The organism is Tenacibaculum sp. E3R01, assembly GCF_003318185.1.
Classification (GTDB): Bacteria; Bacteroidota; Bacteroidia; order Flavobacteriales; family Flavobacteriaceae; genus Polaribacter; species Polaribacter halocynthiae.
In genome coordinates, this window is the sequence record NZ_QOCC01000026.1 from 1 (window position 1) to 57671 (window position 57671).

45 protein-coding genes and 1 riboswitch (1 of these 46 running past the window's edge) are annotated in these 57671 nt (G+C 30.4%); of the genes, 29 read left to right on the forward strand and 16 right to left on the reverse strand.

The annotated features are described in order from the left end of the window. Positions 1–231 precede the first annotated feature (231 nt). The 22 genes from DS884_RS14915 (at position 232) to DS884_RS15020 (ending at position 29593) form a co-directional block, all read left to right on the forward strand. The gene (locus DS884_RS14915) at positions 232–1695 is read left to right on the forward strand and encodes a cobyric acid synthase (RefSeq protein ID WP_113787316.1); all 1464 of its coding nucleotides are present in this window, start codon (positions 232–234) and stop codon (positions 1693–1695) included. Then, the gene (locus DS884_RS14920; protein WP_113787317.1) at positions 1689–2696 is read left to right on the forward strand and encodes a pyridoxal phosphate-dependent aminotransferase; all 1008 of its coding nucleotides are present in this window, start codon (positions 1689–1691) and stop codon (positions 2694–2696) included. The genes DS884_RS14915 and DS884_RS14920 overlap by 7 nt, the downstream gene beginning before the upstream one ends. Next, on the forward strand, positions 2687–3628 hold the full coding sequence (gene cbiB / locus DS884_RS14925; protein WP_113787318.1) for an adenosylcobinamide-phosphate synthase CbiB: 942 nt from the start codon (positions 2687–2689) through the stop codon (positions 3626–3628). The genes DS884_RS14920 and cbiB overlap by 10 nt, the downstream gene beginning before the upstream one ends. Then, complete coding sequence (locus DS884_RS14930; protein WP_113787319.1) at positions 3621–4148, forward strand: AAA family ATPase; 528 nt, start codon at positions 3621–3623, stop codon at positions 4146–4148. Before cbiB ends, DS884_RS14930 begins: the two co-directional genes overlap by 8 nt. 11 nt (positions 4149–4159) lie before the next feature. Then, positions 4160–4366: riboswitch (cobalamin riboswitch) on the forward strand. Between the two features lie 79 nt (positions 4367–4445). Continuing rightward, positions 4446–6695, forward strand: coding sequence for a TonB-dependent receptor (locus DS884_RS14935; RefSeq protein ID WP_113787320.1), 2250 nt, complete (start codon positions 4446–4448; stop codon positions 6693–6695). A gap of 3 nt (positions 6696–6698) precedes the next feature. After that, positions 6699–7499: a (2Fe-2S) ferredoxin domain-containing protein gene (locus tag DS884_RS14940; RefSeq protein ID WP_113787321.1), complete on the forward strand. Its 801-nt coding sequence runs from the start codon at positions 6699–6701 to the stop codon at positions 7497–7499. 2 nt (positions 7500–7501) lie between these two features. Further along, positions 7502–9046, forward strand: a complete 1545-nt coding sequence (cobA, locus tag DS884_RS14945) for a uroporphyrinogen-III C-methyltransferase (protein WP_113787322.1) — start codon at positions 7502–7504, stop codon at positions 9044–9046. 4 nt (positions 9047–9050) lie between these two features. Beyond that, on the forward strand, positions 9051–9983 hold the full coding sequence (locus DS884_RS14950) for a sirohydrochlorin chelatase (protein ID WP_113787323.1): 933 nt from the start codon (positions 9051–9053) through the stop codon (positions 9981–9983). Continuing rightward, positions 9980–10690, forward strand: coding sequence for a precorrin-2 C(20)-methyltransferase (cobI, locus tag DS884_RS14955; protein WP_093871572.1), 711 nt, complete (start codon positions 9980–9982; stop codon positions 10688–10690). Before DS884_RS14950 ends, cobI begins: the two co-directional genes overlap by 4 nt. Next, positions 10687–12063: a precorrin-3B C(17)-methyltransferase gene (gene cobJ / locus DS884_RS14960; RefSeq protein ID WP_113787324.1), complete on the forward strand. Its 1377-nt coding sequence runs from the start codon at positions 10687–10689 to the stop codon at positions 12061–12063. The genes cobI and cobJ overlap by 4 nt, the downstream gene beginning before the upstream one ends. Positions 12064–12065: 2 nt before the next feature. Beyond that, positions 12066–12707, forward strand: a complete 642-nt coding sequence (gene bluB / locus DS884_RS14965; RefSeq protein ID WP_113787325.1) for a 5,6-dimethylbenzimidazole synthase — start codon at positions 12066–12068, stop codon at positions 12705–12707. After that, a complete protein-coding gene (cbiE, locus tag DS884_RS14970) occupies positions 12708–13907 on the forward strand; it encodes a precorrin-6y C5,15-methyltransferase (decarboxylating) subunit CbiE (protein WP_113787326.1) in 1200 nt (399 codons plus the stop codon). After that, entirely contained in the window at positions 13908–15749 is a 1842-nt protein-coding gene (gene cobM, locus DS884_RS14975; RefSeq protein ID WP_113787327.1) for a precorrin-4 C(11)-methyltransferase, read from the forward strand. It abuts the gene before it with no gap. Positions 15750–15767: 18 nt separating this feature from the next. Next, complete coding sequence (locus tag DS884_RS14980) at positions 15768–16559, forward strand: precorrin-6A/cobalt-precorrin-6A reductase (protein WP_113787328.1); 792 nt, start codon at positions 15768–15770, stop codon at positions 16557–16559. Further along, a complete protein-coding gene (gene cbiD, locus DS884_RS14985; protein ID WP_113787329.1) occupies positions 16550–17635 on the forward strand; it encodes a cobalt-precorrin-5B (C(1))-methyltransferase CbiD in 1086 nt (361 codons plus the stop codon). Before DS884_RS14980 ends, cbiD begins: the two co-directional genes overlap by 10 nt. Further along, entirely contained in the window at positions 17632–18348 is a 717-nt protein-coding gene (locus DS884_RS14990) for a hypothetical protein (RefSeq protein WP_093871579.1), read from the forward strand. The genes cbiD and DS884_RS14990 overlap by 4 nt, the downstream gene beginning before the upstream one ends. Next, positions 18345–19988 (forward strand): AAA family ATPase, encoded by a 1644-nt coding sequence (locus DS884_RS14995; RefSeq protein WP_113787330.1) that lies wholly within the window; start codon positions 18345–18347, stop codon positions 19986–19988. The genes DS884_RS14990 and DS884_RS14995 overlap by 4 nt, the downstream gene beginning before the upstream one ends. Before the next feature lie 11 nt (positions 19989–19999). After that, positions 20000–21316: a cobyrinate a,c-diamide synthase gene (locus DS884_RS15000; protein WP_158530851.1), complete on the forward strand. Its 1317-nt coding sequence runs from the start codon at positions 20000–20002 to the stop codon at positions 21314–21316. Beyond that, positions 21313–21903, forward strand: a complete 591-nt coding sequence (locus DS884_RS15005) for a cob(I)yrinic acid a,c-diamide adenosyltransferase (RefSeq protein WP_113787332.1) — start codon at positions 21313–21315, stop codon at positions 21901–21903. Before DS884_RS15000 ends, DS884_RS15005 begins: the two co-directional genes overlap by 4 nt. A 63-nt stretch (positions 21904–21966) precedes the next feature. Beyond that, entirely contained in the window at positions 21967–23043 is a 1077-nt protein-coding gene (cobW, locus tag DS884_RS15010) for a cobalamin biosynthesis protein CobW (protein WP_113787333.1), read from the forward strand. Between the two features lie 63 nt (positions 23044–23106). Then, positions 23107–26853, forward strand: coding sequence for a cobaltochelatase subunit CobN (cobN, locus tag DS884_RS15015; RefSeq protein WP_113787334.1), 3747 nt, complete (start codon positions 23107–23109; stop codon positions 26851–26853). Between the two features lie 103 nt (positions 26854–26956). Continuing rightward, positions 26957–29593: a T9SS type A sorting domain-containing protein gene (locus DS884_RS15020; RefSeq protein ID WP_113787335.1), complete on the forward strand. Its 2637-nt coding sequence runs from the start codon at positions 26957–26959 to the stop codon at positions 29591–29593. A gap of 71 nt (positions 29594–29664) precedes the next feature. On the opposite strand, the gene DS884_RS15025 is transcribed toward DS884_RS15020, so the two are convergent. The 6 genes from DS884_RS15025 to DS884_RS15050 all read right to left on the reverse strand — a co-directional run bounded on the left by DS884_RS15025 (position 29665) and on the right by DS884_RS15050 (position 35339). Next, complete coding sequence (locus DS884_RS15025; protein ID WP_113787336.1) at positions 29665–30993, reverse strand: leucine-rich repeat domain-containing protein; 1329 nt, start codon at positions 30991–30993, stop codon at positions 29665–29667. Between the two features lie 412 nt (positions 30994–31405). Further along, positions 31406–32089 (reverse strand): M15 family metallopeptidase, encoded by a 684-nt coding sequence (locus DS884_RS15030; RefSeq protein WP_113787337.1) that lies wholly within the window; start codon positions 32087–32089, stop codon positions 31406–31408. Continuing rightward, positions 32067–33152 (reverse strand): alanine/ornithine racemase family PLP-dependent enzyme, encoded by a 1086-nt coding sequence (locus DS884_RS15035; RefSeq protein WP_113787338.1) that lies wholly within the window; start codon positions 33150–33152, stop codon positions 32067–32069. Before DS884_RS15035 ends, DS884_RS15030 begins: the two co-directional genes overlap by 23 nt. Next, the gene (locus DS884_RS15040) at positions 33149–34228 is read right to left on the reverse strand and encodes a DUF1611 domain-containing protein (RefSeq protein WP_093871589.1); all 1080 of its coding nucleotides are present in this window, start codon (positions 34226–34228) and stop codon (positions 33149–33151) included. Before DS884_RS15040 ends, DS884_RS15035 begins: the two co-directional genes overlap by 4 nt. Before the next feature lie 14 nt (positions 34229–34242). Next, positions 34243–34428 (reverse strand): hypothetical protein, encoded by a 186-nt coding sequence (locus tag DS884_RS15045; protein WP_093872067.1) that lies wholly within the window; start codon positions 34426–34428, stop codon positions 34243–34245. 350 nt (positions 34429–34778) lie between these two features. Then, positions 34779–35339, reverse strand: coding sequence for a helix-turn-helix domain-containing protein (locus DS884_RS15050; protein WP_093871590.1), 561 nt, complete (start codon positions 35337–35339; stop codon positions 34779–34781). 224 nt (positions 35340–35563) lie between these two features. Here DS884_RS15050 and DS884_RS18470 point away from each other — a divergent pair, with 224 nt between their 5' ends. After that, positions 35564–35716 (forward strand): hypothetical protein, encoded by a 153-nt coding sequence (locus tag DS884_RS18470; protein ID WP_158530852.1) that lies wholly within the window; start codon positions 35564–35566, stop codon positions 35714–35716. Next, on the forward strand, positions 35703–35873 hold the full coding sequence (locus DS884_RS18475; RefSeq protein WP_158530853.1) for a hypothetical protein: 171 nt from the start codon (positions 35703–35705) through the stop codon (positions 35871–35873). The genes DS884_RS18470 and DS884_RS18475 overlap by 14 nt, the downstream gene beginning before the upstream one ends. Before the next feature lie 203 nt (positions 35874–36076). Here DS884_RS18475 and DS884_RS15055 read toward each other — a convergent pair whose 3' ends face one another. After that, the gene (locus DS884_RS15055; protein WP_113787339.1) at positions 36077–38278 is read right to left on the reverse strand and encodes a tetratricopeptide repeat protein; all 2202 of its coding nucleotides are present in this window, start codon (positions 38276–38278) and stop codon (positions 36077–36079) included. A 250-nt stretch (positions 38279–38528) separates the two neighbouring features. Here DS884_RS15055 and DS884_RS15060 point away from each other — a divergent pair, with 250 nt between their 5' ends. Beyond that, positions 38529–39089 (forward strand): Crp/Fnr family transcriptional regulator, encoded by a 561-nt coding sequence (locus tag DS884_RS15060; protein WP_093871592.1) that lies wholly within the window; start codon positions 38529–38531, stop codon positions 39087–39089. A 119-nt stretch (positions 39090–39208) separates the two neighbouring features. Further along, the gene (locus DS884_RS15065; RefSeq protein WP_113787340.1) at positions 39209–39625 is read left to right on the forward strand and encodes a DoxX family protein; all 417 of its coding nucleotides are present in this window, start codon (positions 39209–39211) and stop codon (positions 39623–39625) included. A 146-nt stretch (positions 39626–39771) separates the two neighbouring features. Here DS884_RS15065 and DS884_RS15070 read toward each other — a convergent pair whose 3' ends face one another. Beyond that, complete coding sequence (locus DS884_RS15070) at positions 39772–45459, reverse strand: endonuclease (RefSeq protein WP_113787341.1); 5688 nt, start codon at positions 45457–45459, stop codon at positions 39772–39774. A gap of 377 nt (positions 45460–45836) precedes the next feature. Between DS884_RS15070 and DS884_RS15075 the strand changes: the two genes are divergently transcribed. Continuing rightward, positions 45837–46712, forward strand: coding sequence for a metalloprotease (locus DS884_RS15075; protein WP_113787342.1), 876 nt, complete (start codon positions 45837–45839; stop codon positions 46710–46712). Positions 46713–46823: 111 nt separating this feature from the next. Here DS884_RS15075 and DS884_RS15080 read toward each other — a convergent pair whose 3' ends face one another. After that, on the reverse strand, positions 46824–47975 hold the full coding sequence (locus DS884_RS15080; protein ID WP_113787343.1) for a response regulator: 1152 nt from the start codon (positions 47973–47975) through the stop codon (positions 46824–46826). A 213-nt stretch (positions 47976–48188) separates the two neighbouring features. Here DS884_RS15080 and DS884_RS15085 point away from each other — a divergent pair, with 213 nt between their 5' ends. Further along, on the forward strand, positions 48189–48548 hold the full coding sequence (locus DS884_RS15085; RefSeq protein ID WP_093871598.1) for a hypothetical protein: 360 nt from the start codon (positions 48189–48191) through the stop codon (positions 48546–48548). Then, the gene (locus tag DS884_RS15090) at positions 48549–48944 is read left to right on the forward strand and encodes a YchJ family protein (protein WP_233487167.1); all 396 of its coding nucleotides are present in this window, start codon (positions 48549–48551) and stop codon (positions 48942–48944) included. Between the two features lie 971 nt (positions 48945–49915). On the opposite strand, the gene DS884_RS15095 is transcribed toward DS884_RS15090, so the two are convergent. From DS884_RS15095 to DS884_RS15125, 7 genes are all read right to left on the reverse strand, one after another. Further along, positions 49916–50527, reverse strand: coding sequence for a porin family protein (locus tag DS884_RS15095; RefSeq protein WP_113787344.1), 612 nt, complete (start codon positions 50525–50527; stop codon positions 49916–49918). A gap of 46 nt (positions 50528–50573) precedes the next feature. Next, positions 50574–51524, reverse strand: coding sequence for a transketolase family protein (locus DS884_RS15100; protein ID WP_113787345.1), 951 nt, complete (start codon positions 51522–51524; stop codon positions 50574–50576). Between the two features lie 52 nt (positions 51525–51576). After that, positions 51577–52158 (reverse strand): Maf family nucleotide pyrophosphatase, encoded by a 582-nt coding sequence (locus DS884_RS15105; RefSeq protein WP_113787492.1) that lies wholly within the window; start codon positions 52156–52158, stop codon positions 51577–51579. Then, complete coding sequence (locus tag DS884_RS15110; RefSeq protein ID WP_113787346.1) at positions 52145–53044, reverse strand: UbiA family prenyltransferase; 900 nt, start codon at positions 53042–53044, stop codon at positions 52145–52147. Before DS884_RS15110 ends, DS884_RS15105 begins: the two co-directional genes overlap by 14 nt. Further along, positions 53044–53502 carry an SsrA-binding protein SmpB gene (smpB, locus tag DS884_RS15115; RefSeq protein ID WP_176974423.1) on the reverse strand — a complete coding sequence of 153 codons (459 nt, stop codon included), beginning with the start codon at positions 53500–53502 and terminating at the stop codon, positions 53044–53046. Before smpB ends, DS884_RS15110 begins: the two co-directional genes overlap by 1 nt. 199 nt (positions 53503–53701) lie before the next feature. Further along, positions 53702–54952: an aminotransferase class I/II-fold pyridoxal phosphate-dependent enzyme gene (locus DS884_RS15120; RefSeq protein ID WP_113787493.1), complete on the reverse strand. Its 1251-nt coding sequence runs from the start codon at positions 54950–54952 to the stop codon at positions 53702–53704. 75 nt (positions 54953–55027) lie between these two features. Continuing rightward, positions 55028–57671 carry the 3' portion of a pyruvate carboxylase gene (locus tag DS884_RS15125; RefSeq protein ID WP_113787347.1) on the reverse strand. 809 nt of this gene lie beyond the right edge of the window, so the window shows 2644 of its 3453 coding nt (coding positions 810–3453); its start codon lies off the right edge, out of view; it ends in the stop codon at positions 55028–55030.

The following is a 57671-nucleotide window of genomic DNA, read 5'->3' on the forward strand; positions in this document are numbered from 1 at the left end:
AATGAAGTAATCTTTTTATTGTTAACTCAAAACTTAATTACATGCACTCAATAAACAGATTGCTTCAGTCGTAACCTTCTTCGCAATGACGAACCCAAACTAACAGATTGCTTCCTCGTGCCTCGTCGCAATGACCAACATATTCCCACCACCAATAATAAAAAACAGCAATACCCGTACACAAAGTATATATAATTCAATATTTTTGTTTTTCTAAAAAATAAAATTAAAATGCAAAAACTACAACCTATCATGTTAGTTGGCACTGGATCAGATGTTGGAAAGAGCTGGATAACCACAGGTATTTGTAGATGGCTTAAACAAAAAGGATATACCCCTGCTCCGTTTAAAGCCCAAAACATGTCATTAAATAGTTTTTCTACCCCTGATAATTTAGAAATTGGAAGAGCGCAGGCCGTGCAAGCAGAAGCATGCGGTATTCCGCCAACGGTAGCAATGAATCCTATTTTATTAAAACCCTCATCGGTAAATAAATCGCAAATTGTATTACATGGTAAACCTATTGGCGATCAAACTGCAAAAGAATATTTTTTAGGAGACAATAAAAAACAGCTTTTTGAGGAAGCTAAAAAATCGTTTCATCAACTAGCTTCAAAACAGAATCCTATTGTAATGGAAGGTGCTGGAAGTATTAGTGAATTAAACTTAAAACATAGAGACATTGTAAACATGCGAATGGCTGCTGCTGCCAATGCCTGCGTATATTTAGTAGCAGATATTGATAAAGGAGGCGTATTTGGAAGTGTGTATGGTACTATTGAATTGTTAGAAGAGTGGGAACGTAAATTAGTAAAAGGTATTATTATTAATAAATTTAGAGGAGATACTGCTTTATTTATTGATGGAAAAAAGAAACTAGAAGAACTCACTAAGATTCCTGTTTTGGGTATTTTACCCTATGCAAAAGATATTGTAATTGAAGAAGAAGATTCCGTTGCCTTAAACCAACGAAAAACTACGGCAATTGAAAATAAATTAAATGTAGCCGTGGTAAAACTCCATTACATGTCTAACTACACCGATTTTCAATCGTTAGAACAAGAACCGTTAATCAATTTATATTTTACTAGAAATCCGGAAGAACTAAACAAAGCAGATGTACTGATTATTCCGGGTACAAAAAATACGATTGAAGATTTAATAGCCTTAAAAAAAGATGGTTTGGATACCATTATCAAAAAGCAATATGCACACATTCCTGTTATTGGGATTTGTGGAGGCTACCAAATGTTAGGAAACACTGTTAAAGATCCTTTTTCAGTAGAAAGTAATAATTTACAAGAAGAAGGATTAGGATTGTTTAATATTGAAACCACTCTAACAAAAACAAAACAAACGGTACAGCGTAATTTTCAGTTTAAAAACTTTGAACAACCTTGTGTAGGTTATGAAATTCATATGGGAGAAACCATAGTACCTAAAAACAAGCATTTAAATCGTATTAATAATACGAAAGAGGGCTATTTTGATGGAAATAAAAGTTGGGGAACCTACTTACATGGAATTTTTGACAATCAAGAAATTGTAACAGAACTACTACAAGTAAAATACCCAAATGCTGAGGCTATCAATTATAAAGCTTTTAAATTGGCACAATTTGATAAATTAGCTGATTGGATTGATGAAAATTTAGACATGGAAACCATCGTAAAAAATAGCGCACAAGAATGTTAAACGGCCATGGTGATGACCTTCATTTGATAGAAGGAGAAATTAAGCACAACTTTAGTTCAAATGTGTATTATAAAGGATGCCCAAAACCGTTACTTGATGAAATTTCAAGGAACGTTCATAGAATTGAAAGTTACCCCTCACCTATTGCCAATGAATTGAATGAACTAGCAGCAAAAAAGTTTGAACTTCATAGCAATCAATTTTTGTTTACCAACGGAGCAACAGAAGCCTTTTATTTAATAGCGCAATTATTTTCAACAAAAAAAGCAGCTATTGTAGCACCAACTTTTGCTGAATACGAAGATGCTTGTAGTATTTTTAAGTTGGATTATCAATTAATTTCTAGAACCGAAGTAAAAGACACGAATGCAGATCTTCTATTTATATGCAACCCCAATAACCCAACTGGTACTATTTTTTCTAAAAAGGAACTGGAACTTCTTTTTAAGCAGAAACCAGCTACTACATTTGTAATTGATGAAGCGTATATTGAATTTACCAACAATCTAGAATCAGTTGCTTCATTAACTTCCACGCATACAAATTTAATTGTCGTTCGTTCATTAACAAAAACATTTACCATTCCTGGATTACGATTAGGCTATATCATATCAAACCCCTCGAACATAAGTAAACTTTTACCGTTAAAGATGCCTTGGAGTGTGAATGTATTAGCAATAAAAGCAGGTGAATTCATTTTTAACAATTATGAAACACTTCAATTCAATGCCTCTGAATTGTTAGAAGAAACTAGTATTTTTAAGAAAGAGTTTGAACAAGTAAAAGGTATAAAAGTTTGTGAAAGTAATACTTCTTATTTTTTAATTGAATTACTGAATAGATCGGCAAAAGAATTAAAAAAATATTTAATAGAAAAGCATCAAATTTTGATTAGAGACGCCACAAACTTCAACAATTTAGAAGGAGAACACATTCGTCTTTCAACACAAAATAAAGCCGCTAATCAGCTATTTATTCAAGCGTTAAAAGAATGGATTTAACTTCAATTTACATACTAGTTATTGCATTTGGTTTGGATTTACTTTTAGGAGATCCTAAAAAGCTACCGCATCTTATTATTCTATTTGGTAATAGTATTTCTTTGGGTGAGAAATGGCTTAATAAAAATAAGCACCAACTTTTAAAAGGAGCCTTTTTAACCATCACTTTAGTTAGTATTTCTTTTACGGTACCGTATTTAATTATAAAGTGGCTGCATGCATGTAATTTTAAAAGTATAGCCACTGTGTTTTCGGTTGTAATGTTGTTTTACTGCCTAGCCAACAAAACATTGGTAAAAGAAGGCTATGCTGTTTTTAATACACTTAAAAACGAAGGATTAGAAGCTGGGCGTAAACGTTTATCGTGGATTGTTGGTCGTGAAACGAATAATTTAAATGAACAGCAAATTAGAATCGCTACTTTTGAAACCATGTCTGAAAATTTAAGTGACGGTGTCATTGCTCCACTTTTTTACTTTTTAATTTTAGGAGTTCCTGGTGCTATGGCGTATAAAATGATTAACACGCTCGACTCTATGATTGGGTATAAAAATGATCGATATCTATTATTTGGTCGGTTTGCTGCGAAACTAGATGATGTTACTAACTATATTCCCTCAAGAATTACTGCACTATTAATGTTACTTGTTCAGTTTAAAATACATGGGGTTTCTTTTCTTTTCAAAGAAGGAAAAAAACATAGTAGCCCTAATGCTGGATACCCAGAAGCTGCTTTAGCATTTATTTTAAATTGTCAATTTGGTGGTCCTAATTATTATCATGGAAAATTAGTTGATAAACCTTTTATAGGAAACAACAACAAGAATATAGAACATAATGAAATTAAAAGAGTTGCTACCATTAACTATAGCTCAAGTATTCTTTTTATTGCAATTATAATAGGATTACTCGTATTTTTTCAACATGTATAACCTACCTAAAAAATATATCATTACTGGGGCTCCAGGCACTGGAAAAACCACTTTAATAAATCTTTTAAAAGATACCATTCCTTGCATGGATGAAGTTTCTAGAAGAGTTATTATTAATGAGCAAAAAAATAATAGAAACGGAATGCCGTGGGAAGACATCCACAGATTTACTGATCTTGTTTTCGAATTAACAACAAAAGAATTATTAAATTCAAACACACTAATTTGTGATCGGTCTTTATTAGATTTAGAAGCCTATTTAACGGCAGCAAATAAACCAATTCCTAATTACTTACGAGATTTTCCTTATAAAAAAAACTACCATACAACTGTTTTTTTTGCACCAACTTGGTTTGATATTTACTGTAAAGATGCACAAAGATTACAAGAATTTGACTATTGTTTGACCCTAGAAAAAGCGCTACTAGAACAGTATACCAAAAAAGGATTTGAAATTATAATACTTCCTAAAACTTCTGTTACTACAAGAAAAAAACTGGTTTTAGAAACTATCGTATAATAAAATACTATATATTCGCTTCGATTTTTGGTTTCTTATTCTTTCATAAAATTTTTGAATAAGAATTAAAAGGGAATTTGGTGCAAATCCAAAACTGTTCCCGCAACTGTAAAGCTTATTAAAGGCTTCATTAATAAAAACCACTGTAGGTAAAACTATGGGAAGGTAAATGAACGCTAAGCTAAGTCAGGAGACCTGCCTAAATCAAACCAATTTATAATAATAACTCTCGGGTAAAGAGTTAGAAAATTATGTTATTCATATTTTCTTTCCCTACCTGCTTAATTTCTTTTTTAAATGCAAAAATTGATTTTATGCAGTCTATGGACATTGTGTTTTTCACTATCCATATTCGCACAAAACAATACCTTTAAAGGTAAAGTAACTGATCAAGAAACTCAGTTAACAATTTCTCAAGTACGTATTACAGCGAACAATGTTTCCAAAGGGACAACTAGTGAAACAGGTAATTTTTCTATAAGAATAGAAAATTTCCCTGTAAAATTAACCTTCACTTCGGATGGCTATTTACAGAAAACCATTCTACTAAAAAAAGAAACCCAAAATTTAAATATTACACTAGAAAAGGAAGTTATTCAACTTTCTGAAATTGTCATCAATTCTAAAAATCAAAAAAAATTAGGAATTCAAAAGGTTTCTAAAATTTCATTACAATTAAGACCTATAAACAGTGCTCATGATTTTTTAAAAACAGTACCTGGTTTATTTATAGCGCAACATGCTGGAGGAGGAAAAGCTGAACAGATTTTCCTTAGAGGATTTGATAATGATCATGGTACTGACTTTGCTGTTCTTGTAGATGATATCGGTATTAATTTAAGTTCTCATGCTCACGGACAAGGGTATGCCGATTTACATTTTTTAATTCCTGAAACTGTTCAAACTGCAGATTATTATAAAGGGCCTCATGAGGTTTCACTAGGTAATTTTGCGGTTTCTGGTGCCGCTAAATTTTCTTCAAAAAACAAACTACATCGTAACGTAGCTAAACTAGAATATGGGCAATATAACTTTGTTAGAGCTTTAGCAATGGTTTCCCTTTTAAATGAGAGTAGTTTTTTAACGAATAATAATGAGAATGCTTATGTTGCTATAGAAGGAACCTACAACACTAGTTTTTTTGAAAGTGATCAAAAACTAAGACGATTAAATACTTTTGCTAAATACACCCTTCCTATTTCTGATGCTCACGAACTAAAAACTTCTTTTTCTACATTTCATAGTGATTGGAATGCTTCAGGACAAATACCTTTACGAGCAATTAAAAGTGGACTTATAACTAGATTTGGTGCTATTGATGATAAGGAAGGTGGTGATACTAAAAGAATTCATTTTAATGTACAATTAAGTTCTAGACTTTCAGAGAACACCCAATTTACCAATCAATTGTATTATGTTTCTAACAAATACAACTTATTTTCTAATTTTTCTTTTTTCCAAAACAATCCTGTTAACGGTGATATGATTCACCAACACGAGAATCGTAACGCATATGCTTACAAAGGAAATATTTCAATAAAAAACTTATTAAAAATACCAAATAGCACAACTTCTTTTGGTTGGTCTTTTGAACATAATAACAATACGATTGGCTTAAACAATGCTATTGGACGAACATTTTTAAAGGCAATAAATAAATTTGATATTGAAGAAACAAATATTGCTTTATTTTTAAAAGAAAGAATTCAAATAACCCCTAAACTAACAGCTTTAGGTGGTCTTAGAGCTGATTACTTCAATTTTAATGTAAATGAATTAGTACCAACACCTCAACAAGGAAACACTACAGCCTTTAGAGTTAGCCCTAAAGTTAGTTTATTTTATGATGCTACAAATAACATTCAGTTATATGCTAAAGCTAGTGTTGGATTTCATTCAAACTATGCGAATGCTGCAGTAAAAAACAGTGATGTAAATCCATTACCAAAAGCAATTGGATATGATGTTGGAACAGAATTTAAAATAGGAAAAAAGTTTGTAGGAAATCTTGCTGCTTTTTATTTACAAAGTGATGCAGAGTTTGTTTTTAGTCCTGATGGTTTTGAATTTGAAAATAAAGGTAGATCAAAACGAATTGGTAGTGAAGCTTCTTTTAGATACCAACCCTTACCTAACTTTTGGTTAGATACCGATTTAAATTATAGTTTCGGTACCTTGTTAGACGCTCCTAAAAGTGAGAATAAAATACCAAGTGCTCCAAGATTTACTTCAACAGGAGGTGCTACTTTACGCTTACAAAACGGGATTAATACTTCATTACGCTATCGTTATTTAGGAGAGCGTCCGTTAATTGAAGATGAATCAGTACTTGCTCAAGAATACTTTATTACAGATTTAGTTATTAATTATACCAAACCTAAATATCAAATAGGGTTGTCTATTGAAAACCTATTTGATACTAGCTGGAGAGAAGCTGTTTTTTACGACTCCTCTCAACTACAAGGAGAACCTCAGCCTGTTGATGATATTCATTTTACACCTGGAACTCCTTTTTCAACAAAATTAAGTATAACATATTTCTTTTAAATCATGGGAAAAAACATCGCCAATACCACACACACTTTTTTCTTTTGCGACGGAGGATCATGCCAAAAAGCAGGTAGCGAAAAAGTTGTTAGAGAAGCTAGAGCTTATTTGAGAAACAATGAGTTTTGGGATAGTACTCATACTATAAAAACTAGATGTAATGGTAGATGTGAAGATGCCCCTACTTGTATTGTAAGTCCGGGAGAATTTTGGTATAAAGAATTAACTCCCGAAAAAATAACGCATATCGTAAAAGGACATTTAAATAATGAATGTCCTATAGAAACTGAATTATTATATAAAAAAGGATGGGATAAGCAAATTTCTAACAACGAAAGAGCCCCAATAACACCAAAGCCTTTTGAACTAAAAAATGATACAGAATTAGGTGAGTGTTTTATTACCAAAGGATTTAGTTCAGATCAGTATTTGTATCCGTTATTCTTATTTCTTAGAGAAAACCCAGATGGTGTAACTCTTACTATGACAAATCAAAATTCTATTGATTTTAATGATATTGAAACGTTAGAATATTCTAAAACACATACACTTGAATTATTTACTAAAACAACTTGCATTCCATTAACTATTGCAGCTGTACCAAAAGATAATAAAGAGTTACAACAAGCTAAAATTTCTAGCACGGAATATTTTTATCAAAAGGAATCGCAACAAGTTGGTATTCGTTTTAAAAATAAATTTGGTGACGTTTTAGGAAAAATAGCATTCGATTCCATAGCTAATAAAGGCTGGGAATATTGTAGAAAAATACAGTTAAAAAACGCAATTTTAAATTTAACATAACAATGAAAAAAGGTGTTTCAATACTAGGTTTAGGTTGGTTAGGTTTACCATTAGTTTTACAACTTCAAAAAAGCGGTTATGCTGTTAATGGAAGTACTTCAAGACTCGGTAACTTAAAATCATTAGCTACATATTCTTTTCACACCTGTAGAATAAAAGTTGAAGCTGATACCATTATTGGCGACTGGGAATCTTTTATTCATGATACATCTACGTTAATTATAAATTTTCCTCCCAAGAGAATTGAAAATATTGAAACCATTCATCCGCTTCAAATTAAACAAATTATAAAACATACACCGAAAACAACAAAAATTATATTTGTTAGTTCCACATCGGTATATCAAAACACCAATACTCTTGTAAATGAATCTCTACATTGCATTCCTGAAAAAGCTTCTGGTAAAGCTCTCATAGAAGCTGAAAAATTATTACAACAACATTTTGGAAATAACTTAACGATTCTTCGTTTAGCGGGATTAATAGGTCCAAAACGTCATCCAGGAAGATTCCTTGCTAATAAAAAACAATTAAAAAATCCGAATGTTCCAGTTAATTTAATTCATCAAAAAGATGTAATTAACCTGATTAAAAAAATTTTAGAACAAGATTGTTTCGGTGAAACTATTAATGGCTGTGCAGATATTCACCCTAAAAGAAAAGATTTTTATGAAAATGCAGCAATTAAATTAGACATGTCTCCTCCAATTTTTGAGGTACCAATTAAAGAAAATTATAAAATAGTTGATAATTCAAAATCAAAATCAGTATTAAATTTTGAATACCAATTTTCAAATCCTGAATGGATTTTCACAAAAGAATATTTACCTGAAGTTTCTATAGTAGGTTGTGGTCCAGGTAACAAAAACTTGTTGACTTTAAAAGCTTTTGAAGCCATTGAAAATGCTGAAATTATTTTACACGATAATTTAATTTCTGATGAAATATTAGCCATAAATACGCAGGCTGAACATATTTACGTAGGTAGAAAATATGGTGATAAAGGCGATCAAGAAAAGCGTCAGAACAACATCAATGTATTGATGAAAAAACACTGTGAGCAAGGAGATAATGTAGTTCGCATAAAATCTGGAGATCCATACATCTACGGAAGAGCAGCCGAAGAGGTTCGGTTTTTAAAACAGCATAATTTACCTTTTACTGTGGTTCCAGGAATTTCTGCTGCGTTAGCCGCTGCTAGTTCTGTAAACATACCTATTACGGAAAGAAGACAGTCGAACGCCATTTTAATTTGTACCGCACATACGGCAGATTATTCTACCGCGCAGCTTAAAGGAATTGCTGAAATGCTAAATGCTGGTAACACACTAGCTTTGTATATGGGCTTGAAAAGTATGGATAAAATTGTTCCTAAATTAATGGAAGTATGTAAGAACCCTGATATTCCTATTAATGCGGTTTCAAATGTATCAAGAGAAAATGAAGTGCTACTTTCTTCAACATTAGGTGAGATAGAAAACGATATAAAAAAACAAGAACTACAAATGCCTGTAGTATTTTTAATAGGAGTAAAACCAATTAATTAAAAGAATGAAAAAAGGAATTTTACTTTGCGGACACGGCAGTAGAACCAAAACTGGAACCGATGCTTTTAAAGAATTAGTTTCCATTTTAAAAGCCCGTTATACAGATTATGAGGTTGATTATGGCTTTTTAGAATTTAACCATCCTGTTTACGAAGCTTCTATTGAACGTATGTATCAAAAAGGCATCCGTGAAATTTATGCGTTACCAATTATACTTTTTGCGGGTTCGCATGCTAAGAATGATATTCCGTATGAAATGAATACCATACAAAGCTATTATAGTGACTTAACTATAAAAATGGGAAAACACCTTGGTGTGAATTCATTTTTATTAGAATTAGCTCAAAAAAGAGTTTTGGAAGAAGAAAGCAAACATACACCGATGGATAGAAAAGAGGTGTGCTTAATGGTTGTAGGTAGAGGAACAACCGATACTGACGCAAATTCTGATGTTCATAAATTAGCTTGTATGTTGGGAGAAGGTATGGGCTTTGGTTTTACAACAGTATCCTATAGTGGTACCGCCTACCCTAATGTTACTAAAAGCTTAGAATTAACAAGTAAAATGGGCTTTAAACGAACGATTGCGATCCCTTTTTTCTTTTTTACTGGTATACTATTAGAGCGTATTTATAATCAAATTCGAACATTTAGTGAAACTTCTCCTTATGAATATGTGTACACCAAAGCTTTTGGTAGCGATGAGCTTATTTTAAAAGCTTTTGATGAACGACTAGACGAAGCTATCAATGGTACGGCAAACATGAATTGCCAATTGTGTAAATACAGAAAACAAATTGTTGGTTTAGAATCGGAAGTAGGAAAAGAACAAGTAGGACATCATTTAGGTGTAAAAGGTGTTTTGTTTGAAGAAGATGAAAAAGTTGGTCAAAAAAACAGCGTATTTACTAAAATTAAAAAAGGTTTAGGAATATGATAAAAGGTACAATATACGGTGTCTCTTTAGGTCCTGGTGATCCTGAATTAATTACTTTAAAAGGATTAAAAACCTTACAGAAAGTAGATAAAATATATTACCCTGGCTCTTTATTTAAAAATGGCAGAAAAGCTAGCTATTCACATTCTATTTTAAATAACTATAATTTAGATTCACAAAAACTCGAAGGATTTTATTTAAAAATGGATTTAGAGAGAGCGCAAGCAAAAGTTATTTATGAAACAACCTTTCAACAAATACTTTCTGAGTATAATAAAGGATTATCTATAGCAATTGTTAGCGAAGGAGATATTAGTACTTTTAGCTCTTTTTCTTATCTGTTAGAAAAAATACAAGCGCATAATTTACCTATTAATTTAATTCCGGGTATTAGCTCTTACTTGCATTTAGCATCTGAAAGTAAAACTCCTTTATGCTTACAAAACGAAAAAGTAGTAGTAATTCCTCGCATACAAACCAAAGAAGAACTACAAGAGGCTATTGCTAATTTCGACACTGTAGTATTAATGAAAATTATATCGGTTGTTGATATAATTACTGCTGTAATCGACACTAAAAAACATAGCGTTACTTATGCCGAACGCTTAGGAACGAATCAACAATTTATAACTAATAACTGGAGTACTGCCAGTACAAGAGAAACACCTTATTTTTCTCTTATGATTATTAAAAAAATAAACAAATGAAAATAACTGTAGCAGGCTTAGGTCCTGGAGATATCAATTATATGTTGCCCGTAGTTAAAAATGCTTTAGAAAAAGCAGACGTAGTTATTGGTTACGATTATTATTTTCAATTTGGAGCATCACTTTTTAAAGAAAATGCTGAACTTATTTCGATGCCTTTAGGTAAAGAAGAAGCAAGAGCTCATAAAGCTATTGAAAAAGCAAAAGAAGATAAATATGTAGTAGTTATTGGTTCTGGTGATGCCAGTATTTATGCCATGGCTGCCATTGTTTATGAAGTGGTATCTAAAGGAAATGATGATGCCATTGAATTAGAAACACTTCCTGGTGTTTCAGCATTTTTAGCTGCTGGTAGTAAATTAGGTGCACCGCTAGGTCATGATTTTTGCTGTATTTCATTGTCTGATTTAATGACACCTTGGAACAAAATTGAGCAGAGAATTAAAGCTGCTGCAATGGGAGATTTTGTAACCAGTTTATACAACCCAAAAAGTAAAAAAAGACATTGGCAGTTAGGTAGATTGCAGAAAATATTTTTAACAGAACGCTCACCTGCTACCCCAGTTGCAATTATAAGACATGTAACACGACCAGAAGAAGAACTTAAAATTACCACTTTAGGAGAATTTAACCCTGAAGATGTAGATATGTTTTGCTTGGTAATGATTGGAAACTCGCAAACCTATCGTTTTAAAGATTATTTAGTTACTCCAAGAGGTTATTTAAATAGAAAACCACATACAGGTAAAGAAATTCAACAAGAAAGTTTTAGAATTGTTACCGATCATATTAAAGGAATCCCTTTTTCTATTGCTGATAAATGGGCAGTAACGAGAGTTATTCATACTACAGGAATTTTAGAAGATTTTAATCATTATTCAGCAACACCGAATGCTATTGAAAACTGGCATACGCATCTTAAAAATGGTGGAGAAATTGTTACCGATGTTACCATGGTAAAAGCAGGAATCACAAAAGCTTTTATAAAAGAATACGGAAATCAAATTCACTGTTTATTAAATGATGAAGATGCACAAGCGCTAGCTAAATCGGCAAATATTACGCGCTCACAAGCTGGAATTCGAAAAGCCATTGAAAAACACCCGAATGCTTTGTATGTGGTAGGAAATGCACCTACGGCTTTATTCGAAATTGTTGAACAATTAAGAGACAATGATACTTTTAAACCTGTTGGTATAATTGGAGTACCTGTTGGTTTTGTGAATGTTTTAGAATCAAAAGAACAATTATCACAAATTGCAACTACCGATTGGGTTATTATTGAAGGAAACAGAGGTGGTAGTAATGTTGCAGCAGCTATTACAAATGCAGCTTTTACGTTACCGGAAGCTTCAACTTATTTTAAATCTTAAAAATGAACAAATTCACTCCAGAAAATATAGAAACCTTAGAGCAAATAATACTTGCTCGTAGAGATGTTAGAGGTAATCGTTTTATAAACACACCTATTCTTCAAAAGGATTTAGATAAAATTCTATTTGCTGGAGTAAATGCACCTTCTGTTGGATTTTCTCAACCATGGGAATTTGTAGTTATTAAAGATTTAGACATTAGAAATAAAATAAAAGACAGTTTTTTTGAAGAGAACGAAAAAGCAAAAACTCTTTTTGAAGGAAAAAAAGCCGATGCCTACACGCAATTAAAATTAGAAGGAATTGTAGAATCGGCATTAAATATCGCTGTTTTTTATAAACCAAGTGAACACCCTGTTTTAGGGCAAACTACTATGAAAGAAGCCGGTGTTTACTCAGTAGTATGCGCTATTCAAAATATGTGGTTAATGGCAAGAGCTTTAAACGTTGGTTTAGGTTGGGTAAGTATTTTAGACCCAAACAAGATTAAAACCATTTTAAATGCTCCTGAAAACAGACAATTAATAGGCTATTTATGTTTAGGACACGTAGATAAATTTTATGAAAACCCTGAATTAGAACGTTTACAATGGGAAAAACGTAAAAATATTAACGATGTTGTTATTAAAGAATGTTATCAATAAATGAAGCTAATACATTCACATATCGACTTTTATTTAATTGGAATTAGCAATCATCCTAGTCCGAAATTGAATGATGATGTCTTAAAATTAATTAAAGAAGCATCTGTTTTTTCTGGTGGAAAACGACATTATCAATTGGTAAAATCGTTCCTACCCGAAAACCATACTTGGATTGAAATTTCAGGTAAAATGGATGCGCTGATGAATCAGTATAAAAAAATTACGACAACGATTGTGGTTTTTGCCTCTGGTGATCCTTTTTTCTATGGCTTCGGAAATACGTTACAACGCTTATTACCCAATGCTAAATTAAGCGCTACTCCTTATTTTAATAGTATTCAATTGTTATGTCATAAAACACAAACGAACTACAATACATTAAAATCGGTATCTATACACGGTAGAGATTGGTCAGCACTAGATGAAGCACTAATTCATAGAAACGAATTAATCGGCGTATTAACCGATAACAAAAAAACACCTGCCGAAATTGCGAAACGTATGCTGCAATATGGTTTTGATAATTACTCAATAACCATTGGAGAAGCTTTAGACGGAGATAATGAACATATTGAACAACTAGATTTAGTTTCTTGTTCTAACAAAACACATGATAATTTAAACTGTGCATTATTAAAACAAACAGCACCTAAACACAAACCTTTTGGTATTCCTGATGCATCCTTTATTCCATTAACGAATAGAGCTAACATGATTACTAAAATGCCTATTCGTTTAAGTACAATTAATGCGTTAGAATTACAAAATAAAACGGTGTTTTGGGATGTAGGAGCTTGTACAGGATCTGTTGCTATTGAAGCAAAACAACATTTTCCGCATTTAAAAATCGTTGCCTTTGAAAAACGAACTGAATGCACAGCTATAATTCAACAAAATACAGAACGTTTTTCAACACCTGGAATTGCTATTATTATTGATGATTTTTTTAATCTCAATTTAAATGATTTTGAAATTCCTGATGTTGTTTTCATTGGTGGTCACGGTGGACGCTTAAAAGAATTGATTCATTTAATACATCAACTAAATCCAGCAGTACGATTCGTTACTAACGCTGTAAGAGAAAACAGCACTAAAATATTTACAGAAGAACTTACAAAATTGAATTACATCGTAAATACTAGTGTTATTCAAGTAAACCAACATAATAAAATTAGCATTCACACAGCTGAACTAAAATAAATGAGAAAAATAGCCATCATAGCAGTCACTGAAAAAGGAATAGAAAAAGCCCTTATTATTCAGAAAGAATTTCCAAAATCATTAGTCATAACTACTTTACAGTCTAGTAATGAAAGTGTATCAACTATTACGTCTATTTCTGACTATTTAGCTGATAATTTTATGAAACTAGATGGTATTTGTTTTGTAACAGCCTTGGGTATTTGCGTACGCTTAATTGCTCCGTATATTCAAGATAAAAACACCGATCCAGCAGTAATTTCTGTTGATGATTTAGGGTTACATGTGCAATCTGTATTAAGCGGACATAAAGGTGGAGCGAATGATTTTGCATCAAAAACAGCGAGTGTATTAGGAGCAAATGCTGTAATATCGACCTCAAGTGATGTACAAAATATTTGGGCTTTAGATACTCTTGGAAATCAATTTAATTGGCAAACAGAAAGTTCAATAGCTACAAATAAAATAATGGCATTGTTTGCTAATAACAAACCTACTGCGTTACTTTTAGATATTAAAGATAAAGGCACACAGCATTTAGAAAAAACAGTTCCTAATTTTGTAACCGTTTTTTATAATGAAAAAGACATTGATTATACACAATTTGAATTATTTATTGCGGTAAGTTATAAAGTTTACGAAGCAAAAATTCCTAGTTTATTTTTAATTCCGAAAGTACTATCTGTTGGTTCTGGATGCTCTAAACAATTAGATTTTAAACTATTTCAAGAAACATTCAAATCAAAACTAGCTGCTGAAGGATTATACTTTTCTGCCATCAAAAACTTTGGTTCTATTGATATTAAAGCGGAACAGCAAGCTTATTTAGATTTTAGTGAGGCTAACAATATTCCTTTCAGCACATTTACTTCTGATAGAATAAACACTGTTACGATACCTAACCCAAGTGCAATGGTACAATCAAAAATTGGTGTTAATGGTGTTTCAGAATCTTGCGCGATGTTACTTTCTGGAAATAATGATTTACTTGTTGAAAAACAGAAAATTCATTTAGAGAACAGTGAAAAATTCACTTTTTCAGTTGCTTTAAGCGCTGAAGTAGCTCGTAAAACAGCGGTTGCTATTATTGGTGCAGGACCTGGTGATGAGGAATTAATAACTGTAAAAGGAAAACAATATTTAGAAGAAGCAGACTGTGTGTTATATGCTGGAAGTTTGATTCCTGAAGAAATGACCAATTGGTGTAAACCAGGAGCGGTAGTTAGAAACTCTGCAATGATGACTTTAGAGGAGCAAGTATCTTTAATGCAAGAACATTATAAAAAAGGAAACGCTATTGTTCGTTTACAATGTGGTGACCCTTCTTTATATGGTGCTATTCAAGAACAAATGACCATTTTTGATGAATTGGAAATGGATTACTTTATTGTACCTGGTATTTCTTCTTTTAGTGCAGCAGCAGCAGTATTAAAATCGGAATTCACCATACCCGAAGTAGTACAATCTATTGTATTAACTCGTGGTGAAGGAAAAACTCCTATGCCATCAAAAGAAAGTATTTCAGCATTTGCAGCAACAAATTCAACCATGTGTATCTTTTTAAGTGTTGGTATTGCTAAAAAAGTAGAAGCACAACTATTAGAACATTTTGATGCCGATACACCCGTGGCAGTTATGTATCGAATTTCTTGGAAAGATGAAGAAATATTTCAAGGAAAATTAGAAAACCTGGCACAAATTGTAAAAGAGAGTAAAAAAACTAGAACTGTATTAATTGTAGTAGGTCATGCTATTGGAGCTCGTAAAAACAGATCGCAGTTATACAGCCCTGAATGGAAACATATTTTTAGAACTAATAAGAAATTTGTAGTTACAGAATAATTCATAAATAAGAAGAAAATGATATTAGTATTTGGAGGAACAACAGAAGGTAAAAAAGTAGCAACATTGCTTCAAGAGAAATCGATGCCTTTTGTGTACTCAACAAAAACAAATATTCCTTTTCAAGAAAATGATATTGCAAATTATAGATATGGAGCTTTAGATCAAAAACAGTTAGAAAAATATCTGCTAGAAAACGATGTGAAAATTATTATTAATGCTTCTCATCCTTTTGCTGAACTGCTCCATAATACAATTGCTAACGTAGCAGAAAGTTTACAAATACCAGTTATTCGATTTGGTAGAAAACTACTTCCAAGAACAATAAACCCATTAGTATCGTATGTAAATACTTATGATGATGCTTGTGAATTATTAGAAAAACATCAGGTAATACTGGCTTTAACAGGTGTTCAATCTATTAAAAGGTTAAAACCTTGGTGGCAAAAACAATCTATCTTTTTTAGAATACTGAACAGACCAGAATCCTTAGCTATTGCTGCTGAAAGCAACTTCCCAGAAAAACAATTGATCTTAGGTTTGCCTTCAGATAATTTGGAAAAAGAAATAGACTTAATTAACACAAAGTCTATCGATTTAATCTTAACAAAAGAAACAGGAAACAGTGGTTTTTTAAGCACAAAAATTAATGCTGCTTTAAAAACGGATACACAAATCATCATCATCACACAACCAGAAATCCCACCTTACTTTCAACAAATATTTAATGTAGTTGAGTTAGAAAACTTACTTACTAGTACGCAACGTTCATTATCGCTAACTAATAACACTACTGTAAAATGGGATTAAGAAAAGTACCTGAAGGTCCCTTAAGAGAAGGTTTTACAACCGGAACTTCTGCAACTGCAGCTGCTAAATCAGGATTGATGGCTATTATTCATCAAAAAAAGATTAATACAGTTAGTGTTCATTTACCTATTGATAAAGTTCTTGAAATACCAATTCATCATTGTGAGTTTACTGAAAACACCGCTAAATGTTCAGTTATTAAAGACGCTGGTGACGATCCTGATGTAACAAATGGAGCCGAAATTGGATGTATTTTAAAGTTAACGCAAGAAAAAGAAATACAGTTTATCGCAGGTGAAGGTGTTGGTACTGTTACGCTTAAAGGTTTGGAACTTGCTATAGGAGAGCCTGCTATTAATCCTGTACCTAGAAAAATGATTACTAGTGCTATTCAAAAGTTATTGCACGATTATGATTTAGAATGTGGTGTATCGGTAACCATATATGTTACGGATGGCAAAAAGTTAGCAAAACGTACACTTAATGAACGTGTAGGAATCATGAATGGTTTGTCTATTTTAGGTACAAGTGGTATCGTAAAACCCTACTCTTCCTCTTCATATATAGCAAGTATAGAACAAGGTATTGATGTTGCAACTGCTAATAACATTTCAGAGTTAGTTATTAATTCAGGCGCAAGAAGTGAAAAGTATTTATCTAATAAATTCAATCATTTACCTGAATATGCTTTTATCCATTACGGAAATTGGATTGGTGAAACACTCTCTAAAATAAATAAATCTCCCATTAAAAAAGTTAGCATTGGTATTATGCTAGGAAAAGCTGTAAAACTAGCTGGAGGAGTTACAGATACGCATAGTTGTGTTTCCAGCTGGAATAAAGATTTTGTCGTTGATTTAGCTCGTCAAGTTGGTTTTTATAAAGCTGATAAAATCAAAGAATTAAACATGGCTGGGAGGTTAATTGAATTATTTGATTTTGAACAAAACTCTCCTTTCTTTCAATTATTACTAGAACATTGTTACCAACATACACATATAAAAATTAAACAGGTAGAGTTAAGTATTTACCTTATACATAAAAACGGAACCCTTATTAAACATATTAAAAAATGACTTTAACTTCTTTAATTAGGCCTTTAATGGCTGGTATTTTACATTCATTTGAACCAGATCATGTTACAGCTGTTTCAGTACTAGCAACTGAAAACGCTATTAACAAAAAAAAGGTCAGCTTCAAAACTGTATTTAAAGCATCACAATGGGCTTTTGGTCATTCTGTAACCTTATTACTTTTTGGAGGAATTGCCTTACTATTTAAAAGCATGGCAACCCTTTTTGTAAATGATATTTCTTTCTATGCTGAGTTAGCAGTTGGGCCTATTATGATTTGGTTGGGAGTTGTAGCCATTAAAAGAAATCATGCTATTAATGAAATGGTAAATGATCATAAAAAGATTGAGCCACATGAGCATGAACTGTCTAACCCTATACATTTACATGGTACTAAAGGAGAAGAAATAGCTGTTAACCCAATGAATAAATCATTCTGGATTGGTATGTTACACGGTCTTGCAGGTACTGGAGGTGCATTAACATCTGCATTAGTTCTAAGTAGTACAACAGTAACAGACGCTATTCTAATTCTAGCAGTTGAATCATTAGGTATTATTATAGCAATGGGAGTTTACAGCTATGTATTAATAGCAGTAATGAGTCGTTTTTTAGAACGAAACTTAGCTATTTTTAAATGGATGAATGGTATTGCAGGAGTTGCTTCTGCTATTATTGGAGTTATATGGTTATATAATAGTATTTCTGGATTATGATAAAAGATCAAAAACATACTAATTTTCCTTTTTCAGCTATTGTTGGTCAAGATAATTTTAAACTAGCCCTTATTTTAAATTTAGTTGACCCTCTTATTGGCGGTGTACTAGCAATTGGAGATAAAGGAACTGGAAAGACTACATTAATTCGTTCGTTAACCAATTTAATGGGAGAACAACAAAATTATCCTTTTATTAACTTACCTATTGGTGTTTCTGAAGACAGACTTATTGGAAACATCGATCTAGAGCAATTGATAAATGCTAAAAAGGAAATCATTACCCCTGGTTTAATGGCAAAAGCACACCAAGGAGTTTTATATGTTGATGAGGTTAATTTATTACAAGATTACCTTACTGATATATTACTAGATGCTGCTGCTTCTGGTAATTATTATTTAGAAAGAGAAGGTGTATCACATTATTTTAAAAGTAGGTTTTGTTTAGTAGGCTCTATGAACCCGGAAGAAGGAAATCTAAGACCACAACTAAAAGATCGTTTTGGCTTGAGTGTTTTAATAAAAACACCAACCGACTCAAAAATACGTCAACAAATCATAAAGCAACGTTTTCAATTTGATGATAATCCTTCGCAATTTATTGATTCATACAAAGAGCAAAATGAAAAAATAGCTACGCGAATTAGCAATGCTAAAATAAAATTGAAATCTATAAAAATAGAAGATGCTATTATTGAGTATTGTAGTGAATTAGCGATCAAACATCAAGTAGAAGGACTACGTGCTGATATTTTATTAGTAAAAACAGCAAGAGCTTTTGCTGCATATCAAAACATTTCTGAAATAACTAAAGAAGCTGTCGATACTATTGCTGATTTCGTATTAAATCATCGAAAATCACAAACACCCCCTAATCAACAAAACGATTCTCAAAAACAAGAAAATAAATCTCAAGAACAATCTTCTGAAAACAATCCTTCAAAAGAAGAAAATATACATATTCGTATTCCTAAAAACACATTTCAAAAACAAAAAGAAAGCGCTTCTAATACCATACAGCAAGCTACAAATACTGTTAATAGTATAGATGGTAATATTTCAGTTACTGATACAAAAAAAACGGTAAGTCAATATTTAGCAACTGATAAATTCGAATTGAAAACGAAACGAAAAAATAACCTTTTAAAGCAACATCATATCTTTTTAATAGATTCTAGTGGTTCAATGTTAAAAGAGCAAATCATAGCTTATGCTAAAGGAGCAGTCAATAAAATCGCTGAAAACTCGAAAACTCAAAACACACAGTTTTCTATTGTGTCTCTATTTAATGGAGGAGCTCAATTAATTTTAAGTTATACTAGCATTTTACAAGAATTAGAAAACGTGTTAACAACACTTAAAACTGGAGGTAAAACAAGTTTAAAAGCCGGTTTTAAACAAGTTAAATCAATTTCTACTGACATAGATTACAACCACAATCTTCATATAATTACTGATGGTAAACTAAATACTGGAGACGATCTTGAAGCTACAGTATTGGCTTTTCAAACATTTTGTAAAGGAATAAAGAACACACAAGTAATAGATGCAGAAAAAGGATTTGTTAAAATTGGAGAAGCTTTAGAATTTTCAAATAGAATTAATGCCAACTATGAAGTTTTAATTACTGAAAATATATAAACCTAAGATACTTGACAAAACAGTTTATCATATCAGCACCCAATAGTAACGCAGGAAAAACCACCATTACCTTGGGATTATTACGTTTATTTAAACGTAAAAACATAGAAATACAACCTTTTAAAGTTGGTCCAGATTATATCGATCCAAAATTCCATGAATTAGCTTGTGGCAAAGTTGGTGTTAATTTAGATTTATTTATGATGTCTCAACAAGATATTGATACGAACTTATCTCATTACGGGAAAAAAGCTGATATTAACTGTATTGAAGGTGTAATGGGGTTATTTGATGGGGCTAAAAAGGATAGCGGTAGCACTGCCGAATTAGCAAAAAAACTCAAAACACCAGTAATACTTGTTGTAGACGCAAAAGCTGTTGCGTATTCTGTTGCTCCTCTCATTCAAGGTTTTATAAATTTTGATACCGATGTTAAAATAATTGGAGTTATTTTTAATCGTGTAGGTTCAGAAAGACATTATAGAATGCTAAAAGAAGCTTGTGATGACATCAATGTAAATTGCTTTGGTTATTTAGCTAATCTTAAAAATATTGAAATTCCATCAAGGCATTTAGGGTTAAATATTCAACAAATAGAAAAATTTGACGTTATTATTGATGAGATTGCTACCGAGCTAGAAAAAACACTAGACTGGAATGCTATTTTGGAAATTTCTAAAAAAGTGGAACCTATTCTTACTTCAACGCATAAAACAGTAGCTTCTAAAAATATAACATTTGCTATTGCTAAAGATGAAGCTTTCAATTTTATTTATCCCCATAATATAAATGCTATGAAACAAATGGGCGAAGTTATTTTTTTTAGCCCTATTCATGATTCTGAAATTCCAAAATGTGATTTTATATTTCTTCCAGGAGGCTACCCTGAAGCTTACTTAAAAGAACTTTCTTCTAATACTTCGATGTTAAAAAGCATCAAAACATTCGCTGAGAATAATGGCCAAGTTTATGCAGAATGTGGTGGAATGATGTATTTAGGGAAAGCTATTATTTCTGAAGAAAACAAACCTTTTAAAATGGTTAATTATTTTGATTTTGAATCGACCATAGCAGATAAAAAATTGCACTTAGGCTATAGAACAACCATAACAAATAACCACATTTTTAAAGGACACGAGTTTCATTATTCTAGTTTACAAAACGATAATGAAGCTACTATAAATGTAACAGTTTTAAACGCTAGAGATGGTAAAACTGATACTAAAATTCATAAAAAAAATAAAGTAATAGGTTCATACATACATCATTATTTTGGTACACCTGAAATACTATTACAATTAATTAACCAACTAAATAACGACATATGAAAATTTACACAAGAAAAGGAGACAAAGGAAGTACCGGCGTTTTTGGAGGAAAAAGAGAATTTAAAAACTCTGCTCGAATTGAATGTATTGGAACCTTGGATGAGGTAAATTCTACCATAGGTTTATTACGTTCTAAACTAGGAAATGACCATGAATGGCAACCAAATTTACATCGTATTCAAAAAGATATGATGAATATGATGTCGCATTTAGCACGCCCGTCGGATTCTAAAAAAGTAAATCCAAATCCTGAGCCTAAAGACGGTGCTGAATTTTGTGAACAATGGTTAGATGAAATGGAAGATAACATAAGTTCTCCTTCTGATTATTTTTTATTGCCTGGAGGAAATGAAATATCTGCACTTTGCCATGTTTGTAGAACGCAAGTAAGAAGAGGAGAACGACAATTGGTTACTTTAATGCAAGAAGATCCTGAATGTGTACATGACTATATTATGAGTTACGTAAACCGTATGTCTGACTTATTCTTTACCATGGCTAGAGCCGAAATGGACAAGCATGGTGTAGCTGAAGAAAAATGGAACCTTTTCTTATACAAGAGAAAGAAAAAAGCAGTAAAAAAATAATTCTGATTTTATTTCAGAATCAAATAAAAAACAATTCAATAGTAACAATTTATATTTTTAAAAATGAATAAGAAAATACCAATTACCATCGTTACCGGATTTTTAGGTGTAGGAAAAACTACCTTAGTACATAACATGTTAAGAAATGCCAATGGAAAGCGTATTGCTGTGTTGGTTAATGAATTTGGAGAAGTAGATGTAGATGGGCAATTAATTGCATCCTCAGAATGTGGTGATGACGATTGTAATTTAGTACAACTACCAAACGGTTGCATTTGCTGTACTGTACAAGAAGAGTTTTTACCTTCTATGTTACAATTATTAGAACGTAAAGAAGAAATTGACCACATCGTTATTGAAACTTCAGGTTTATCAATGCCTAAACCTTTAGTAAAAGCTGTTAATTGGCCAGATTTAAAACCTCATATAACTATAGATTCAGTGATTACAGTAGTAGATGCTGTAGGAATTGCAACAGGTGAAATTTGTGACAGAGAACGTGTGCAAGCACAACGTTTAGCAGATGATTCTTTAGATCATGAAACACCTATTGAGGAGTTATTTTTAGATCAATTATCATGTGCTGATTTAGTTTTAGTAAGCAAAAGAGATTTAGTTGACGATAAAAAATTTTCAGCAATAACTAAAATAGTAACCGCTAAAGCAAGACCAAATACTAAAATTATACCTGTAGAAAATGGAACGTTAGATAATAGTTTATTGTTAGGTATTGAAGCTTCTGCTGAAGATGATGTAGATAATCGTCATTCTATTCACGAAGAGCATCATAAGTCAGGAAATCACCACCATCATAATGATGATATTAAAACTATTTTGTTAGAGTATTCTGAAACAGCAGATATTAAAGCTTTAGTAAATGATTTAAAAGCATTGGTAGAAAAACATGAAATTTATAGAATTAAAGGTTTTGTTAACATTCCTAACAAACCTATGCGCATGGTTTTACAAGGTGTAGGTTCTCGTTTCGATTATTATTTTGAAAGACCTTGGGGAGCTAATGAAGAGCGTAAAACAAGTATCGTTGTTATTGGTAAAAATATAGAATTGACTGAAAAAAATGAAGTGATTACTCATGTTCATTCGCATAGTCATAGTCACAGTCACGGGCATTCTCATTAATAAATAATTTGCTTTTCTATTATATCAATAAATAGTATTTAGGTTTCATAAAAAATATAAAGCGTGCATTTAATTTCTACCATACCGGGCGGCTGGAATCCTAACGATGAAGGAGTATTTTACATCGATCAATCTCCTGGAGATATTGTTTTTTTATCTTCAGCAGATTCTGATTTATTTATGATGAATAATGCCTACAAATTAGTGCATAATTCTGTAGAAAATGCACCTTCATTTCGGTTTGCTAATCTTAGTTACTTTAAACAAGAATTAACTATAGATACGTATGTTGATAAGGTAATTTCTTCCGCTAAAATTGTTGTACTTAAACTTTTAGGAGGAAAAGCCTATTATAATTATTTATGTGAAGCTGTAACTGATTGTTGTCAAGAAAATAACATCCAATTAATATTCTTACCTGGTGATAACAAACCAGATTTAGAGTTAATGCAATCTTCTAACATTCCGTTAAAAAATGTTGATTTAATTTGGAAATACATCCAGTCAGGTGGTATAGAAAATTGTCAATCCGCTTTACAATTAATTAGTAATAGAATTAGTGATGTAGAAATAATACCTAATGCTATTAAAACGATTCCTAATTTATTTTTATATCACCCTAAAGAAGGAATTTATACTACAATAAAATCAAAAAGTAACCAAAAACAAGTCATTATTTTTGGATACCGAAGCTACTATTTATCTAATAATTTAGCACCTATACACAGTCTTATTAATGCATTAGAAACACAAGGTATTTCAGCTGTTGTTTTAATGGCTGCTGGCTATCGTGAGCATGATATTCAGCAACAAATATTCGACTTACTAAAACAACATCAAACAGAAAAACCTCAAATACTTATTAATACAACAGGTTTTAGTGTGCAAGGTTTTCACGAAACTACACAAAGTTTGTTTGCTATTTTTAATGTTCCTGTTATCCAAGCAATCATGGGAAGTTGTAATCGTGAAAGTTGGTTAGAAGGAAATTTCGGCTTACCTCCTACTGATATTGCAATGAATATTGCCCTACCAGAAGTGGATGGTAAAATTATCTCTAAAGTTATTTCATTTAAAGAATCCATAGAAAAAGACACTTTAACCGATTCTGAAGTTGTTTCTTATGTACCACATATTGAAGGATGCCAATTTGTTGCTAAAATGGCAAAAGCTTGGATAAATCTTCAGAATAAAAATAATTCAGAAAAGAAAATCGCTTTAGTTTTACCAAATTATCCTAATAAAAATAGCCGTTTAGCAAATGGTGTTGGTTTAGATACTCCACAAAGTACCTTGCAAATATTAGCGCAATTAGCTGATGAACATTACGAATTAGCTGCTAATTACCCCACAACAACTAACGAACTTATAAATAAATTAACCGATGCTGTTACCAATGATGTAGAGACTATAAATACTTTAAATGAGCGTAAAACAATTCGTTTAGAAGAAAGTATTTTTTGTGAATATTACAATCAATTATCTCCAACACTTCGAAATACTCTAGAAGCACAATGGGGACAACCAAATGAATCTCCTAATTACAAAGAAGGCGCTTTTTTAATTCCCGGGTTTATATCTAAAAACATATTTGTTAGTATTCAACCAAGTAGAGGATATAATTTAGATTTACAAGCAAGTTATCATTCACCAGACTTACCTCCTCCTCCAGCCTATTTAGCCTATTATATTTGGTTACAATACAGTTTTAATGCAGATGCTTTAGTACATATTGGAAAACACGGAAACTTAGAATGGTTACCTGGAAAAAGTGTTGCTTTAAGTGAAGAAACTTGTTTTCCTGCTGCTATTTTAGGTCCGATTCCTCATTTTTACCCTTTTATTATTAATGATCCAGGAGAAGGAACACAGGCTAAAAGAAGAAATCAAGCAATTATATTAGATCATTTAATTCCGCCAATGACACGAGCTGAGAATTATGGTGATTTACTAAAGTTAGAGCTTTTAATTGATGAGTTTTACGAATCGGCTTTAGTTGATAGAAAGCGTGCTACATTGATTAAAACTAAAATTGAAAACCTTGTAAATGAAACCCATCTTAAAACAGATTTAAATCAAGATGGAAAAGATATTGACGCTTTATTAGAAGTAATTGACGGTTATTTATGTGAATTAAAAGAGTCACAAATTAGAGGAGGGCTACATATTTTAGGAAAATTACCCCGACAAGAAAAACTAGTCGATTTAATTGTTGCTTTACATCGTTTGCCTCAAGGAGGCTTAAAAGGAATTACACAATGTTTATCTGAAGATTTACAACTTAATTTCGACCCAATTAACGTTACTTATTCTGATATATTTGAAAAAGAGATTTTTGGTATTTCTTGTAGAACCTTCGGGCAAGCTGTTGAACTTTTAGAAAATAAATCTAAAAACATCATTAGTCAATTAATATGTGGAAATACCATTCCTAAAATTGGAGAATCTACTCATGAATTGATTAATTATATAAAATTACATACTCTACCAGTATTACAGAAAACAAGTAATGAAATTGGAAATTTAATTAAAGGGTTAAATGGACAGTATGTTCCTGCAGGTGGATCTGGTGCGCCAACCAGAGGTAGATTAGACATTTTACCTACTGGAAGAAATTTTTATTCAGTTGATGTACGTACTATTCCTTCTGAAACTGCGTATCAATTAGGTCAAAAAAGTGCTCAGAATATTATTGATCGTTACTTACAAGAAAATGGAGAATATCCTACTTCTATTGGGTTATCTGTTTGGGGTACCTCAACAATGCGAACTAGTGGAGATGATATTGCACAAGCACTAGCTTTGATAGGAGTTAAACCTATTTGGCAAGGAAGTAACCGACGGGTTAAAGACTTCAAAGTGCTTTCAACTCTAGAACTTAAAAGACCAAGAATAGATGTAATGTTACGTATTTCTGGTTTTTTTAGAGATGCTTTTCCTGATATAATTTCCCTATTTAATGCTGCTATTGAAAAAGTGGCAGAATTAGATGAAACTGATGAACAAAACCCTATAAAAAAACGTGTAGCTGCTGAAAGGAAAGAATGGCAGAACCAAGGGTTAGATGACAAGCAAGCCAATGAACGAGCTTTATATCGTGTGTTTGGTTCAAAACCTGGTGCATATGGCGCTGGATTACAAGGCTTAATTGATGGAAAAAACTGGACGACTTCAGATGATTTAGCGCAGGCTTATATCAATTGGAGTGGTTATGCTTACTCTGGTAAAAACAACAGTGGTAAGTCTGCACATGAAACCTTTAAAAAACGATTATCCTCTATTGAAGTGGTTATGCAGAATCAAGACAATAGAGAACATGATATTTTAGACTCTGATGATTATTATCAATTTCAAGGAGGAATGACAGCTGCTGTTAACACCATAAAAGGATCACAACCTGAAACTTATTTTGGAGATCATTCCCGACCTGATAATCCGAAGGTAAAATCTTTAAAAGAAGAATTATTAAAAGTCTTTAGATCTCGAGTAGTCAATCCAAAATGGATGCAAGGTATGCGAGAACATGGCTATAAAGGTGCTTTTGAAATGGCAGCTACTATGGATTATCTTTTTGCTTATGATGCTACTACCAATTTAATAGAAGATTTTATGTATGAACAAATTACTGAAAATTATTTGTTTAATGATGAAAATAAAGCTTTTATAGAAGAACATAATCCTTGGGCTTTAAAAGATATGTCTGAACGAATGTTAGAAGCTGTTCAAAGAGGAATGTGGGAAAATCCTTCAGAAGAAATCGTACATGAATTAAAGGAAATTTATAAAAAATCAGATGCTATCACTGAATAAAGAAGTTATTTATATCAATACATATTATTCGATAAACAATTTATTAAAATAGTTATTAAAAAATAAATTACCTTTATTGCTTTAACCCCTATCCCCTTTTATTATGAGACAATTAAGTATTTACTTACTTACTTTGATGATTATTTTCTCTTGTAAACTTGAGAAAAAAGACTCCGTAAGTATTCCTCAAAAGCATAAAAAAGAAAAAAAAGAAGAGAACCCTGATAAATATGCCATCTGGACAGAGGCTCAAGCTGCTAGGCATCAAAAGATATTACAAAAGCTAACTACTTCTGCTAAAAAATTTAACCATAAAAAAGGAAGTTCTACTAGTTATGCGAATGGTAATTTAAACGGTTCTTGGATAAATAGAGGCCCTAAAAATATGCCTGGCGCCTTTAAATTTGCTGAGATGTTAGAAGGTACCGATATTATTTATGGAGTAACTCACAATCACTACGCTGGTGAGTTTAATTCAAAAGCTTATATTTTTAAAGGAACTGTATACAACCCAAAAACAGGGAAAGGCGGTGACGATTTTACATTACTTACTGCTAATTGGCCAAACAGGTATCAAAACTTATTTGCTTTTAAAATTGGAGCTACTACCCGATTAATAGCACACATTGAAAATGGTCCTTTATACTATTCAGATGATGAAGGAACCACTTGGGCTCGCTCAAATGGATTACCTGATGCTAATACAAGTTCAGCTATTAACAGACAAGACAATCATACTATATATGTAACCAATGGTCAAAAAATATACATATCTACCGATAAAGGAATTAACTTTACTCTACTAAAAGATTACGGTTCTCCTAAAAAAAGTAGTTTTTTATATACTCCAAGGTTTTCAGCACAACCAAATTCTAATACAGTTTATTTAGCTAGAAATGGTTCTTTTTATCAATTAAACAACGCTAAAACTGATTTTACATTATCAGGAACTTATATAAACAGTCATGGTAATCGTCAATTTAGTATTGGAGGTGATAGTAGAGTTCTTTATATTACTGAAAACAAAAACTATTGGGTATCTACTGATCATGGTAAAACTTGGACTAGTAAATCACCGAAAGGAAATTGGTACGGAGATAGAACTGGAAAAATGTCACCAGGTAAATTCTTTGCTGTACACCCGGAAAATCCAAATATTTCTATTGCAGGATATGCACAACCAGTAATTTCTTTAGATAAACTAGATACCGATTTGTCAACAACCAGTGGCTGGGGAAGATATCAAAATGGAACACATTTAAAGGCTGAAGACTATTATAATAGGATTCGATTTAATTATCATCCAGATTTTCAAGCTTCGCACTTTTTTTACAATAGCTCTGGCGATTTGTTTTCTGCTAGGTGTTCAGATGGCGGTATTTTTATTTCTTATAAAGAATGGAAAAGCTTTCCAAATGAAGGTACAGCATTTGATAATTCAGGATATGCCAATGCTCACTACATTAATTTAAATGTATTAAATACCATAAATCCTTTAATTTATAGAGAAAATATTTTTACAGGCGCTAACAATCCAAATCACATTTACTATAGCACTCAAGATCAAGGAAGTGGAAGTATTATAAGTGATACGAACAATGAAACACTAGATTTTTACCAAAGTATTGGAGGTGATGGACCTCCAATAGATAGTTATGATGGTAAACATGCTTGGAAATGGCAACGAGAAGGTAAAAAAGTATATGCTCCGGTAAAGATATATAGTAATACTGGAAGTTTTCAATCTATAGGAAAAATCAACTCCCTTTTTAAAGAAGAGAATTCTGTTAGTTTTACCAAAAAATCAGAAATGGGTTGGGTACAAACATATATAGACCATGCTGATTCAGATAAAAATATGTGGATTTTAGCTCAAGATTTAAATAGAGTTACTTGGGATGGTACAAATATTACTTCACACATAATTAATAAAGGTAATAACCATGTAGCTGCGCTTGCTCAAGCTACAGGAAATCCAAATAAATTATACATGCTTCAAGATAGCAAAGTATTTATTTCAACAGATAGGGGGACTTCATTTAATACCTCAGCTGATACTCCTTTTTCTTTAACAAATGAATCTTGGGGAAAAGGTGATATAGGTAGTGGAGTTGTATTACCTACTAACGATAATTGGATTTTATTTTGTGGCCCAAGTACCAATAATGTTGGTGCTATTTTATCAAAAGATGGAGGACAAACTTGGATTGATGTTACAGGAGATTTTCCTAGTGGAATTGATGCACAAACAGGAGGAATGGTAGCTACACCTAATGGTAAATTTGTATTTGCAGGTACAGATATTGGTCCTTATGTTTTTGATGTTACTAATGAAAAATGGTATTCTTTAGCGGAAGGTATTGGTTTTTTTAATGCAATGGATGTTGATTACATTCCCGCTATAAATACGGTTCGTTTTGCTTCATGGGGATCAGGAATTTTAGATTTTAAAATTGAAACGAAATCATTAGGTGTAAATGATCATACTTTAAATACATTGACACTTTTCCCTAACCCTGCTAAGGATTTTGTAACAATCAATTTAGAATCTTTATTAATCAATAAAGTAACCATTGAAGTTTTTACACTTCAAGGAAAAAGAGTGATTCATAAAAAAGGAATTTCTTTCATTAATAAAAAAACCACACTAAATACTTCTAAACTTGTGGCTGGAATATACCTAATTACTATTACTGATGAAAACAATAACAAAGCGACTAAAAAAATGATTATAGAATAGCTTTTTTCTAAACTTATCAATAAAAAACACAAGTAACTTAAATTAGTTACTTGTGTTTTCTTTTTTTAATATTATTTAACAAGTACTCTCTTTGTACAAGTACCTTCTTTAAAATTTAGTTTTAAAATATATACACCACTAGGAATAATATTTGTAGCTATTTTATTGCCTCTGCCTTTTGTAGCAATAATACCGTAAATATCATACATAATGTATCCCAGTAATTTGCTGTTTTTTGGGTACTTTACTGTAATCTCCTCTGCTGTAGTAATTACTTGTACAGCATTCGATATATCACCTGCTACAAAATTTTCTGTAACTGAATTAAATCCAGTCCACAAAGCCCCAGGGTCTGTAACATATGCTCCTATAGTACCCGATGGTATGTACAAATTTATAGTACTACGGTTGTAACCAAAAGAATCTCCTGAACCAGTAAAAATTGTTGGTGGTACTGTAGCTAATGAAGTTACACTTGTTAAAGGGTTTGAAGCAAATGCTTCAGCTTCGATGGTATCTACATTACTTGGTATAGTTATATTTGTTAAGTTATTGCCACTAAATGCCCACATCCTTATTTTTGTTACAGAATTAGGAATTACAATACTAGAAAGATTATTACTTTGAAAAGTAGCACCTCCTATAAATGTAATCGTATTTGGAAGAGTTACACTAGTAAGTTGGTTACTTTGAAATGCCCCATTACCTATATACGTTACACTATTAGGAATAAAAATACTTGATAAATTATTACTATTAAAAGAATTAGCACCTATACTCGTTATAGTGTTAGGAATAGTGATACTTGTTAATTCATTATACTTAAAAAGTGTACTTGAAATACTTGTCATTCCACTAGAGATAGTTGCACTCGTAATTTCATTATTTTCAAAAGCTCCATTTCCAACAGTTATAATATTATTTGGAAGTATTACACTTGCAATTTGGTTATTTTTAAAAGCTTCATAACCAATAATTGTAAGAGCAGAAGAGAAAGAAATGTCCGTTAATAAATTATCCTTAAAAGCCTTATAACCAATACTAATTACACTATCAGGAATTAGTACATTTGTTAAATAATTATCTTCAAAAGCTCCATTTCTAATACTAATTACGCTATTAGGAATTGTTACATTTACTAATGAATTGTATTTAAAAGCATTTGCTCCAATTTCTGTAACACTATAAGTTATGCCAATACCTCCGGTGCCCAATATATGCCTAGTAACTGAACTAGGAATTACAACTGTTGTTCCACCAGTTGTATTATAATCTATAACTTTTACTTTATTGGGTTGAGTAGATATTACTTCATAAGTTAATTTTCCTGAAATAAAAGTTTGTGAATGCCCTACTATAGATATAAACAGTAAGGTGACAATAAGTAATGTTTTTTTCATAAGATTTGTTTTAGTTATTATTTATCATAAAACTATATCAAACCAATGAAGAGAAAAACAGAAAAACTATTTCGGTTAACTCTAAATAAATATATGTAATACTAGAAGTAATATGCGTAAAATTGAAATATTAATGTTATTCCTCTTAAAAATATTTAATATTTACGAATCATTTTTAAAAGTAGCTAGTCTTTATTTGGTTCTATATAATTAATCAAAAATGATTATTTCAAACTAACATGTTTAATAAGTCCTTTCTTTTTAATCGTTCAGATATTATCGTAGTAGATAATGTTTTTTTTGCACTGATTGTTCTTTTCTACTTGAACAATAATACCTTTCATTTTCTAATGAAACTATTTTTAACCTAAAAATTAATTTTTAGGTTAAAAAATAAGAATAGAATAAATTTTTAAATCACTTCATCAATTATCCCATATAATGCAAAATCTTTTTCTTTTTCAATAGCCCAAATAACATTTCCATAATCAAAATGCCAATATTCTTTAGGATCGCATACAAAGCCTTCTCCTTCAAATAAGCCAATTAATAAAGCTCTATTTTTTTTTGCTTCTTCACTAATTTCAGGATGATAAGGATAACATTTTTTTGAAAGAACAATATCATACCCTTGGTTTGTCCCAAAATCCATCACACAATTTTTAGTAATGTCATAAATTAATGCATCTATAGATCCTCCTGTAGCATGCATTGACTTTGAAGGTGGGGCAATAAAATAACTAACTATCTCTTTAACCTCATCGTAAGATTTTTCTGGATGCTCTTTTTCAAATAATTTCAATTTAGTATCCCATAGAATCTGTTGATGATCAAAAGATCTCCATGCAGAACGAATAATCAATATTTTATTTTGAATATCTAACTTCTTAGTTATTCGTTCTATTTTTCCCAAGATACCTTCTCTAACTAGGTACATATAATCCGCAGATATTGAAGGCTCAAAAATCAAATTAAAATCTGTATTCATTAAACTCTTTAAAGGTGAATGATTCTCTCGAATCCAAATTGAAGGAGTTAAAAGTTTATTTTTACTATCCTTTTTTTCAACTGATTCACAGTACACTTTCTCTTTCATTAAAATTGATTATATTTTTAGTTATATATGATGAATTTAATGCTCCTAATAAAGCATTGTAGTTCAAGTCAAATTCTACGATATCACCTACTCTTAAATTTGATTTAGTATTATCTATCACGATATGATCACTACTTGCTCCCAAAACAAATACATTTTGTCTAGGAGTAATACCAGCAACAGCAACATCTTGTTGTCCGATAGCTAAAATAGCCCTCCTCATTAAACCATCATCTTTAAATTTTGGGATTTTACCATTGACATTTTGATATACTACACCATAAGGTTGTGAAGGCTTTATTTTTGATTCTATTACTTCTGCTACTAATGTAAAAGCATCTCCAAAAAGACCTGGAATTGCTGATCTACAAAGTGATTCTGTACCTAAAAAAATAGATTCTCCTATGCGTAAGTTATTTACTCTACCTAGATTTTTTGAAGTTTTAAACCAAAAAAAATTTGCTGAATTTCCGCCAGAGATAATAGTTAAAATAATATTAAATTTTTTTTCTAAATGAATAGTTATTAAAGAAAGCTCATTCATCTTATCAGTATCTGGTTTTATTCCACCAAAACAAGCAAGATTTGTTCCTACACCTATCAAAAGCAGCCCTTTTAATTCTAATACTTCTTTTACTATATTATCCATTTCTAAAGGCATAATCCCCTCTCGTAAATCTCCCAACTCTACCATAAGAATTATTTTATGCACAATATGATTCCTTAAGGCATATTTTGAAAGTTCTTTTAGAACTGTTAGCTCAGTATTTAAACTTATATCTGTATGATTAACAACTTTTTCTGCTAGACTCAAAGAAGGTGTTCTAAGTAACAAGTACTGTGCACTTATACCTTTTCTACGCATTTTTATAATATTCTCAAGTCTGGAATCTGCAAGAATTTCAATACCGTTTTTTACTAAAACAGCTGCAATTATTGGATTGCCTCCTATAACTTTAGTTACTCCAGTAACATAAATTCCTTTAGTACGATATAATCTTTTTAACTGTTTGACATTATGAGCAATTTTTCTAAGGTCAATATCTATTCTAGGAAGGCTCAAACCAGTTTCGGATCTCTTTTTAACTCCGGAAATGTTTTCATTAATATTCTTATTAGTTTATCACATCCATATTTTAAAACATCTGTTGTAGGTAATCGGTGGATAGCTTCATATTTTATAACGGCATTGTTTACTTCAACATCGTTCATATCCTCATGGTTAATAGTAATGGCAATTACTTTTGATTTAGAAAAAACTTCTATCATTTCTATCTCTTTTCCTAATGTTAACATTGCTATATCTGGGTAATCGCAATAATATTTTCTTTTTGGAGGATGCTGGATAATAATTGCATTAGGCATTGATCCTCGTAAAATTGCACTTGATGATGTAAATGCAGGGTGACTTAAAGCTCCTTGTCCTTCTACAATAATAATATCAGGATTTTCTTTCTCGTAAGCATTAAGAATAGCATTTTCAACCTCTCCTGTAGCAAAACCTGATGTTAAAACATCTATTGCCACACCATATTTAGATCCTTGGAGTAAACCTGTTTGACCAGTAGTTACAAAAACTGCTTGTAAACCTTCATTTTTAAGTGCTTCTACTAAAAGTAATGCAGATGTTCTTTTTCCTACAGCGCAATCAGTCCCCATTACGGTAATTATTGGAGTTTTTATTTCTTGTATACGTCCTGTAAAATTATGTAACTTTTTACGATCTGGTGGTTTTCTTACATCTTGAATAGTAACTCCATATTTGTGAGCCATATCTCTAAATTGGGTATTATCATTTAAAAATTCTGGCATACCATTAACAATATTCATTTTGTTTTTAATAGCTAAAAAAAAAATGTTCTTTTGTTCATTATTCAAAAAAGATGTGAGTGGTGCAATACCATAAATAAAATATTTAGGGCTATTTTCCAATTCTTTTAAAGCGCTTTCTAAACTTTTAAAAATTGGAATTTTATTTCTTACCCCATCCAGACATTCACCTGAATCTTCACCAGTTTTAGAACTATCTATAACTCCTACAATTTTATAGGTATCAGATTGCCTTATTAAACCATTTGCTACTTTCCCATCTACCTTACCAAACTCCTTTTCACAATAAATTAATGCTTCTGGTTTCATTATATATTTTAGTTTTAAGACTCTGTTGTAAGATTTTGAGATAATTCTAGTTCTCGTTCAAAATAAACTAATTCTTTTGCTAATAAATCATTCTGAACTCTACAGTAATAAATCTTACGTGCATATATTCTTATAACTAGCATCACAAATGGTCTAGCTTTTGCATAAACAACATCTCCTGCTTTATATTTACTTTCCATTTTACGTTTATTTTTTTTATTCATTTCGATTTTTTGAATCTCTTTTTTCTTTTTTAATTGCTTTTTTTTCTTTCGGAGTTCTTGTAGGAGGTTTTTTCCCTGTTTTTTTTCTTACTTGTTTCTCTTTTGACATTAGAATTATTTTTAAATTTAAATATTAAATTTTGAATTCTTGTTTTGTAAAAATTTGTAAGTTTTTTTAGGCCTCCCTTACTCAAATTACTTTTCTTGGGTATATCATTCATAATGACTACTTGTTTAAACTACTCGATTAAAATTAATCTAGAAGGTAAAGGTCAGAAATAGTTAGGATAAATTAGTTACACAATTATTTACAATTATTACATATATCATAGATTTTCTAAATTGATATTTCTTTTTATTTGAAGTTTTTTATAAAAAGTAGGAGTAAGTCCAGTAACTTTCTTGAACTGATTTGATAAATGTGATGAACTACTGTAATGCAGTTTATCAGCAATTTCATTAAGGTTAAGCTGATTATATAGTAATAATTCTTTTACTTTTTCAATTTTATGGTTAATTATATAGTTTTGTATAGTCATTCCTTTTACTTCAGAAAAAATATTTGCTAAATAAGTATAATCGTAACCTAATTTCTTACTTATATAACCTGAATAATTAGTTTTTGGTACTTCTTCTGAATAATGAATCATTTCAATAATTATAGTTTTTATTTTTTCAATTAAAATACTTTTTTTGTCATCTAATAATTCAAGTCCAGATTTAAATAAATTATTTTTAAAATCAACACGTTTTTTCTCTGAAATATCTTCTAAAACCTCTACAACTCCAAGATTAATTACTACTGAATTTATTCCTAGTTTATGCAATTCTTTTTTTACTAGCATTTTGCAACGTAAACTCACCATATACTTTATGTATAGTTTCATTTATATATTTTTTATTAATAAAGTTTGAATAGATAGTGATTAAGAATTACCTCCTTTTAATAGACAACAAGAATATTGAGGTTAAACCTTTAAAAAAACTCTGAATGTAATTCTTATAAAGATAGTGAATAAATACCTATACTTAATTTATACTTTAACCTAAACTGATTGTTTATTAACAAAATAGAAATCATACCTTGGTAAAATAACTTAATATAAATATTATGTGGAAATACAATAAATATGCTTTGGGTGATATAGTTACACATAGTGATTCTCCTGATTTAGACTTTCAAATTTTTTATGTATTAAAAGTTCAACCAGAAATTAAAGGAGAATATATATATTATTGTAAACTAATAGATGGATATCCCTGAGAAGTTAGGTAAAGAATCGAAGTTTCACGAATCTTATTTATCTTTTTTAAGAAAAGGAACAAAGGAAGAATTAAAAATTCTCTTAAATATTGCTATTATAAACGAAAATTATGAATTAGCAAGGAAGCTAAAAAATATAATAGATAATATTTTTTAAATTAATACTATCGTCCTCTTACTAATTAAAAAATATAAATAGCATAACTAGTAACTATCAAATAAAAAAAACAGCTATAACCTTATCAAAATAAATAAAATTATAGCTTTTAATTTAGTTAAAAATTGTTAACGTTTCATAATACATCTAACTTTCTTAACTTTTCCATCAACAATTACTTTTAAATAATAAAAACCTTTTCTTTAATTACTAACTCTTTCTTTTATATATGGTATTTTTAAAATAACTTGGGTTCCCTTCTTATTATATTTACTTCTATCTTCTAAAGTTACTGTTCCTTTCATTTTAAAATATTTAGATAATATTTTTAATCTTTCAGAAGTAATCGCTGTAGATAATGACTTTTTATATTGATTATTATTTTCCGTTTGTGAACTTATTCCAATACCATTATCTATAATTTTACATATTAATTCTTTATTTAAAAATTCAAGATTAATAGCAATAGTTTTATTTTCACTTTGATTTATAAACGCATGTTCTATGGCGTTTTCAATGAACGGTTGAATTAACATGGGCGGTATTTTAAACTCAGAAGTATTTAAAGTATCATTTATAGAAATGGTATAATTATAGGTTTCATTTTCTAAATTCTGAAGTGTTAAATAGTTTTCTATTGCAGTTAGCTCTTGAGATAATAAAACTGTTTTGTCTCTTGAATTTTCTAAAATAATTCGAAGTAGTTTTGAAAACTTTGACAAATAAGAAATTGATTTTTTCTGTTCTTTATTCAATATCATTCCTTGCAATACAGAAAGCGAATTAAAAATAAAATGTGGTGTCATTTGTGAACGTAATAATTTTTGTTCTATAACTATATTTTGAATTTTAGATTTTTCATTTCTAATTCTTAAAAAGAAAATTACGCCTCCTAAAGTTAGAATTGTTACTAAAAAAGCTATTACCCCAAGTAATAAATTATGTTTTGAGTTTTCTAAATCTTGAGAAGTAGATCTTACTCTTTTTGTTAATTTTAATTCTCTTTTTTCTGCAGATGCTAATTCATCTTTATATTTATACTCATATTCTAATTGAGTAATTTTCTGAATATTTTCTTTGTTAAAAAGACTGTCATTAAATATTTTGAATTTTTTATGACTTTTAAAAGCTCTTTTATAATCACCTATATTATTATAAATCACTGAAAGTAATTCGTATATATCTTTTTGAAAATAAAGTATTCTTAATTTGTTTGAAATATTCTTACCTTTTAAAGCATAAAACAACGCTTTCTTATATTTTTTTTGATTTATATATGAAATTGTCATTCTATAATACGAATTACATAAACCTAACTGATAACCAAATTTTAAACTAATTACTTCAGCTTTTTCAAAACACCTAATAGCTTTAATTTCATTTTTTAATTCTCCATAAACTCTACCAATGTTATTTAAATATCTAGTTTGTCCAATTTTATCATTAATTTCTTCACTAATTAGTAATGCTTCTTTATGATAATTAAGTGCAGTTTTATAATCTTTTTTATTTATATAAATAACCCCTATATTATTTAAAGCTTTTGAAATATTTTTTTTGTTTCCAATCTTTCTTTGGTATTCTAATGATTTCTTATAATTCTCAATCGCTTTGTCATAATTTTCGTAATTCTTATAAACTAACCCTAAATTATTTAACGCTTTTGAGACCCCTAGCGAATCTTTAATTTTTTCTGAAGTTTCTAGTGACTTGTTGTAATTTTTTAAAGCAAAAGGATAATTTGCTTTTTTTAAAAAGATACTTCCTATACTTAAATAACAATTAGATAATTCTAATTCATTATTAAGTTTAATATTTAAACTTTTCGCTTTATTATAGTATAAAAGTGCTTCATTATATTTTCCAGTATCAAAAAAAGAATGTCCTATATATTTTAATTTAATTGCAGTTTTATTAGTGTTTCTTATTTGATTATCTATAGCTATAGATCTTTTAAAATTTAAGATTGCATTATTAAATTCATAATTATAAAAAAACATAAACCCAATTTTTGCATAACATTCAGAGACTTTATTCTTACGATTTATTTTTTCATACAATAAAAGTGCTTCATTATAATAATTGATAGATTCATTATAATTTGACTTTTTTGATTCTATTAGCCCATTAATAAAAAAACTACGTGCCTGACCTTTAATAAATTCTATTTCAGCAGCTAATCTTTTTGCTTCTTTGACATATGTTAATGCTTGAGTTGGATTCTTTTTATAATAATAAAAAGCTAAATCGTTTAATGTTTTTACACGGTTAGAATCTTTTTTAATATTATTATTTAGTTCATTTTTTAAACTATCTCTTTTAAAATTTTGAGCTTGTATACTTCCTATAAAAAGAAATAATAATAATAATAATAAGTAAAAAAAACGTGAATTTGGGTAACTCATTTAAAATGAATGTTTTTTGAATTTAATGTTTCCTATAAAAGTCAAATAAATTATGAATATAATTACTACTCATTTTATTCTAGAAAAATAATAAATGCTAAAACTACTGATTTTAAAATTAAAAAAACTTGATGTTTTTAACACAACTTGTCATTTTTAAAAACCTAATAACTAATTTTACCACTTCTTATTTCTTTAAAAATAAAGAAGCATATTTGTATACTCTTTTTTGTCAAAATACTACTAAACAATGCATATACTTAGAAAGCATATAGAAGAAATAATTTCACTTACAGATGACGAATTTGATTTTATTTTAAGTCATTTTGAGCAAGTAAAAAAACGTAAACATCAATATATTTTACAAGAAGGTGAGGTTGCTAATAAAGAATATTGGATAATTAAAGGTTGTTTAAAAAGTTATTTTTTTGATGAAAAAGGGAAAGAACATATACTTCAATTTGGGATGGAAAATTGGTGGATTACAGATTACGAATCATTTGTAAAACAAACCTCCTCTAAAATTTATATCGATTGCATAGAAGATAGTCAGTTATTATATATTACCTATGAAAATAGAGAAAAACTAACTGCAGAAATGCATAAAATGGAACGCTTTTGGGCTAAAAAAAGCAAATATGGTAGAATTGCCTTACAAAATAGAATTCTATCATTGTTAAAAAACTCATCTAAAGAACGATACGAATTACTCTTAGAGCAACACCCCACATTATTTCAACGAGTACCTAAAAAACTAATTGCGGCTTACCTTGGTGTTTCTAGGGAAACATTAAGTAGGTTAAACTCTTAACTAAACTTCTTTTATAAAATGTGATATTAATCACAAATTAATAGTGACTTTAGTCCTGTTTAATGTCTTTTAATACCTTGAATTTTGTATCACAATAATTCATTAAAAATTAAAAAAACATGAGCATTTTAGAAAAAATTCAAAACAAAGAAATTGGAACATTAATTCAAAGAGTTAGTATAGGCTTACTTATATTATTTCACGGTATTGCAAACATGAATTCTAATTATTCATTTATTAAAAGTTTATTGAATGGCTTGAGCTTACCTGAATTCTTTTCTTATGGTGTTTTCATTGGAGAGGTAGTTGCCCCTGTACTTATAATTATAGGTTACAGAGCTAAATTAGCTAGTTTGTTTTTAACCTTAAACATGTTCATTGCCATTTTAATGGCACATGCTTCTGAAATATTTTCCATTAACCAATATGGTGGCTGGGCTATAGAATTACAAGCATTATATTTATTTGGAGCATTAGTTATAGTGTTTTTAGGTGCAGGAAAATATGCCATATCAACAAATTCTAAATGGGATTAGTGTCTTTACAAAAAAGTCAAATTAATATGCTTAAAATTTTTGAATAGTTAGGTATAAAACCTTCTATTTATTTTAAATAAAAAGGCAACTAATAAATTAGTTGCCTTTACTATGATCAAAATATTTTGATTTTATTTCTTAAGTGATTAACGTTTCATTATACATCTAACCTTCTTAACTTTTCCATCAACAATTACTTTTAAATAATAAAAACCTCTTCTTAAATTAGATAATTGTAATTTGTTCTTTGTTTGTCCTTCAGTAACAGAAATAGTTTTTTCAAATACTTTTCTACCTCTAAAGCTATAAATAGCTATTGTAGCATCTGTATCAGCTGTACTATTAAATTGAACATTCAAATTATTTCTAAAAGGGTTAGGAAATACATTTAATCTAGTAATTCGAACTGGTTGATTAGTAGTACCGTCACAATCGCCTAAAGTACTTCCTCTTTTTAGGTAATACTTCACTGCCCAAGTTGGAACACAAATTGTACGTCTTCCTTTAAAGCAAATCTTTACACGATTGTAGTGCCCAAATTTCCCACAAGTTACATCTTCTACATTTACTACTGTTTCTGATGCTATTGAACATCCTCTTGCATCAGTAATAGTTACTGAATATGTTGTTGTTTCAGTAGGGCAAACATTGATAGTTTCAGTTGTTTCTCCTGTACTCCATTCGTAACTATAAGGAGCTTCTCCTCCAAGTACCTCAAGTACACCGATAGAAGTACATGATTTTGGAGCATATCCTAAATACACTTTTGCTCCTTTTGTTAATGCAGCAGTCATTGGTGTTCCTTCAGTAATTGTAAAATTTTCTACTACTGAATTATTTAATGCATCCGTTACTACTACATTATAGGTACCTGCAACTAATCCTGTTAAACTATTTTCAGTAATAGCTGAACCGTTATTTAAAGTATAGGTATATGGCATACAACCTCCTGAAACATTTATCACAGCAGTTCCATCGGCAGTTCCATTACATGTTACATCTGTAGTTGTTACACTATCTAAAGTAAGTGCTTTTAATTGTAATTGTACAGAAACTGGGAAGTGATCAGAAGATGTTTTTGTATAATCGCTATCATAAAACTCATAATGTACACGAGCAGAAGCATTAATATACTCATCAAATAATTCATTTGAAAGAGTAATATGATCAATCATATTTTCTCTAAATGCATATGATCTATATCCTTGAGCACTTAATGTTGATGATACTACATTATAATTTGTAGAATCACTTACATAAGCTTGATATGTTGAAGCAGTACTTGAAACTCCATCAGCAACAGTAACATCTACATCATCATTATAATCTCCTAATACAATTAAATTTTTATCTGAGTATTGAGTATCTAATGAATCTTTTAATACTTCAACATCAAATTTACGCATATCATATCGTTGCTGAGCTCCAGTTCCTCTATTCGCTCTAGCATGTAAGTTAACAACATTAATTTGCTGTGTGCTTCCATTTACAGTAACATTTGCTGTTAGCATAAACGGTAAACGACCACTTGCATAAAAACGAGTTTTATCTGCTTCAGGGTAACCTGCTAAGGCTGAATCATCACCTCCATTATAATAAGGGTGAATTGATTTTAATAACACTTTAGTATCAACTACTTCAACAGTTTGTGTTTTATAAATAAAACCTATTTGTTGTTTTGTTCCTGAAGTATCATTTGGATACGATGTTGCATCAGATAAAATAAAACTATACCCAGGTAATTCACTTACCATTTGAGTAAACAAAGCTGCATCTGCAATTTCTTGCACTGCATAAATATCTGCATTTAAAGTTTTTATTACCGTTTTTACACTATCCTTTTGAATTGCATCTGAATTTGTATTTCCTGCAGCTGGAGAATTTTTTTCATCTCCAAACCATTCTATATTCCAAGTTACAACATCTAATGCCTTTTCTTTATCAACTTCTACTACCGTATCTGGAGTTGTATATTCACCAGCACATGACAAGTCTTCTCTAATTCTTGGTAATAATTGATATGTTGTAAAAAATCTTCCAACTACACCAGTAATTCCAGAACATGTTTCTGGTTGCCCTAAACCTACTAATGAGGTAACATCATTGTCAATACGTAATTGTGCAGTACCACTTGTATCTGTTAGTGTATAGTTAGAATTTCCAAAAAGAATTCCTCCTGGTGTTGGGAAACTTGGGTTAATAACACGAACTAACTCAGCTGGATGATCAGCTAATTGGCTCAAAGTAACCGTTGCTGGCACTATTGGATTATTAGGTAATCCGTTATTTGTAGCCTCAGTTACAGGGTTAATTTGAATTTGATCATTAAATGCGCTACGAGTTCCTGTTACAGTAATTGAATCTCCAATCGCAAAATTACCATTACCATGAACTAACTCATCAAAAATAGCAATACCACCGGTAGCATCTTGAATATAAGCAGAACCTCTAAATTGATCTGATACTGTTAAAACTCCACTTACAGTTACTAACTCTCCAGTTGCTGTAGTACGAGCAGCTGCAATTGAAATAGGATCTGGTGCTGGTATCACTGCTCCATTTTCTGTTCCAGGTGTTGGTGTTGCTTGTGTATAAGTACTTGTGTTTCTTACTCCTCCATCTCCATTTGGAATTCTTTGCGAAGAATGACCATCTTTATCACCTAATTGGTCTTCATTAATTTGTGCTTGTCCAGTATTTAATAATACTAAAAGTTCAGCATCATCCGAATCATTTGTATCATATACTAAAGCATCTATTAAATCGGTGGTAGTTACTGATGTTCCATTTGCAAATGAAGTTGCATTTCCTCTATATAAAGCTACTGCATCTGCTCCATTTTGTAATCCATTACTTGGAAGAGTCATATTCACATTAGCTACTGCAGTATTTCCTAATACAAAATATCCTTCAGCATTTGTTGTTTGACCAGCTAAATCATAAGCACCATAGCTTAAATTATTTGACCCATTATACATTACAATTACAAAACCATCTAATGAAGTATTTCCTTTTCCTCCATCATAGATTTCAACAAACTCTAAAGTATCTGATCCAGCTGTATCTGCATCTACTTCATTTATTACTAAATTAACTTGTTCAGTTGCATTTGTATTTGCACTTCCTGGTGTAGGAATTGCTTGTGTATAAGTTGATGTATTTCTTAAACCTCCAGATCCATTAATATAACGCTGTAAAGAATGTGTATTTTTATTTCCTTTAGCATCTTCATTAATTTGTGCTTGTCCACTATTCATTAACACTGCTAATTCAGCATCATCAGCATCATTTGTATCATATACTAAAGCATCTATAATATTAATGGTAGTAACAGAAGATCCATTAGGGAAATCTGATGCATTCCCTGAATATAGCGCTACTCCATCTGCTCCATTTTGTAATCCATTACTAGGAAAAGTAATTGACGAAACATTTGGTACAGCAACATTTCCTGCAACAAAATATCCATTAGCATTAGTTGTTTGTCCATCTAAATCATATGCCGCATAACTAGTATTATTTGATCCATTATAGAATACTAATACCAACCCATCTAATGAAGTATTTCCTACTCCTCCATCAAATAATTCAACAAACTCTTGTACATCTGTACCTTCAGTATCAGCATCTACTTCATTAATTAAAACAGTAGGAGCTACTACTACTTCTCCATTTTGCTCACCTGGTGTTGGTGCTAATTGAGCATATGTAGCTGTATTTCTTGTACCTCCTTGTCCATTAGGAATACGTTGAGAAGAATGACTATCTTTATTTCCTGCTCCACCTTCATTAACTTGAGCCTCACCAGCATTTAACAATACTAAAAGTTCAGCATCATCAGAATCATTTGTATCATAAACAAAAGCATCTATTAAATTATCAGTTACAATGGCTGAGCTATTAGGGAAATCTGACGCATCTCCTGTATATAAAGCTACTGCATCAGCTCCATTTTGTAAACCATTACTAGCAAAAGTCATTGATGAAACATTAGGTACCGCTACATTTCCTATTACAAAATACCCATTAGCATTTGTTGTTTGACCATCTAAATCATAGGCTGCATAACTAGTATTATTAGATCCATTATAAAATACTAATACCAATCCGTCTAAAGAAGTATTTCCTGCTCCACCATCATATAATTCAACAAATTCTTGAGTATCAGTACCAGCAGTATCAGCATCAACTTCATTAATTATAATAGAAGATGTAGTTGCTATAGTTTTACCTGTAAGTTGAACATCATCAATTCCAGCGTAATCACTACCTCCGTTTTGTTTAACAGCAATAGTTATTGAAACTTTTTTAACAGTGTTAGGAACTGTTTTTGAAACGGTAATCCAACCTGCTGTACTAAAAGGACTAGCATCAGTTACTGTAACAACTCCTTGAGAAGTTGTATCATGGAAAATTTCATAACTCAATGTATCTCCATTTGCTACATCATAACCTACTATATTTAATTTAAAAGATAAAACAACATCTTCATAAGATTCTATATCAATAGAATTAAAAGTAAGCGTACCACCATCAGCAGTACCACAATTACCATTAAGATCTCTTACTCCGAAAAAATTAGATCCAGTACCTGCTTGGTTAATAGAACCAACACTAGAAACCACATCCCATACATCATTTCCTCCATCATTACATACTACTGGTGAAACTGAATAATTCCAAGTACCTGTAGCACTAGTTTCGTACCCTTGAAAAGCAATAACTCCATCTGTTGGACCAGGGTTTGTTGTATCATCTAATGTAGTTATACTAACTGCATTACTAATTACTGATACATTACTAGCAGCATCAATAGCTTTTACTGTAAATGTATATGCAGTACTTGCTGTTAAACCTGTTACATTATATGTTGTTCCAGTTACAGAAGCAACTTGTGTAGTTCCGTTAAATACTTGGTATGCTAAAACACCTACGTTATCAGTAGAAGCATTCCATCCAAGAGTTGTACCTGTTTTAGTTGTACTTGTTGCTAAAAGATTTGTAGGTGCAGTTGGTGCTTCCGTATCAGTAGTTCCTGAATTAAAACGATTAGCAGCTTGCGGACCTCCCCAAATAGAAGTTGCAAAAGCAGGATTATCAATAAAAGGATTTCTATTTCCTTGTATTCCTTCTAATAACGTATTTCTATTTATTTCATATTGAGATACTGGATCTTGTGCATTCCACTCTAAAAAAATATCCATCATATCTGGATGGTAGTTTTTTGTTCCTGTACCTACTGCAGTTGCTAAACATTGGTTACCGTAACGTAAATACATATACATCATCATACGAGCTACATCACCTTTCCATTCATCTCCAGGATACCAGTTTCCACTTACATTTCCAGCTGTTCCTGAACCATTTCCAAAACGAAGGTTTCCTCTATTTGAATTCATACGTACATCACTTGATCGTACATGGTGGGCATCTGATCCAGGACCTGTACTTCCTAAATTTGGGTTTCCTAAAGATCTTGGATATGTATGCTCTCTATTCCAATCTCCCTGATTACCACCATTCATAGTTTTAGAGCGAGTACGATCAGTTGTAGAGTTATTATCACCATCATTATAACCATATATCAACAAAACATTATTATTATTTGTTGGATCTAAATCTGTTTGACGTAAAGCATCCCAAACTCCTGGAGTATAACTAAGGTTGGTAGTTTGTGTATTAGTTATTAATACTGCTAAGTCAGTTTTTAATGCATCTCCTGTTTTAGTCAGGTCAAATCCATTATAATAAGTTGGCACTTGTGAAAATGACAAACAACTCATTAGTAAAAAAATAGACAATAAAAATTGCCTTTGAAGGTTATTTTTTTTCATGAAAAAAATTGTGTTTAAATTAATCTTCACAAAGATAGTGTAACCAAAACATTAATTGTTAACACAATATTAATTGTTAAAAGACTCTTTCTTTTCAAGAAAAAACTTATTAACAATCATCAAAACAAAATACAAGCAACTAATAATCAGCAGTTTAAGATTACACATATTTACACAAACACAACTAATAAATCTTCAAAAAACTTAAGGAGTTTTATGCTTTTTACTTGTTTAAAAAAACAACAAAAACCTAATTTTTGTTAAAATTTTACATTTTAAATGTTTTTTTTATTAATTTTTTGGGATAAGTTATTTTAAACTATATATTTGGCGACGAATTAATCAATCGCACAAACCTTTCTAAACCTTCTAAAAAAATGAAACAAGTTTTAAGATTAATGACGTTGGCTGTTTTAGTCTCGTTACAAAGTTGTGACAACAATGAAATAGACAAAAACACAGCAAAAGACCCAAATTCTCCAGAAATTGGACTTTTACCTAGTCATTTAAACAACGCGGGTACAGCACATGATTGTGCTACAGTATCACAATTTGGACCAAATTCTTACTGGTCAAATACTATTGTAAATAGTACAGAAACAAACTTTTTAAAACAACAAAATAATAGTGCATCTAGCCTTTTTGGTTTAAATAACGTGCCACTTTATTTTGCCGCAGGAAGCGGTACTTTCAATGCACTTTCTTACGGACCTCCAGCAAATTATATTATATGGGGTGAAGAAATGTTAAGTGGAGCTTTAAACTACGGAAGAATTGCAGTAGGATATATTGCAGCTCATGAAGTAGCTCATCAAGTTCAATTTAGACAAGGATATCCTTCAGTAACTGGAGCTTCTAATACTGAATTAGAGGCTGATGGATTTGCTGGATATTACTTAAGAAAAAGATATACTACTAACTGGACTGAAGTTGACCCAGCATATAGATTTGCTCAATCAATTGCAGGAGCTAGTGGTTCTTCTCATGGTAGTGCGCCACAAAGACGTTCTGCTTTAAGGTTAGGATGGTTATTAGGTCAATATAACTTATCAAATAGTAACCTTGATTATTATTTCTTTTATTACTATAACAGTTATGTTCTTCCTGGTAATGGAAAATCTACTAACATGGTAAAACCAAAAGATATAGATAGTAATGTACATAAATACATGTTATCAAAAATGGATGAGTTAAAAGATATCAATTCAGGTAAAATATCTGAAGATGAATTCGCTAACTTAAGCAACAACTAATAATACACATTAAATAGCGATTGATTATTTATAAAAGAGAGGCTCTAATCAAGCCTCTCTTATTTTTTTTAATATATATCTAATGTTTATTTCTTATTATCTATTAATTATTTAAACAGTTTTACCTCTATATCCAAAAAATATTTGACCTAATTGAAAAACAATTTTTATCGAATCTTTCATTGACAATTTAGAACCATCAACATGAACCCATCTTTTTAAAGGCATTTCTGATATCATTTGTTTTGCTTTTGCTAATGTAAATTTTTTCCTCATTCTCATAAATATTTCTACATCAAACAACCATTTAGTCATAAATTTTTTACCAAAGAGTAACTGAACAACATCCTTATCAAAAATTTTAGCACCGCATTGAGTATCTTTAAAGTCCATTGACAATATTTTTCTTATTATAAAATTGATAGTCATACTTATAATTGCCCTAGCTGAATCTTTAGCTATATTAGCTCCCATTCTCTGAATTCTTGACCCACTAACAATTTTAAAGTCAGACCCTTCAATACTAGCTACCAGATCTTCAAAATCATTAAAATCTGTTGATAAATCAGCATCTAAGAATCCAATATAATCTAACGATTTATTTTCAGACAGATACAACATTCCTTGTCTTACTGCTTCTGCTTTACCTCCATTTTGTTCACAATTATATACAGTTATATAGTCTTCTCTTCCTACTTTTAACCTTTCTAATGCCTCTAATGTTTTATCAGTGCTACCATCGTTTACAAAACATAAATAATACCCCGTATACTCATCTATAAATCTTAAAAACTCTTCTTTTAAAAGTCTTTCTTCTTCATTGTAACACGGAATTACAACTCCTACTCCTCTTTTTTGAATAATAACTCGATTGCTATATGTAACTTCTTTTTTATTTATTTGTGGAGCTCCAATTAAATGCTTAGTTCTTGCACAAATTTCATTTAAACTTAATGGTTTTTTCATATAATCATTAATTCCTAACTCAAACCCTTTGATTATATTATTATCATCTACACTACCTGATAAAACCATTATTGGTGTTGCAGATCTTGCTTCTTCTCTTATGTACTCAACAATATCTAACCCTGAAATCTCAGGCATATTAATATCTATAATTACTAAATCAGGATTAAAAGAATCAAATAGTTTTTTACCTTCTATTCCATTAGTTTCAACCTTTACATTATACCCCATTGCTGTTAACCTCTTTTCTATAGGGAGCAACACTAATTCTTGATCATCTATTACTAGTACTTTCATTTTATAAGTTTTTGGAGTTTTGATATAACAAAAATAGATTACAAGTCTATATTAAAGCTTCGTATATCGTTGGTTCTCTAAACACTTACGTTTAATCGTTGTTTTTTATAGATAAATGGTGAATCGTATGTTTTCAAAAAAACTAAAAATACTTCTATTAGTTATTTTTCAACTATAACTAAAAAAGTAACTTTACTTCTTTAAAAATTATACATGACAATTAAAGATCTAGTCGGAAATTATACTATAATTGGGAGTAATCAAGACACAGAAGAAAGCACCTATAAAGGCATTCTCAGCTTAAGTTTAGATGATAATAATAGAATTATTGCTAAGTGGATTATTAATAATGATCAAGAGCAATATGGATCAGGTTTTTTTAAAGATTCTATTTTGGTTATTAACTTTAATTATCTTGGAGAGAATCAAATTATTTATAAAGGAGTTGTGGTTTACAGATGTATAAATAAAGACATACTAGATGGTTTTTGGTCTGAAAAGCACGGAAACCCATTATATTTAGGTGAAGAACGATGTTTTAGAATAAAAGATGAAAATGAACTTTTAAATTAAATGAATACGATGCAATGTCCATGTAATCCATCTATAAAATATAAAAATTGTTGTCAAAAAGCACATCAAAATATTAACTTAGCTATATCTGCTGAAAATTTAATGCGCTCAAGATACAGTGCTTTTGTACTAGGTAATATTGATTATCTACAAAAGAGTCATCATAGCAGTACAAGACCAAATAAAAAAGAGAAAAAAGAAATTTTAAAATGGTCTAAATCGGTTCAATGGATTAAACTTGAAGTTTTAAAAACATTTAGAGGTACTTCTATCGATTGTGTTGGAAATGTAGAATTCAAAGCTTTTTTTATGGAAAATGGAAAAATAGAAATTATCCATGAAAACTCTCTTTTCTATAAAGAAAATAAACACTGGGTTTATGTAGAAGCTACATAAAACACTCATTTACAAAGAGTTTAACATAATTTAACATTTTAAGTTGTAACAAAATCAAGTTTTATTCTTCTTACTTATACATACGTATTACAATATAGTGTTGAGAGGAGAGGTTTTCTTATTGAAGTTGGCCTTTCCTCTTTCCCTTTTTAATATTTTCATATTAACTAAAAAACTACAACTATCTATTCAATCACTTTTAAGTTTACAAGCAGAAAAAAAAAACATAAACACTAATATTTCAACTACTTATATTAATTTTAACATTTAAGTTGTAACAATTTTAGGTTTCATTCTTCTAACCTATATATACGTATTACAATACTATGTTGAGAGGAGAGGTTTTCTTATTGAAGTTGGCCTTTCCTCTTTCCTTTTTTAATACACTCATGTATACTAAAAAATTACAACAATCTATTTAATCACTTATAAATTTACAAATAGAAAAAAATAATCATAAACAACAAAAAAATCAAACACTCATGTTAATTTTAACATTTAAGTTGTAACAATTTTAAGTTTCAATCTTCTAACTTATATATACGTGTTACAATATAGCGTTGAGAGGAGAGGTTTTCTTATTGAAGTTGGCCTTTCCTCTTTCCCTTTTTAATATAGTCATATTAACTAAAAAACTACAACTGTCTATTCAAACACTTTTAAATTTACAAGCAGAAACAAAATATAAACACTATTAAATCAACTACTTATATTAATTTTAACATTTAAGTTGTAACAATTTTAAGTTTCAATCTTCTAATATATATATACGTATTACAATATAGCGTTGAGAGGAGAGGTTTTCTTATTGAAGTTGGCCTTTCCTCTTTCCCTTTTTAATATGTAATGTTTATTGAAAAAGTAACAGCCAATTATTTTATAATTATAAATTAAAAAAGCTGAATAATTTAAAATTATTCAGCTTTTTATAAAAATTCTATATTTCAGTTAAAGAGAGTTTTTTGTGCTCTTTAAAACCTATATGATAATCCAACTATAATTTGGTTTACTCTTGTATCAAAATTAACATTTGGAGCTCCATTATTATTAATTAATTGTGATTCAGTATCTGAAAAAGCTCTTTCCCATCTTACATCTAATCCTATCTTACCTAATTCAACACCAGCACCTAATTGAAGTCCAACTGTAAAACCACTTACATCAGTTTTTACATCATTTAAACTTTTTAAACTAAAATCCCCATCAATAATGTATTGAAAAGATGGACCTACAAAAACATGGGCTACCTTTAAAAATTTTTTACCTAATAATACAGGTATATCAATTTTTTGAAAATTATAACTAGCTATTTCATCTGAATTTTTAGCAGATATTTCACTTTTTAAAGATGTATATACCAACTCAGGCTGAACATACAAACCAATTACAGGAATTTTTATACGTGATAAAACCCCAATATGAAATCCAGTTTTACTCTTAGCACCGTCTAAAACATCTGTTTTTACCTCTTGAAAAGAATCAGAATTGTAATTAATTCCCCCTTTAATACCAAACTGTATTTGTGATTGAGAAACTTGAACAACTCCTAACAAAAACAAAACTAATATTGCTATTTTTTTCATAATCTAAATAATTTAAATTTATTTGTTTAACGAATTTTAATTTATATTATTTTCTTTTGATTACCTTTTCTACAGCTGCAACGATAGCCACATCATTTAATTCGTACTTCGCCATTAACTGATCTGGTGTTGCAGATTCACCAAAACTATCATTAACAGCTACAAATTCTTGAGGTGATGGATTATTTGTAGCTAAACAACGTGCTACACTCTCTCCTAAGCCTCCATATTTATTATGTTCTTCTGCAGTTACTACACAACCAGTTTTAGCTACAGATTCTAAAATAGCTTCTTCATCTAAAGGCTTTATAGTATGTATGTTTATAACTTCAGCAGATATTCCTTTTTCTTCAAGTTTTTCAGCAGCTTGTAATGCTTCCCATACTAAATGACCTGTAGCTACTATTGTAACATCAGTACCTTCAGTAAGCTTAATTGCTTTCCCTATAACAAATGGTTCATCGGTCATAAATACAGGTACCTTTGGTCTTCCAAAACGTAAATATACAGGACCTTCATGCTCAGCTATAGCAAGAGTAGCTGCTTTAGTTTGGCTATAATCACAAGTATTGATTACTGTCATACCTGGTAACATTTTCATCAATCCAATATCTTCTAATATTTGGTGTGTAGCTCCATCTTCTCCTAAAGTAAGACCTGCATGCGATGCACATACTTTTACATTTTTATCAGAATACGCTATAGATTGACGAATTTGATCGTATACACGACCTGTAGAAAAGTTAGCAAAGGTTCCTGTAAATGGAATTTTACCTCCAATAGTAAGCCCAGCTGCGATTCCCATCATATTTGCTTCAGCAATTCCAACTTGATAAAAACGTTCTGGATGATTTTTTTCAAAATCATTCATTTTTAACGAACCGGTTAAATCGGCACATAGAGCTACGACATTAGGATTTGTTTTTCCTAATTCAGTTAACCCATCGCCAAATCCTGAACGGGTATCTTTTTTTTCAGTGTAAGTATATTTCTTCATTAGTATGTGTTGTAAATACGGTTCAAAAATAATCTTTTAAAAAATAATTAAGTTATAATTTCATTAATTCTTTATAAAGTTTATGAACAGGGAACCCCATAACAGTAAAATAGCTACCTTCAATTTTAGTTATTCCTATTTTTCCTATCCATTCTTGAATCCCATAAGCTCCTGCTTTATCATACGGTTTGTATGTAGTAATGTAATAATCAATCTCTTCTTTTGTTAACTTTTTAAAATATACTTTTACTGAATCGTTAATTACTTTCTTAAAATTTTTATTCAAAATACAAACAGATGTAATTACCTCGTGCACGTTATTTGATAACCTGTTAAGCATATCAAAAGCATCTTCATAATTTTTAGGTTTCCCCAGTGCAATATCATCTATCCATACAATAGTATCAGAAGTAATAATTAATTCATCTTTTTCTATACTTTTCTCAAAAACTTTAGACTTTAATTCAGCTAAAAAATCAGTAATTTCGTACGATTTTAAATTATTTGGATACACTTCATCTACCTCTTTAAGTTTAATTGTAAAATCGACATCCAAATCTTTCAAAAGTTCGTGCCTTCTAGGTGAACCTGAAGCTAAAATAACTTTATAGTTTTTTAATTTATTTGATAACATATTTAAAATAGTAAGCAATAATAGGAATACTTATAACAGCTAAAGTGTAAACTATATTAGATTTTTTTAGCAAAGCCTTATAATCATTATCACTTCTTGCACTTAATAAATAATAAATGAAGTATAATTCAGGAAAGGTACCTAATAATAAAATTGTTGAGAGTATAAATTTATTTTGAATAAATGAAATTGCAAATCCCAATACAACTATACTTGTTAAAATTGAAATAATTAAAATCATTGTTTTTGTTCTTCTTCTCCCTAAAACTATTGGAATTGTTTGGTGATTATAAGTATAATCATGATTAATATTTATAATATCTTTTATACTTTCCCTAACAATATTCCCCATAAATGATAGCGAAATATAGAATATCGTTATAAGTTGAAATTTAAATAATAAGTCCCATTGTTCTGTTGTTAAATTCACGGGTAAATCACACCACCATACTAAAAGCACACTATATGCCTTAATAAATGAATTTATAATGTTGGTGAAAATTGTTTTTTTTAAAACATACAAAGAATATAAAGCAATTACACACATATTAAAAACACCAATAAAACCATAATAAGGTTTATTGATATTAAAAGACAATATAAAGCCTATGAAAACACTAGCAAGAGCTATAATAATCCCTGTTTTTTTTGCCTTCTGAATTGGGTATTTTGGGAATTTAACTTCCTTCTTTCTTGCGTAATAGTTTATTAAAAAACCGGCTGCTAATACTCCAACTGTAGATAATTGTAGTAAAAATAAATCAAAAAAAGAAAGTTTGGTTTTAAAACCATAACCATGTAAAAAAAACATTTTAAATAAAAACTGAATAAATGCTATGTACAATAGATTTTTCCATTTTATAATATTTAAAAAAATTTTAGTCATTAATTAAAATTCTTTTTTATTCTAGCTAAATCTCTTTTGCTATCACGATCTTTCATCGTTTCCCTTTTATCATGTGTTTTCTTACCTTTTGCTAAAGCTACGTCTAATTTAGCCCAGCCATTTTCATTAATAAAAAGTCTTAAAGGAACAATTGTATTCCCTTTAGCTTCAACTTCTCTAGCTAATTTTTTCAACTCTCTTTTATTCAATAACAAACGCCTTTCACTTTTAGGATTGTGATTAAATTGATTACCGAAAGCATACTCTTCAATATACATATTAATAACAAAAAGTTCTCCTTTATCATTAAATTCACAAAAACTTTCTGTAATTCTTGCTTTGCTATGACGTATCGATTTTATTTCCGTTCCAGTAAGCTGAATTCCTGCAGTATATTTATCTATAATCTCGTATTCAAAACGAGCTTTTTTATTCTGTATGTTTATATTTTTTTGCATAATCAAAAACAAATATACTTATAAATTTAAGGTTTAAAGTAAAAATAATAAACTATGGTTAATAGGCACATTTTAAGTATTCTTTTTCGTTTTTTTTTAAATTAAAAATAAATAATTATAATAAATCTTATTTTAAAAGCATAAAAAAATGCTCTGAAATAAATTCAGAGCATTTTAGATATTCACATATGTTTTATGCTTATTCAGCCATTATAGCTTCAGCGACTTTTTTATAAGTGCCATTTTCAAGTTTCTCTCTAATTGCAGAAAAAGCTATTATAGTTTCTTCTACATCTTCTACTGTATGACGAGCTGTTGGTATTAATCGTAATATAATCAATCCTTTTGGTATTACTGGATACACTACTATTGAACAAAATACTCCATGATTTTCACGTAAATCTTGAACCATAGCCATAGCTTCTGGTATTTCTCCTTTTAAATACACAGGAGTAATACATGTTTGAGTAGTACCTAAATCGAAACCAGCGTTACGTAAGCCAGATTGTAATGCATTCGTTATTTTCCATAAGTTCTCTTTCAACTCTGGCATTGTACGAATCATATCTAAACGTTTTAATGCTCCTTTTACCATTGGCATTGGTAATGATTTTGCAAACATTTGAGATCGCATATTGTATTGAAGATATTGAATTACATCTTTATCTCCTGCAAAAAATGCACCTATACCCGCCATAGATTTTGCAAATGTTGCAAAATAAACATCAATACCATCTTGTACACCTTGTTCAAAACCAGTACCTCGACCTCCTTCTCCTAAGGTTCCAAAACCATGGGCATCATCTACTAATAAACGGAAATTATATTTTTCTTTTAAGGCAACTATCTCTGCTAAACGACCTTGTTCTCCTCTCATTCCAAATACACCTTCAGAAACTAACAAAATTCCTCCTCCAGTCTTTTCTGCCATTTTAGTTGCTCTCATCAAATTCTTTTCGCAACTCTCAATATCATTATGTCTATATACAAAACGTTTTCCTGCATGTAAACGAACTCCGTCAATAATACAAGCATGAGTATCCATATCATACACAATAATATCATCTTTTGATACTAAAGCATCAATAGCTGAAACCATACCTTGATATCCAAAATTCACCAAATAAGAAGATTCTTTCCCTACAAATTCAGCACACTCTTTCTCTAATTGCTCATGATATTTTGTATGCCCAGACATCATACGCGCTCCCATAGGGTATGCCATTCCGTCTTTAGCTGCAGAATCACCATCTACTTTCAATACATCAGGATGATTTGCTAAACCTAAATAATCGTTAATACTCCAAGTAATTACTTTTTTTCCATTGAAAGACATTCGGTTTGATATTGGCCCTTCTAATTTAGGAAACACATAATATCCTTCTGCAATATCAGCCCATTTTCCTAAAGGTCCTTTATCCCCTTTTATTCTTTCAAATAAATCTTTAATCATTTTTACCTTTTGTTTTATATGTTGCGAAAGTAAACTTTTTTAAGAGCATATCAAAAAAACTTAACTTATCTCTTACTTCAGTTTCACTACTAAATCACTAGCATCAACCAAGGATCCTGCTTCTAATAGAACTTTATCAATAATACCTGAAGAAATAGCTGTTACTGTTGTTTCCATTTTCATGGCTTCAATAATAAATAACGGCTGATTTTCTTTTACTTCTTCTCCGTTTTTAACTAATACTGTTGACAATAAACCCTGCAAAGGAGCTCCTATTTGTTTTTCATCTTCTGCATCTGCTTTCACATTTTCTATTTTATCAACTTTTACGGAATTATCTTTAATAGATACATTTCTCATTTGTCCGTTAATCTTAAAGAAAACATTTATAAAGCCATTCTCATCTGGCTCACTCTTTTGCATTAATGAAATTAACACTTTCTTTCCTGATTCAATATCAACCATAATTTCTTCACCTACTTCCATTCCAAATAAAAAGTTTTTAGTTGGAATATTCATTACGTTACCAAATTTTAAATGGTTGTTATAAGCATCAGTAAACACTTTTGGATACAATTTAAATGATAAGAAATCAGTAATTTCTAACTCTCTTCCCATTCCTTTTCCAAATTGTCTTTTGAAATCTTTAAATTCTTTTTCAAAATCAATTGGCTCTAAATGCGCGTTTGGCCTATCTGTATACGGTTCTTCATTTTTTAAAATGATTTTTTGAAGTTTATCAGGAAAACCACCAACTGGCTGTCCTAAATCTCCTTTAAAGAAACTAATTACAGATTGTGGGAATGAAATAGTATCTCCTCTTTCCATTACATCTTTAACTGTTAAATCATTACTTATCATATATTGAGCCATATCACCTACCACTTTTGAACTAGGTGTTACTTTTACAATATCTCCAAACATTGTATTTACCTCTCCATACATTTTCGTTACCTCTGTAAACTTTTCTTCCAACCCTAAAGCAATAGCTTGCCCTTTTAAATTTGAATATTGCCCTCCTGGAATTTCATGTTCATAAACTTCACCAGTTCCTGATTTTAATCCTGATTCGAAAGGATAGTAATATCCTCTTACTGCTTCCCAATAGTTCGAGTATTCTGATAATTTCTCGGTGTTTAAAAGATTTTCTCTTTCATTAAATCGTAACATTTCAACCATTGAGTTAAAATTTGGTTGTGATGTTAATCCAGATAATCCTCCTAATGCTACATCAACAACATCTACACCAGCTTCTATAGCCTTTAAATACGTTGCAGATTGAACCGAAGATGTATCGTGAGTATGTAAATGGATAGGAATATTAATTTCTGATTTTAATGCACTTATTAATTCATATGCTGCTTGTGGCTTTAATAACCCAGCCATATCTTTTACTCCTAAAATATGTGCTCCTGCGTTTTCTATATCTTTTGCTAATTGCAAGTAATATTTTAAATCATACTTAGTTTTATTTGGATTCAAAATATCCCCAGTATAACAAATAGAAGCTTCTGCTAATCCATTGGTTCTATTTCTTACATGTTTAATACATGGTTCTATAGATTTCATCCAGTTTAATGAATCAAAAATTCTAAAAACATCTACTCCAGTTTCCCATGATTTTTCTACAAATTTTTCAACTAAATTATCTGGATACGCTGTATATCCAACTCCATTAGACCCTCTAATTAACATTTGTAATAAAACATTAGGCATTGCTTTTCTTAATAATGCTAATCGTTCCCATGGATTTTCCTGTAAAAATCGTAAACAAACATCAAAAGTTGCCCCCCCCCATACTTCCATACTAAATATCTCTGGATGATTCTTTGCATATCCTTCAGCTACTTTTAGCATATCTGTAGTTCTCATTCGTGTTGCCAACAAACTTTGATGTGCATCACGCATAGTTGTATCTGTAAAATGAATTTTCTTTTCATTCTTTAACCACTGTGCAAACTTTTCAGGTCCCAGCTCAGTTAATAAATCTTTGGTTCCTTTCGCATAATTTTCTGTTTTTGAAAACTTAGGAACCTTAGGTACAGTAAACTGATGACTTTTATTTATTTTTTTAACATCAGGGTTTCCATTTACAATTACCTCTCCTAAAAAATTAATGAGCTTATTAGCTCTGTTTTTAGGTTCTTTAAATTCAAATAGTTTAGGTTCATTTTTTATAAAATTAACTGTAACTTCTCCTTTTCTAAATGTTTCGTGATGTAATATATTTTCAAGAAAAGCTATATTTGTTTTTACACCTCTTACTCTAAACTCGACTAAAGCTCTTAACATCTTCCTACAAGCACCATCTAATGTTCTACTTCTTGCAGAAACTTTCACTAACATAGAATCAAAGAATGGCGATATTTTCACCCCTTGATATATACTTCCAGCATCTAATCTAATTCCAAATCCAGATGCACTTCTATACGTTGAAACTGTTCCATAATCTGGTTTGAAATCATTTGCAGGGTCTTCCGTTGTAACTCTACATTGTAATGCATATCCTGTAATTACAATTGACTCTTGACTTGGGATTTTTATTTGTTTATCTGCTAATTTATAACCTCCAGCTATAAACAGTTGCGTTTTCACTAAATCAATATTCGTTACCATTTCAGTAACAGTATGCTCTACCTGAATACGTGGATTTACTTCTATAAAATATACACTACCATCGTCATCTACCAAAAATTCAACAGTACCTATATTGTTA

Coding starts and splice junctions, on each gene's coding strand:
- DS884_RS18475 (WP_158530853.1), top strand. CDS start 35,703: ATGGATATCCCTGAGAAGTTAGGTAAAGAATCGAAGTTTCACGAATCT.
- DS884_RS14940 (WP_113787321.1), top strand. CDS start 6,699: ATGGGAAAAAACATCGCCAATACCACACACACTTTTTTCTTTTGCGAC.
- DS884_RS14935 (WP_113787320.1), top strand. CDS start 4,446: ATGCAAAAATTGATTTTATGCAGTCTATGGACATTGTGTTTTTCACTA.
- DS884_RS15085 (WP_093871598.1), top strand. CDS start 48,189: ATGACAATTAAAGATCTAGTCGGAAATTATACTATAATTGGGAGTAAT.
- DS884_RS15090 (WP_233487167.1), top strand. CDS start 48,549: ATGAATACGATGCAATGTCCATGTAATCCATCTATAAAATATAAAAAT.
- DS884_RS15110 (WP_113787346.1), bottom strand. CDS start 53,044: ATGACTAAAATTTTTTTAAATATTATAAAATGGAAAAATCTATTGTAC.
- DS884_RS15020 (WP_113787335.1), top strand. CDS start 26,957: ATGAGACAATTAAGTATTTACTTACTTACTTTGATGATTATTTTCTCT.
- cbiD (WP_113787329.1), top strand. CDS start 16,550: ATGGGATTAAGAAAAGTACCTGAAGGTCCCTTAAGAGAAGGTTTTACA.
- cobA (WP_113787322.1), top strand. CDS start 7,502: ATGAAAAAAGGTGTTTCAATACTAGGTTTAGGTTGGTTAGGTTTACCA.
- DS884_RS15080 (WP_113787343.1), bottom strand. CDS start 47,975: ATGAAAGTACTAGTAATAGATGATCAAGAATTAGTGTTGCTCCCTATA.
- DS884_RS15050 (WP_093871590.1), bottom strand. CDS start 35,339: ATGAAACTATACATAAAGTATATGGTGAGTTTACGTTGCAAAATGCTA.
- DS884_RS15040 (WP_093871589.1), bottom strand. CDS start 34,228: ATGAAACCAGAAGCATTAATTTATTGTGAAAAGGAGTTTGGTAAGGTA.
- DS884_RS15105 (WP_113787492.1), bottom strand. CDS start 52,158: ATGTTATCAAATAAATTAAAAAACTATAAAGTTATTTTAGCTTCAGGT.
- cbiB (WP_113787318.1), top strand. CDS start 2,687: ATGGATTTAACTTCAATTTACATACTAGTTATTGCATTTGGTTTGGAT.
- cobM (WP_113787327.1), top strand. CDS start 13,908: ATGAGAAAAATAGCCATCATAGCAGTCACTGAAAAAGGAATAGAAAAA.
- DS884_RS15055 (WP_113787339.1), bottom strand. CDS start 38,278: ATGAGTTACCCAAATTCACGTTTTTTTTACTTATTATTATTATTATTA.
- bluB (WP_113787325.1), top strand. CDS start 12,066: ATGAACAAATTCACTCCAGAAAATATAGAAACCTTAGAGCAAATAATA.
- cobJ (WP_113787324.1), top strand. CDS start 10,687: ATGAAAATAACTGTAGCAGGCTTAGGTCCTGGAGATATCAATTATATG.
- DS884_RS15100 (WP_113787345.1), bottom strand. CDS start 51,524: ATGAAGAAATATACTTACACTGAAAAAAAAGATACCCGTTCAGGATTT.
- DS884_RS14930 (WP_113787319.1), top strand. CDS start 3,621: ATGTATAACCTACCTAAAAAATATATCATTACTGGGGCTCCAGGCACT.
- DS884_RS14980 (WP_113787328.1), top strand. CDS start 15,768: ATGATATTAGTATTTGGAGGAACAACAGAAGGTAAAAAAGTAGCAACA.
- DS884_RS15045 (WP_093872067.1), bottom strand. CDS start 34,428: ATGGAAAGTAAATATAAAGCAGGAGATGTTGTTTATGCAAAAGCTAGA.
- cobI (WP_093871572.1), top strand. CDS start 9,980: ATGATAAAAGGTACAATATACGGTGTCTCTTTAGGTCCTGGTGATCCT.
- DS884_RS15070 (WP_113787341.1), bottom strand. CDS start 45,459: ATGAAAAAAAATAACCTTCAAAGGCAATTTTTATTGTCTATTTTTTTA.
- DS884_RS15060 (WP_093871592.1), top strand. CDS start 38,529: ATGCATATACTTAGAAAGCATATAGAAGAAATAATTTCACTTACAGAT.
- cobW (WP_113787333.1), top strand. CDS start 21,967: ATGAATAAGAAAATACCAATTACCATCGTTACCGGATTTTTAGGTGTA.
- DS884_RS15005 (WP_113787332.1), top strand. CDS start 21,313: ATGAAAATTTACACAAGAAAAGGAGACAAAGGAAGTACCGGCGTTTTT.
- DS884_RS15095 (WP_113787344.1), bottom strand. CDS start 50,527: ATGAAAAAAATAGCAATATTAGTTTTGTTTTTGTTAGGAGTTGTTCAA.
- DS884_RS15030 (WP_113787337.1), bottom strand. CDS start 32,089: ATGAAAGAGAAAGTGTACTGTGAATCAGTTGAAAAAAAGGATAGTAAA.
- DS884_RS15065 (WP_113787340.1), top strand. CDS start 39,209: ATGAGCATTTTAGAAAAAATTCAAAACAAAGAAATTGGAACATTAATT.
- DS884_RS14920 (WP_113787317.1), top strand. CDS start 1,689: ATGTTAAACGGCCATGGTGATGACCTTCATTTGATAGAAGGAGAAATT.
- DS884_RS15075 (WP_113787342.1), top strand. CDS start 45,837: ATGAAACAAGTTTTAAGATTAATGACGTTGGCTGTTTTAGTCTCGTTA.
- smpB (WP_176974423.1), bottom strand. CDS start 53,502: ATGCAAAAAAATATAAACATACAGAATAAAAAAGCTCGTTTTGAATAC.
- DS884_RS18470 (WP_158530852.1), top strand. CDS start 35,564: ATGTGGAAATACAATAAATATGCTTTGGGTGATATAGTTACACATAGT.
- DS884_RS15025 (WP_113787336.1), bottom strand. CDS start 30,993: ATGAAAAAAACATTACTTATTGTCACCTTACTGTTTATATCTATAGTA.
- DS884_RS14950 (WP_113787323.1), top strand. CDS start 9,051: ATGAAAAAAGGAATTTTACTTTGCGGACACGGCAGTAGAACCAAAACT.
- DS884_RS14995 (WP_113787330.1), top strand. CDS start 18,345: ATGATAAAAGATCAAAAACATACTAATTTTCCTTTTTCAGCTATTGTT.
- cbiE (WP_113787326.1), top strand. CDS start 12,708: ATGAAGCTAATACATTCACATATCGACTTTTATTTAATTGGAATTAGC.
- DS884_RS14990 (WP_093871579.1), top strand. CDS start 17,632: ATGACTTTAACTTCTTTAATTAGGCCTTTAATGGCTGGTATTTTACAT.
- DS884_RS14915 (WP_113787316.1), top strand. CDS start 232: ATGCAAAAACTACAACCTATCATGTTAGTTGGCACTGGATCAGATGTT.